This window comes from Macrococcus sp. CoH-51_TC_04, from assembly GCF_058188655.1.
The window spans coordinates 173014-230684 of sequence record NZ_JBVGOY010000001.1; the positions used below are offsets into that span (position 1 = coordinate 173014).

General features: G+C 35.5%; 69 protein-coding genes and 1 riboswitch (2 of these 70 only partly in view). Of the genes, 58 read left to right on the forward strand and 11 right to left on the reverse strand.

Annotated features, from left to right (window positions below; all coding sequences use genetic code 11):
* Nucleotides 1-881 carry the 3' portion of a ribonuclease Y gene (gene rny / locus ACZ2V4_RS00810; protein ID WP_219494695.1) on the forward strand. The gene continues 679 nt to the left of window position 1, outside the view, so 881 of the gene's 1560 nt are visible here — the last part of the coding sequence; its start codon lies off the left edge, out of view; the stop codon is at nucleotides 879-881.
* A 75-nt stretch (nucleotides 882-956) separates the two neighbouring features.
* On the opposite strand, the gene ACZ2V4_RS00815 is transcribed toward rny, so the two are convergent.
* Nucleotides 957-1139, reverse strand: a complete 183-nt coding sequence (locus ACZ2V4_RS00815; protein ID WP_041635906.1) for a hypothetical protein — start codon at nucleotides 1137-1139, stop codon at nucleotides 957-959.
* Nucleotides 1140-1234: 95 nt separating this feature from the next.
* Between ACZ2V4_RS00815 and ACZ2V4_RS00820 the strand changes: the two genes are divergently transcribed.
* The 7 genes from ACZ2V4_RS00820 (at nucleotide 1235) to ACZ2V4_RS00850 (ending at nucleotide 7662) form a co-directional block, all read left to right on the forward strand.
* Nucleotides 1235-2029, forward strand: coding sequence for a TIGR00282 family metallophosphoesterase (locus ACZ2V4_RS00820; protein ID WP_490514371.1), 795 nt, complete (start codon nucleotides 1235-1237; stop codon nucleotides 2027-2029).
* A gap of 104 nt (nucleotides 2030-2133) precedes the next feature.
* Nucleotides 2134-3867, forward strand: coding sequence for a 2-oxoacid:acceptor oxidoreductase subunit alpha (locus tag ACZ2V4_RS00825; protein WP_219494696.1), 1734 nt, complete (start codon nucleotides 2134-2136; stop codon nucleotides 3865-3867).
* Nucleotides 3868-4731 carry a 2-oxoacid:ferredoxin oxidoreductase subunit beta gene (locus ACZ2V4_RS00830; protein ID WP_490514372.1) on the forward strand — a complete coding sequence of 288 codons (864 nt, stop codon included), beginning with the start codon at nucleotides 3868-3870 and terminating at the stop codon, nucleotides 4729-4731.
* A gap of 68 nt (nucleotides 4732-4799) precedes the next feature.
* Nucleotides 4800-4898, forward strand: a riboswitch (TPP riboswitch).
* A gap of 34 nt (nucleotides 4899-4932) precedes the next feature.
* Complete coding sequence (locus ACZ2V4_RS00835; protein ID WP_219494698.1) at nucleotides 4933-5934, forward strand: ABC transporter substrate-binding protein; 1002 nt, start codon at nucleotides 4933-4935, stop codon at nucleotides 5932-5934.
* Nucleotides 5934-6221, forward strand: a complete 288-nt coding sequence (locus ACZ2V4_RS00840; protein ID WP_099483136.1) for a thiamine-binding protein — start codon at nucleotides 5934-5936, stop codon at nucleotides 6219-6221. The genes ACZ2V4_RS00835 and ACZ2V4_RS00840 overlap by 1 nt, the downstream gene beginning before the upstream one ends.
* Nucleotides 6221-6955, forward strand: coding sequence for an ABC transporter permease (locus tag ACZ2V4_RS00845; protein WP_241427500.1), 735 nt, complete (start codon nucleotides 6221-6223; stop codon nucleotides 6953-6955). The genes ACZ2V4_RS00840 and ACZ2V4_RS00845 overlap by 1 nt, the downstream gene beginning before the upstream one ends.
* Entirely contained in the window at nucleotides 6952-7662 is a 711-nt protein-coding gene (locus ACZ2V4_RS00850; RefSeq protein ID WP_241427501.1) for an ABC transporter ATP-binding protein, read from the forward strand. The genes ACZ2V4_RS00845 and ACZ2V4_RS00850 overlap by 4 nt, the downstream gene beginning before the upstream one ends.
* Before the next feature lie 50 nt (nucleotides 7663-7712).
* Here ACZ2V4_RS00850 and ACZ2V4_RS00855 read toward each other — a convergent pair whose 3' ends face one another.
* Complete coding sequence (locus ACZ2V4_RS00855) at nucleotides 7713-8390, reverse strand: DedA family protein (protein ID WP_420494387.1); 678 nt, start codon at nucleotides 8388-8390, stop codon at nucleotides 7713-7715.
* A gap of 138 nt (nucleotides 8391-8528) precedes the next feature.
* Between ACZ2V4_RS00855 and ACZ2V4_RS00860 the strand changes: the two genes are divergently transcribed.
* The 12 genes from ACZ2V4_RS00860 (at nucleotide 8529) to miaA (ending at nucleotide 25387) form a co-directional block, all read left to right on the forward strand.
* Nucleotides 8529-10247 (forward strand): ABC transporter ATP-binding protein, encoded by a 1719-nt coding sequence (locus ACZ2V4_RS00860; protein ID WP_413475271.1) that lies wholly within the window; start codon nucleotides 8529-8531, stop codon nucleotides 10245-10247.
* Complete coding sequence (locus tag ACZ2V4_RS00865; protein ID WP_490514373.1) at nucleotides 10240-12090, forward strand: ABC transporter ATP-binding protein; 1851 nt, start codon at nucleotides 10240-10242, stop codon at nucleotides 12088-12090. Before ACZ2V4_RS00860 ends, ACZ2V4_RS00865 begins: the two co-directional genes overlap by 8 nt.
* Before the next feature lie 143 nt (nucleotides 12091-12233).
* Complete coding sequence (gene miaB / locus ACZ2V4_RS00870; RefSeq protein ID WP_219494703.1) at nucleotides 12234-13763, forward strand: tRNA (N6-isopentenyl adenosine(37)-C2)-methylthiotransferase MiaB; 1530 nt, start codon at nucleotides 12234-12236, stop codon at nucleotides 13761-13763.
* A 2-nt stretch (nucleotides 13764-13765) separates the two neighbouring features.
* Nucleotides 13766-14191 (forward strand): YlbF/YmcA family competence regulator, encoded by a 426-nt coding sequence (locus ACZ2V4_RS00875; protein WP_490514374.1) that lies wholly within the window; start codon nucleotides 13766-13768, stop codon nucleotides 14189-14191.
* Between the two features lie 89 nt (nucleotides 14192-14280).
* The gene (gene mutS, locus ACZ2V4_RS00880) at nucleotides 14281-16821 is read left to right on the forward strand and encodes a DNA mismatch repair protein MutS (RefSeq protein WP_490514375.1); all 2541 of its coding nucleotides are present in this window, start codon (nucleotides 14281-14283) and stop codon (nucleotides 16819-16821) included.
* A 9-nt stretch (nucleotides 16822-16830) separates the two neighbouring features.
* A complete protein-coding gene (gene mutL / locus ACZ2V4_RS00885; RefSeq protein WP_490514376.1) occupies nucleotides 16831-18732 on the forward strand; it encodes a DNA mismatch repair endonuclease MutL in 1902 nt (633 codons plus the stop codon).
* Entirely contained in the window at nucleotides 18732-19274 is a 543-nt protein-coding gene (locus ACZ2V4_RS00890) for a glycerol-3-phosphate responsive antiterminator (RefSeq protein WP_219494707.1), read from the forward strand. Before mutL ends, ACZ2V4_RS00890 begins: the two co-directional genes overlap by 1 nt.
* A gap of 133 nt (nucleotides 19275-19407) precedes the next feature.
* Nucleotides 19408-20226: an MIP/aquaporin family protein gene (locus ACZ2V4_RS00895; RefSeq protein ID WP_099483127.1), complete on the forward strand. Its 819-nt coding sequence runs from the start codon at nucleotides 19408-19410 to the stop codon at nucleotides 20224-20226.
* A 17-nt stretch (nucleotides 20227-20243) separates the two neighbouring features.
* Nucleotides 20244-21737, forward strand: a complete 1494-nt coding sequence (glpK, locus tag ACZ2V4_RS00900) for a glycerol kinase GlpK (RefSeq protein WP_413475263.1) — start codon at nucleotides 20244-20246, stop codon at nucleotides 21735-21737.
* A gap of 20 nt (nucleotides 21738-21757) precedes the next feature.
* Nucleotides 21758-23431, forward strand: coding sequence for a glycerol-3-phosphate dehydrogenase/oxidase (locus tag ACZ2V4_RS00905; protein ID WP_219494709.1), 1674 nt, complete (start codon nucleotides 21758-21760; stop codon nucleotides 23429-23431).
* Between the two features lie 128 nt (nucleotides 23432-23559).
* Nucleotides 23560-24456, forward strand: a complete 897-nt coding sequence (locus ACZ2V4_RS00910; RefSeq protein WP_413475261.1) for an alpha/beta fold hydrolase — start codon at nucleotides 23560-23562, stop codon at nucleotides 24454-24456.
* The gene (gene miaA / locus ACZ2V4_RS00915) at nucleotides 24449-25387 is read left to right on the forward strand and encodes a tRNA (adenosine(37)-N6)-dimethylallyltransferase MiaA (RefSeq protein ID WP_490514377.1); all 939 of its coding nucleotides are present in this window, start codon (nucleotides 24449-24451) and stop codon (nucleotides 25385-25387) included. The genes ACZ2V4_RS00910 and miaA overlap by 8 nt, the downstream gene beginning before the upstream one ends.
* 229 nt (nucleotides 25388-25616) lie before the next feature.
* Here miaA and ACZ2V4_RS00920 read toward each other — a convergent pair whose 3' ends face one another.
* Nucleotides 25617-26090, reverse strand: a complete 474-nt coding sequence (locus ACZ2V4_RS00920; protein ID WP_413475259.1) for a glutathione peroxidase — start codon at nucleotides 26088-26090, stop codon at nucleotides 25617-25619.
* A 58-nt stretch (nucleotides 26091-26148) separates the two neighbouring features.
* Here ACZ2V4_RS00920 and hflX point away from each other — a divergent pair, with 58 nt between their 5' ends.
* From hflX to glnA, 4 genes are all read left to right on the forward strand, one after another.
* Nucleotides 26149-27426, forward strand: coding sequence for a GTPase HflX (hflX, locus tag ACZ2V4_RS00925; protein WP_490514378.1), 1278 nt, complete (start codon nucleotides 26149-26151; stop codon nucleotides 27424-27426).
* A 4-nt stretch (nucleotides 27427-27430) separates the two neighbouring features.
* Entirely contained in the window at nucleotides 27431-28690 is a 1260-nt protein-coding gene (locus ACZ2V4_RS00930) for a methionine gamma-lyase family protein (RefSeq protein ID WP_490514379.1), read from the forward strand.
* Between the two features lie 86 nt (nucleotides 28691-28776).
* A complete protein-coding gene (locus ACZ2V4_RS00935) occupies nucleotides 28777-29130 on the forward strand; it encodes a MerR family transcriptional regulator (RefSeq protein ID WP_490514380.1) in 354 nt (117 codons plus the stop codon).
* 16 nt (nucleotides 29131-29146) lie between these two features.
* Complete coding sequence (glnA, locus tag ACZ2V4_RS00940) at nucleotides 29147-30484, forward strand: type I glutamate--ammonia ligase (RefSeq protein ID WP_219494716.1); 1338 nt, start codon at nucleotides 29147-29149, stop codon at nucleotides 30482-30484.
* A 108-nt stretch (nucleotides 30485-30592) separates the two neighbouring features.
* Here glnA and ACZ2V4_RS00945 read toward each other — a convergent pair whose 3' ends face one another.
* The 7 genes from ACZ2V4_RS00945 to ACZ2V4_RS00975 all read right to left on the reverse strand — a co-directional run bounded on the left by ACZ2V4_RS00945 (nucleotide 30593) and on the right by ACZ2V4_RS00975 (nucleotide 35995).
* Nucleotides 30593-31717 carry a site-specific integrase gene (locus tag ACZ2V4_RS00945; RefSeq protein ID WP_490514381.1) on the reverse strand — a complete coding sequence of 375 codons (1125 nt, stop codon included), beginning with the start codon at nucleotides 31715-31717 and terminating at the stop codon, nucleotides 30593-30595.
* 127 nt (nucleotides 31718-31844) lie between these two features.
* A complete protein-coding gene (locus ACZ2V4_RS00950) occupies nucleotides 31845-32804 on the reverse strand; it encodes an Abi family protein (RefSeq protein ID WP_490514382.1) in 960 nt (319 codons plus the stop codon).
* Nucleotides 32805-32968: 164 nt separating this feature from the next.
* Complete coding sequence (locus ACZ2V4_RS00955; protein ID WP_490514383.1) at nucleotides 32969-33337, reverse strand: hypothetical protein; 369 nt, start codon at nucleotides 33335-33337, stop codon at nucleotides 32969-32971.
* A 178-nt stretch (nucleotides 33338-33515) separates the two neighbouring features.
* On the reverse strand, nucleotides 33516-34076 hold the full coding sequence (locus tag ACZ2V4_RS00960; protein WP_490514384.1) for a DUF5067 domain-containing protein: 561 nt from the start codon (nucleotides 34074-34076) through the stop codon (nucleotides 33516-33518).
* 101 nt (nucleotides 34077-34177) lie between these two features.
* A complete protein-coding gene (locus tag ACZ2V4_RS00965; RefSeq protein ID WP_490514385.1) occupies nucleotides 34178-35116 on the reverse strand; it encodes an SAP domain-containing protein in 939 nt (312 codons plus the stop codon).
* A 27-nt stretch (nucleotides 35117-35143) separates the two neighbouring features.
* Complete coding sequence (locus ACZ2V4_RS00970) at nucleotides 35144-35629, reverse strand: ImmA/IrrE family metallo-endopeptidase (RefSeq protein WP_490514386.1); 486 nt, start codon at nucleotides 35627-35629, stop codon at nucleotides 35144-35146.
* A gap of 12 nt (nucleotides 35630-35641) precedes the next feature.
* The gene (locus ACZ2V4_RS00975; protein WP_490514387.1) at nucleotides 35642-35995 is read right to left on the reverse strand and encodes a helix-turn-helix transcriptional regulator; all 354 of its coding nucleotides are present in this window, start codon (nucleotides 35993-35995) and stop codon (nucleotides 35642-35644) included.
* Between the two features lie 201 nt (nucleotides 35996-36196).
* On the opposite strand from ACZ2V4_RS00975, the gene ACZ2V4_RS00980 reads away from it, so the two are divergent.
* The 7 genes from ACZ2V4_RS00980 to ACZ2V4_RS01010 all read left to right on the forward strand — a co-directional run bounded on the left by ACZ2V4_RS00980 (nucleotide 36197) and on the right by ACZ2V4_RS01010 (nucleotide 40322).
* On the forward strand, nucleotides 36197-36400 hold the full coding sequence (locus ACZ2V4_RS00980; protein WP_232781080.1) for a helix-turn-helix domain-containing protein: 204 nt from the start codon (nucleotides 36197-36199) through the stop codon (nucleotides 36398-36400).
* A gap of 32 nt (nucleotides 36401-36432) precedes the next feature.
* Nucleotides 36433-37152, forward strand: coding sequence for a phage antirepressor KilAC domain-containing protein (locus ACZ2V4_RS00985; RefSeq protein ID WP_490514388.1), 720 nt, complete (start codon nucleotides 36433-36435; stop codon nucleotides 37150-37152).
* Nucleotides 37153-37422, forward strand: a complete 270-nt coding sequence (locus ACZ2V4_RS00990; RefSeq protein ID WP_490514389.1) for a hypothetical protein — start codon at nucleotides 37153-37155, stop codon at nucleotides 37420-37422.
* Complete coding sequence (locus ACZ2V4_RS00995; RefSeq protein ID WP_490514390.1) at nucleotides 37419-37592, forward strand: hypothetical protein; 174 nt, start codon at nucleotides 37419-37421, stop codon at nucleotides 37590-37592. The genes ACZ2V4_RS00990 and ACZ2V4_RS00995 overlap by 4 nt, the downstream gene beginning before the upstream one ends.
* Before the next feature lie 117 nt (nucleotides 37593-37709).
* Nucleotides 37710-37865 carry a hypothetical protein gene (locus tag ACZ2V4_RS01000; RefSeq protein ID WP_490514391.1) on the forward strand — a complete coding sequence of 52 codons (156 nt, stop codon included), beginning with the start codon at nucleotides 37710-37712 and terminating at the stop codon, nucleotides 37863-37865.
* A gap of 208 nt (nucleotides 37866-38073) precedes the next feature.
* A complete protein-coding gene (locus tag ACZ2V4_RS01005; RefSeq protein WP_101031075.1) occupies nucleotides 38074-38367 on the forward strand; it encodes a hypothetical protein in 294 nt (97 codons plus the stop codon).
* 11 nt (nucleotides 38368-38378) lie between these two features.
* Nucleotides 38379-40322: an AAA family ATPase gene (locus ACZ2V4_RS01010; RefSeq protein WP_490514392.1), complete on the forward strand. Its 1944-nt coding sequence runs from the start codon at nucleotides 38379-38381 to the stop codon at nucleotides 40320-40322.
* On the opposite strand, the gene ACZ2V4_RS01015 is transcribed toward ACZ2V4_RS01010, so the two are convergent.
* The gene (locus ACZ2V4_RS01015; RefSeq protein ID WP_490514393.1) at nucleotides 40306-40680 is read right to left on the reverse strand and encodes a DUF2513 domain-containing protein; all 375 of its coding nucleotides are present in this window, start codon (nucleotides 40678-40680) and stop codon (nucleotides 40306-40308) included. The genes ACZ2V4_RS01010 and ACZ2V4_RS01015 overlap by 17 nt on opposite strands.
* 81 nt (nucleotides 40681-40761) lie before the next feature.
* On the opposite strand from ACZ2V4_RS01015, the gene ACZ2V4_RS01020 reads away from it, so the two are divergent.
* From ACZ2V4_RS01020 to ACZ2V4_RS01150, 27 genes are all read left to right on the forward strand, one after another.
* Nucleotides 40762-40956, forward strand: a complete 195-nt coding sequence (locus tag ACZ2V4_RS01020; RefSeq protein WP_490514394.1) for a helix-turn-helix domain-containing protein — start codon at nucleotides 40762-40764, stop codon at nucleotides 40954-40956.
* Between the two features lies 1 nt (nucleotide 40957).
* A complete protein-coding gene (locus ACZ2V4_RS01025) occupies nucleotides 40958-41866 on the forward strand; it encodes a recombinase RecT (RefSeq protein ID WP_490514395.1) in 909 nt (302 codons plus the stop codon).
* A 65-nt stretch (nucleotides 41867-41931) separates the two neighbouring features.
* Complete coding sequence (locus tag ACZ2V4_RS01030; protein ID WP_490514396.1) at nucleotides 41932-42570, forward strand: MBL fold metallo-hydrolase; 639 nt, start codon at nucleotides 41932-41934, stop codon at nucleotides 42568-42570.
* Nucleotides 42567-43028, forward strand: coding sequence for a single-stranded DNA-binding protein (locus ACZ2V4_RS01035; RefSeq protein WP_490514397.1), 462 nt, complete (start codon nucleotides 42567-42569; stop codon nucleotides 43026-43028). Before ACZ2V4_RS01030 ends, ACZ2V4_RS01035 begins: the two co-directional genes overlap by 4 nt.
* Before the next feature lie 28 nt (nucleotides 43029-43056).
* A complete protein-coding gene (locus tag ACZ2V4_RS01040) occupies nucleotides 43057-43953 on the forward strand; it encodes a DnaD domain protein (protein ID WP_490514398.1) in 897 nt (298 codons plus the stop codon).
* 2 nt (nucleotides 43954-43955) lie between these two features.
* Nucleotides 43956-44192, forward strand: a complete 237-nt coding sequence (locus ACZ2V4_RS01045) for a hypothetical protein (protein ID WP_490514399.1) — start codon at nucleotides 43956-43958, stop codon at nucleotides 44190-44192.
* A gap of 13 nt (nucleotides 44193-44205) precedes the next feature.
* Nucleotides 44206-44766, forward strand: coding sequence for a dUTP diphosphatase (locus ACZ2V4_RS01050; RefSeq protein ID WP_490514400.1), 561 nt, complete (start codon nucleotides 44206-44208; stop codon nucleotides 44764-44766).
* A gap of 93 nt (nucleotides 44767-44859) precedes the next feature.
* Nucleotides 44860-45306: a DUF1064 domain-containing protein gene (locus ACZ2V4_RS01055; protein ID WP_490514401.1), complete on the forward strand. Its 447-nt coding sequence runs from the start codon at nucleotides 44860-44862 to the stop codon at nucleotides 45304-45306.
* A complete protein-coding gene (locus ACZ2V4_RS01060; RefSeq protein ID WP_490514402.1) occupies nucleotides 45303-45707 on the forward strand; it encodes a replication terminator protein in 405 nt (134 codons plus the stop codon). The genes ACZ2V4_RS01055 and ACZ2V4_RS01060 overlap by 4 nt, the downstream gene beginning before the upstream one ends.
* A gap of 17 nt (nucleotides 45708-45724) precedes the next feature.
* Complete coding sequence (locus ACZ2V4_RS01065) at nucleotides 45725-46441, forward strand: hypothetical protein (protein ID WP_490514403.1); 717 nt, start codon at nucleotides 45725-45727, stop codon at nucleotides 46439-46441.
* Between the two features lie 68 nt (nucleotides 46442-46509).
* Nucleotides 46510-47070 carry a sigma factor-like helix-turn-helix DNA-binding protein gene (locus ACZ2V4_RS01070; RefSeq protein WP_490514404.1) on the forward strand — a complete coding sequence of 187 codons (561 nt, stop codon included), beginning with the start codon at nucleotides 46510-46512 and terminating at the stop codon, nucleotides 47068-47070.
* Between the two features lie 173 nt (nucleotides 47071-47243).
* Entirely contained in the window at nucleotides 47244-47684 is a 441-nt protein-coding gene (locus tag ACZ2V4_RS01075) for a hypothetical protein (RefSeq protein ID WP_490514405.1), read from the forward strand.
* 80 nt (nucleotides 47685-47764) lie between these two features.
* Nucleotides 47765-48244, forward strand: coding sequence for a terminase small subunit (locus tag ACZ2V4_RS01080; protein WP_490514406.1), 480 nt, complete (start codon nucleotides 47765-47767; stop codon nucleotides 48242-48244).
* A complete protein-coding gene (locus ACZ2V4_RS01085; protein ID WP_490514407.1) occupies nucleotides 48234-49478 on the forward strand; it encodes a PBSX family phage terminase large subunit in 1245 nt (414 codons plus the stop codon). The genes ACZ2V4_RS01080 and ACZ2V4_RS01085 overlap by 11 nt, the downstream gene beginning before the upstream one ends.
* Nucleotides 49479-49490: 12 nt before the next feature.
* Entirely contained in the window at nucleotides 49491-50927 is a 1437-nt protein-coding gene (locus ACZ2V4_RS01090; protein WP_490514408.1) for a phage portal protein, read from the forward strand.
* Nucleotides 50908-52692: a minor capsid protein gene (locus ACZ2V4_RS01095; RefSeq protein ID WP_490514409.1), complete on the forward strand. Its 1785-nt coding sequence runs from the start codon at nucleotides 50908-50910 to the stop codon at nucleotides 52690-52692. The genes ACZ2V4_RS01090 and ACZ2V4_RS01095 overlap by 20 nt, the downstream gene beginning before the upstream one ends.
* Nucleotides 52693-52825: 133 nt before the next feature.
* On the forward strand, nucleotides 52826-53425 hold the full coding sequence (locus ACZ2V4_RS01100; protein WP_490514410.1) for a DUF4355 domain-containing protein: 600 nt from the start codon (nucleotides 52826-52828) through the stop codon (nucleotides 53423-53425).
* Between the two features lie 15 nt (nucleotides 53426-53440).
* Entirely contained in the window at nucleotides 53441-54352 is a 912-nt protein-coding gene (locus ACZ2V4_RS01105; protein ID WP_490514411.1) for a capsid protein, read from the forward strand.
* 45 nt (nucleotides 54353-54397) lie between these two features.
* Nucleotides 54398-54664 carry a hypothetical protein gene (locus tag ACZ2V4_RS01110; protein WP_490514412.1) on the forward strand — a complete coding sequence of 89 codons (267 nt, stop codon included), beginning with the start codon at nucleotides 54398-54400 and terminating at the stop codon, nucleotides 54662-54664.
* On the forward strand, nucleotides 54648-54971 hold the full coding sequence (locus ACZ2V4_RS01115; protein ID WP_490514413.1) for a phage head-tail connector protein: 324 nt from the start codon (nucleotides 54648-54650) through the stop codon (nucleotides 54969-54971). Before ACZ2V4_RS01110 ends, ACZ2V4_RS01115 begins: the two co-directional genes overlap by 17 nt.
* On the forward strand, nucleotides 54971-55273 hold the full coding sequence (locus ACZ2V4_RS01120; protein ID WP_041635933.1) for a hypothetical protein: 303 nt from the start codon (nucleotides 54971-54973) through the stop codon (nucleotides 55271-55273). Before ACZ2V4_RS01115 ends, ACZ2V4_RS01120 begins: the two co-directional genes overlap by 1 nt.
* Complete coding sequence (locus ACZ2V4_RS01125; RefSeq protein ID WP_086038341.1) at nucleotides 55267-55611, forward strand: HK97-gp10 family putative phage morphogenesis protein; 345 nt, start codon at nucleotides 55267-55269, stop codon at nucleotides 55609-55611. Before ACZ2V4_RS01120 ends, ACZ2V4_RS01125 begins: the two co-directional genes overlap by 7 nt.
* A gap of 4 nt (nucleotides 55612-55615) precedes the next feature.
* Nucleotides 55616-55999, forward strand: coding sequence for a DUF3168 domain-containing protein (locus tag ACZ2V4_RS01130; RefSeq protein ID WP_086038342.1), 384 nt, complete (start codon nucleotides 55616-55618; stop codon nucleotides 55997-55999).
* Nucleotides 56000-56010: 11 nt separating this feature from the next.
* Nucleotides 56011-56565, forward strand: coding sequence for a phage major tail protein, TP901-1 family (locus ACZ2V4_RS01135; RefSeq protein ID WP_413475508.1), 555 nt, complete (start codon nucleotides 56011-56013; stop codon nucleotides 56563-56565).
* 65 nt (nucleotides 56566-56630) lie between these two features.
* Nucleotides 56631-57014, forward strand: a complete 384-nt coding sequence (locus ACZ2V4_RS01140) for a tail assembly chaperone (RefSeq protein WP_490514414.1) — start codon at nucleotides 56631-56633, stop codon at nucleotides 57012-57014.
* A 17-nt stretch (nucleotides 57015-57031) separates the two neighbouring features.
* Complete coding sequence (locus tag ACZ2V4_RS01145; protein WP_490514415.1) at nucleotides 57032-57379, forward strand: hypothetical protein; 348 nt, start codon at nucleotides 57032-57034, stop codon at nucleotides 57377-57379.
* Nucleotides 57380-57393: 14 nt separating this feature from the next.
* Nucleotides 57394-57671 carry the beginning of a phage tail protein gene (locus tag ACZ2V4_RS01150; RefSeq protein ID WP_490514416.1) on the forward strand. Its footprint extends 3649 nt past the window's final position, so only the first 278 of its 3927 coding nucleotides appear in the window; its start codon is at nucleotides 57394-57396; its stop codon lies off the right edge, out of view.

The window sequence follows — 57671 nt, forward strand, 5'->3', positions numbered from 1 at the left end:
GAGAAGGTCGTAATATTCGTACATTGGAAACGCTAACAGGTGTAGATCTTATCATCGATGACACACCAGAAGCGGTCATCTTATCCGGATTTGATCCAATTAGAAGAGAAATTGCGAAAACAGCGCTTGAATCTTTAGTGTCTGATGGAAGAATTCATCCAGGTCGTATTGAAGAAATGGTTGAAAAGGCAAGAAAATCTGTGGATGAAATCATACGAGAAGCAGGAGAAGCTGCAACGTTTGAACTTGGTATACATAATCTGCATCCTGATATCGTGAAGATACTTGGACGAATGAAATATCGTACGAGTTATGGACAGAATGTACTGAAACATTCCGTAGAAGTTGCACACCTTTCTGGTATGTTAGCTGCAGAACTAGGACAAGACGTTGCGCTCGCTAAGCGTGCGGGACTTTTACATGATATTGGAAAAGCGATTGATCATGAAGTTGAGGGATCGCACGTTGAAATTGGAGTAGATCTTGCGAAGAAATATCGTGAACATCCAACCGTAATTAACGCAATTCATTCACATCATGGAGATGTGGAACCAGACAATATTATTTCTATTCTTGTGGCAGCAGCAGATGCATTAAGTGCAGCACGCCCAGGTGCCAGACGTGAAACACTTGAGAATTATGTACGCCGCTTAGAACGTCTGGAAGAAATTTCTGAAAGCTATGATGGTGTAGAGAAATCATTTGCGATTCAGGCAGGTAGAGAAATTAGAATCATTGTGACGCCTGAAGAAGTCGATGATTTAAAAGCACATCGTATCGCAAGAGATATTAAAAACCAGATTGAAGAAGAGCTTCAATATCCTGGACATATAAAAGTAACTGTTGTGCGAGAAATGCGCGCAGTTGAATATGCAAAATAGGTCGTGACACGAGCGGTCAGACATGAGTAGAATCAAAAAAGATGACTAGAAATGTTATATTTCTAGTCATCTTTTTTACATTGTGGACCAGTATTGCATGATAGATAATCCAATCGAGAAAATGATGCCCCCAACTAGTGCTGATTTATACTTAGGGGGCTGTTTTACTGTTCTAAAATAATTCGTTATGCGATCACATATCATATATGTAATAAAAAATACGATGAACAATGTGACTGCTGTTCCGATAAAATGCATTTTATCACCTCATTTTTGATTGTATCAATAAAAATCATTTAATTCATTTATGATTTTCTATATAATAAAGACAAATAGAGTAGAGGTAGTGAATTATGAGAATATTATTTATCGGTGATGTTGTAGGTGCGGTTGGGCGTAATATGTTAGATGAGTACTTACCACAGCTTAAAAAGAAGTATGGACCGAATATTACGATAGTCAATGGTGAGAATGCTGCGCATGGAAGAGGGATTACAGAAAAGATATTTAAAGAAATGATGACGCTCGGAGTTGATTGTGTCACGATGGGTAACCATACATATGGCGTGCGTGATAGTTATGAGTTGCTAAATAGCGATCATAAGATTATTCGTCCAGCAAACTTTCCTGATGAAGCGCCAGGTAAAGGAATGGAAATCATTAAATTTAATGATAAGAAGATTGCTGTGATCAATCTACAAGGGCGAGCATTTATGATGCAGAGTGACTGTCCGTTTAAGAAGTTCGATGCGCTATATGAAATCGCTAAACAGGAGACGGATTATATCTTTGTAGACTTTCATGCTGAAACAACAAGTGAAAAAGGTGCATTTGCATATTATACAGATGGCCGAGCGAGCGTCGTTGTTGGGACACACACACATATTCAGACGAGTGACAACCGTATTTTACCTAGGGGCACGGCTTTTATTACAGATGTCGGTATGACAGGTTACTATGATGGGATACTTGGTATTAATAAGGATGAGGTCATTCACCGCTTCTTAACAGGAATGCCAGTTAAACATGTTGTTCCAGATACGGGACGTGGTGTGTTAAGCGGTGTATTTGTAGAACTTAAATCCAATGGTCAAGCAAAGAAAATTGAAAGAATACTTATCAATGAGGATCAACCGCTCAGTCGATAACGTATCGGCCATTCGACTGATTTTTATATAATTTACCTATGTCTGTTATATAGACATAGGTTTTTCTGTTATATTAGAGATAGTTAATTTAGGGAGGAATTGTTTTGAAGACACAAATTTCTTGGAAAGTCGGCGGTCAGCAAGGTGAAGGAATTGAAAGTACTGGAGAGATATTCTCAACTGCGCTGAATCGTCTGGGCTATTATTTATATGGTTATCGTCATTTCTCATCACGTATTAAAGGTGGACATACGAACAATAAGATTCGTGTATCAACAACACCTGTCTATGCTATCAGTGATGATCTGGATATACTTGTGGCATTTGATCAGGAGACGATTGATTTAAACTATCATGAACTGACGGCTGAAGGTATAATACTAGCAGATAGTAAGTTTGATCCTGTTGCACCAGAGGATTACAATGGCGCATTTATTAGTATGGGATTCACTGAAATTGCAAAAGAACTTGGTACGGCATTGATGAAGAATATGGTGGCGGTCGGTGCTACAGCGAATCTTATAGGCGCTGACCTAAAGCACTTCGAAGTTTTAGTGGATGACCTGTTTGCTAAAAAAGGTGAAAAGATCTGTACATTAAATAAAGAAGCGCTACACAAAGGTTATGCAGAAATTGAAAGTCATTCAGAACTTACTGTGGATTATAAATTAGAACCTTCAACCGAAGAAGGACATTTATTTATGATTGGTAATGAAGCAATTTCACTTGGCGCATTAGCAGGTGGAGCACGTTTTATGGCTGCATACCCAATTACACCAGCGAGTGAAATTATGGAATATATGATTGATAAATTACCACGCTTTGGTGGGACTGTAATTCAGACAGAAGATGAGATAGCTGCAGCAGTTATGGCAATAGGCGTAAACTATGCGGGCGTACGTGCATTTACTGCATCAAGTGGTCCAGGACTATCGTTAATGATGGAAGCGATTGGACTGAGTGGTATGACTGAACAGCCGTTAGTCATCGTAAATACGATGCGCGGAGGTCCATCTACAGGATTGCCAACGAAACAGGAGCAGTCAGACTTAATGCAGATGATCTACGGAACGCATGGCGAGATTCCAAAGATTGTCCTTGCACCAACAACTGCTGAAGATGCCTTCTACTTAACGAACGAGGCATTTAATCTAGCGGAAGTATATCAATGTCCGGTTATTATTTTAAGTGATTTACAGCTTTCTTTAGGGAAACAGACTGTTCCTGTACTTGATTATAATAAGATTAATATTGATCGTGGTTCACTTGTTACTGAAGTTGAACCAACGGAGGATAAAGCATACTTCAAACGCTATGCGGTAACAGATAATGGCATTTCACCACGTACGATTCCTGGTGTGAAAAACGGTATCCATCACGTTACAGGTGTTGAACATAACGAAGAAGGAAAGCCGAGCGAATCTCCCGTAAACCGTGCAAAGCAGATGGAAAAACGTATGCGTAAATTAGAACAGCTGAAGATTACTGAACCTGTTGTATACAATACGTATCATGAAGATGCAGATGTGTTAGTGATTGGTTATATTTCAACGTATGGAGCGATTGATGAAGCAATCCATCGTGTAGAAGGAAAGGTAAACCATCTGCATATGAAACAACTTCATCCGTTTCCGACAGAAGAGGTTCAGCAAGCGATAGATAAAGTGAAGAAAGTGATTGTTGTTGAACATAACTTTAACGGACAACTTGGACAGATTATCAAGATGAATACGAATCATCAAGGTAAGATGATTCAGATGAGTAAGTATGATGGTACACCTTACTTACCTCACGAAATTGAAGAGAAAATCAACGCAACATTAAAGGAGTTAATATAGATGGCAACATTTAAAGATTTCAGAAATAATGTGAAACCGAACTGGTGTCCTGGCTGTGGGGACTTCTCAGTACAAGCGGCGATACAAAAAGCATGTGCGAACATCGGCTTAGAACCAGAACAGCTCGCGTTAATAACAGGTATCGGCTGTTCTGGACGTCTGTCTGGATACGTAAATTCATATGGTGTGCATTCGATCCATGGTCGAGCATTACCGATGGCACAAGGTGTGAAGATGGCAAACCAGGAGCTTACAGTTATCGCTTCCGGTGGAGATGGTGATGGTTTTGCGATTGGTATGGGGCATACGATTCATGCGCTACGTAGAAATATTGATATCACGTATATTGTAATGGATAATCAAATTTATGGACTGACTAAAGGACAGACATCACCAAGTTCAGCACATGGATTTGTCACTAAGACAACGCCAAAAGGCTCGATTGAGAAGCATCTTTCTCCGCTTGAACTTGCACTTGCAAGTGGCGCAACTTTTGTCGCACAAAGCTTTTCTAGTGATATAAAAGATTTAACATCAATTATTGAAGCGGCAGTTAATCATAAAGGATTCTCATTCGTCAATGTATTTTCTCCGTGTGTCACATACAACAAAGTAAATACGTATGACTGGTTTAAAGAAAATTTGACGAAACTTGCTGATATTGAAGATTATGATCATACCAATAAACAGCTGGCGATCAATACAGTACACGAACAAGATGGGCTTGTTACAGGTATCGTGTATCAGGATACCGATGCACCGACGTACGAATCACAAATTGATGGCTACAGTGAGAACTTAACAAAAGCAGATCTAAATATTAAACAAGAGGAATTTGATGCTTTAATGGCTCAGTTCAAATAAAAACTAAGTATCTGTACCTTATTTATAATAAAGCTGTTATACTAAAACAGTACAAAATAATATAAATTTTTAAACACTAGGGGAGTTATTCTGAGATTGGATTCGTCCTAAACCCTTATATACCTGATCTGGATTATACCAGCGTAGGGAAGTGTCAACTGACACAACCTGCAATCAGGTTGTGTTTTTTTGGAGGCTAATATGAATAAAAAGTTATTGTTAAGTGCGAGTTGTGTCATTTTACTAGCAGGCTGTGGAGATCAGTCAGCCGATAAAGGTAAGGAAGATAAGAAAGAAAAAGTGACGATTATGCTGGACTGGACGCCGAATACAAATCATACAGGACTATATGTAGCACAAGAGAAAGGTTACTTTGACAAACAGGGTTTAGATGTTGAAATTAAGACACCTGGTGAAGTGAATGCCGATCAGCTTATCGCAGCAAACAAAAAAGATGTTCAGTTCGGAATTAGTGCACAGGAAACAGTGACGCAATCACGTTCTGAAGGCATTCCAGTGAAATCGATTGGAGCAATTATCCAGCATAATACGAGTGGATTTATGAGCTTGAAAGATAAGAATATTAAATCACCGAAAGATTATGCAGGGAAAACATACGGTGGATGGGGTGCACCGATTGAACAGCCAATGATTGATGCAGTTATGAAAAAAGACGGAGCATCAGTGAAAGACACTAAAATTATCAATATGGGAAATACTGATTTCTTTACTGCATCTAAGAAGAATATCGATTTCGCATGGGTTTATTATGGATGGACTGGAATCGAAGCAGAAACACGTAATATCGATGTAAATATGCAGTATTTAATTGATTACGATAAAAATCTGGATTATTACACACCTGTCGTTATTGCAAATGAAAAGTATTTAAAATCAAATGGTGAGACAGCTAAGAAATTTATGACCGCACTTAAAGAAGGTTATGAGTATTCAATTAAACATGACAAAGAGAGTGCAGATATTTTGATGAAGTCTGTTCCAGAACTTAAAAAACAAGAAAAGCTCGTATATGCATCACAAAAATATTTGTCACCTAAATATCAGGATGATGCGAAATACTGGGGCTATCAGGAAGAACGTATCTGGAAGAATTTTGGACAGTTTATGAAAGATAACAAAGTGATTACTAAAGACTTCATTGCTAAAGATGCATTTACAAATGAATATGTGGAGGGTAAATAATGGCAGATACAATAATGAGCATACAAATTATTCCGAAGACGCCAAATGGTGAAGATGTAATTCCATATGTTGATCGCGCAATTGAAGTGATTGAAGCATCAAACTTAAAGTACATCGTGAATCCGCTTGAAACATCAATTGAGGGGAACATGAATGAGTTGCTTAAGTTAATCGAATTAATGAATAAAGAGATGCGTGAAATGGGGTGTCCATCTATTATTTCACAAGTAAAGTTTTATCATGCCGAAGAAGTATCGATGGATGTGCTTGTACAGAAGTATAGATGATGAAATATGTTAAGTTTTTTCTATTTTTTATAGTACTACTTTATTTTTGGGAACTGCTCGTTCGGTTACTACAAGTTGATGCATATACGTTACCTGCGCCAAGCGTAATATTTATCAGCTTCTTTAATGACTTTAACACATATCATGTGCATTTATATCCGACTCTATTACTCGTTATATTAGGCATTATTTGCTCGGTATTATGCGGTATTACTGTAGCCGTACTATTACGTTTAATCCCTGGGCTGCATGAGTATGTCTATCCATTGCTCATAATGAGTCAGAATGTACCCGTTATCGTCATTGCACCACTACTAGTCATTTGGTTCGGATTTGGAATATTGCCGAAACTTATCGTGATAACACTTGTGTGTTTCTTTCCGATAACTGTGAGCTTACTTGAAGGATTTAATGAGACAGATAAAGAATTAGAGAAATATATGAAGATGATGGGGGCAACGCGTCTTGAACGTTTCAAAAAGCTTGAATGGCCAAATAGTATGCCTTATTTCTTTAATGGATTAAAGATTGCTGGCACATACTCAGTAATGGGTGCAATCATTTCTGAATGGCTTGGCAGTGATAAAGGTTTAGGTAAATTTATGCTTATAGCTCAGCGTGCATTTCAAGTAGATCAGGTGTTTGTAGCAATTGTCTGGATCATTATCTTTGCTATGGTCATTTATCTTGTTATATATATTATTCAGCGTATTGTATTGAGGTGGCAACGATGATTCCTATTATTCAACTTAACGATATTATGCATCGTTACGATAAAGATATTGTAATTAATAATATTAACCTAGAACTGAATAAAGGTGAGATTGTTGCATTGATCGGCCCGAGTGGCAGCGGTAAGAGTACGATATTAAATATTATCGGCGGATTACTCATCCCTTCAAGTGGCGAGTGCTTATTGCAAGGGGAACGTATCAATGGGAAAACAGGACATGTGTCCTTTATGCCTCAGACACACTCACTGATGCCATGGCGTACAGTGATACAAAACATTAACCTCGCAACAGAGATCAGTGCGAATGATAGCGTGAATAAATCAGAACAATTGTTAGAAAGAGCAGGCTTCACTTCCATTAAAGATAGATACCCCAATGAGCTTTCTGGGGGAATGAAGCAGCGTGTTTCATTCCTACGTGCATTAAATACAGAACATCAATTACTGTTACTGGATGAACCATTTTCAGCATTGGATGAAATAACACGTAATGATATGCAGATCTGGTTGAGGTCTTTATTATTGGAGAGTGATAAAACGGTGCTGATGATTACACATAGTATTGATGAAGCAATTAAGATGAGTAATCGTATACTCGTTTTAAATCAGAAACCTGCTACGATAGTCAGATCGATAGATGTGAACCAGGATTTATCTGTTTCGCAAATCGCAGAATTAAAAGCACAAATTATTCAATTATTAAAATAACCGAATGTGAGATTGACTCACATTCGGTTATTAATATTAATGGGGATGCATTAATATTTTTTTCTGTCTTCATTTCTTTTCATCTTTCTTCTGACGGAGTAGGATTGTAAGAAGCTAAAGACGGCAGGGAGCACTGATACTAATATAATTAAAATTAATACGATTTCAAAGTTGTCTTTAACGATCTTTATATTCCCGAAGAAGTAACCTGCAAGTAGGCATATACCAACCCACAGAACTGCACCGATAATATTATACGTAATAAAGTAACCATACTTCATCTTACTGGCACCAGCTACAAACGGTATAAAAGTTCTGATAAAGGGCATAAAGCGGGCAATTGCAATTGTTTTACCACCATGAGTATTAAAGAAATCCTCTGCTTTATCAAGGTGTTCCTTCTTAATGAATTTACCGAGTTTAGGATGATTATAGACACCAAGTCCAAGAAATTTACCGATGTGATAATTAACCGTGTCACCGATTACAGCTGCAGCAAACAACACGATAAATAATATCCAGATATTTAATGCGCCTTGAGGGGCGAGTGCACCAGCTGCAAAAAGCATTGAGTCTCCAGGTAAGAATGGCATAATCACAAGTCCTGTTTCTACGAAGACGATTGAAAATAAGATTGCATAAGTCAATGTTCCATATTCTTTAACGATATTCACTAGATGTTCGTCAATATGTAAAATAAAATCCATAAGTTGACTGATAAATGACATGGTTAAACCTCGTTTCTCCAAATAATTATTAATTATACTTTATTTTAAAAAAAGTTGCGATGGAATAGAGCATAAATTATACATTTCGGAAACCGATATGTATAATAGTATAAAATAAACAAAATGGGAGGGGTTCTATTGAAAGAGATATTAAAGTTTACAATACCATATCGCTTATGGATTGTTATAGCGCTCATACTAATGCTATTAGAACTGGCGGTTGAACTCAGTTTACCGATTATATTATCGCTCATTATTAATGAAGGATTAATCAAGCAGAATATGGATATTACGCTTCAATATTTAATCATACTGCTGATCATAAGTGTTGCTGCGTTTATCTGTGGTGTGATCAATTCATTTATTTCGAGTCATGTCTGTCATGGTTTCTCCTTTGACTTGAGAAACGCCTTGTTCAAGAAGGTGCAGCAGTTTTCACTTAAACACATAGAAAGCTTTAAGACATCCAGTATCATTACACGATTGACAAATGATGTGATTGCGTGTGAAATGGTACTTTTTATGAGTTTACGTATTATGTTGCGTGCACCACTTCTAGTGTTAGGTAGTATCATCATGAGCTTTATTGTTGCGCCGCACTTAGCACTCTATCTTTTAATTGGTGCTCCGATAATATTTGTGTTTCTGTATTATACTTCTAAGGCAGGTATGAATCTGTTTACACGTGTTCAGAAAAAACTTGATGGACTGAATCGTAATATCCAGCAGAATTTATCTTCTGTGCGTATGATACGTGCGAATATGAGTGCAGACTATGAATCTGAAAAATTCGAACATACCGCTTTAGATCTTAAAGAAGATACAACACGTGCACTAAAGTTGATGGAACGTATACTTCCATTTCTTTTAATCGTAATGAATATCGCATTATTGTTCGTAATTTATATTGGAGCGATAGATGTCACTAATAACGCACTGAATGTAGGTGCACTCGTAGCAGTCATTAACTATGCCCTCAGAATGCAAGGTGGGTTTTCAATGTTTGCATTTATCATCATTGCGTATTCAAGAGCAAAAGCAAGTGCAGAACGTATGTCTGAAATATTAACTACTGATGTAGATACATATCATGGAGGCACGGATATTGAAGTGAGTGGTGGCGCATCAATTGTATTTGATAATGTATCGTTTAAATATCCGTTAAGCCATCAAATGGTGCTTAAAGACATTTCTTTCAATATTGAAGCGGGGGAGAAATTCGTTATTATGGGTGCGACAGGATCTGGTAAAAGCGCTTTACTTAGTCTGCTCCCTAGAATGTATGAAGTGACACAAGGTAAGATTATGATCAATGGCATTGATATTAAAGAAATGGAGATTACAGATCTTAGGGATATGATTGGATATGTACCTCAGAGAAACATACTGTTTACAGGTAGCGTGTTTGATAATATCCTATTTGGAAATGCACATGCTGAATCTGAGGATGTAACAGAAGCAACGAAGATCGCACAAGTCCATACGAATATTCTGGATTTCGATGCACAGTACGACACCAAAGTCGGACAGCAGGGTGTCAATTTATCGGGTGGACAGAAACAACGACTCGCGATTGCCAGGGCGGTCATAAAGTCGCCGAACATCCTGATTTTAGATGACAGTACATCTGCGCTTGATATACATACAGAGAATAATTTATTTGAAGAATTATCTAAGCTAAGTATGACGCGTATTATTGTGACACAGAAGATCCAGACAGCAATGACAGCTGACCATATCCTGTTATTAGATAAAGGAGAAATCGTTGGTTTCGGGGATCATCAGTCATTGCTAGAAACATCAGAACTGTATCAAGCAATCTATCACTCGCAGGAAAGAGGTGATCTCCATGATTAAATCGATATTGGGTCATCCAGTAATTTTAACGCGTAAAGATATAAAAGAGAGCAAAAGTATTAAAACAGATCAAAGAGGCAATCCAATACCAAAATCACGCAATTGGAAATACGCTATCGGTGGCATCTGGTCCTTGATGGAAGGCAATAGGTTAAAGCTTACAGTTGTTATAGTGTCGGTGATTATTTCGTCTTTATTAGGACTCATTGGACCATATATGATTGGACAGATGATTGATAATAAAATACTGAAGAAAAATTTTGAAGGCATTGAAAATGATCTTCTGATTCTGTTCTTTATATTTATAGGTTTATCATTATTTTCATATGTTGCTGCAATAATTATGGTAACGATCGCTCAGGAAACGGTGTATAAATTACGAATGCTGCTATTTAGTCGACTTCAGAAGTTACCGATACCATTTTTTGATAAACGCCAGCATGGTGAACTGATGAGCCGTATGACAAATGATATCGATACAATATCTCAAGTGCTGAATTCGTCATTTATACAGTTTACATCAAGTATTATAACGATTATTGGTACAATTATTGTGATGTTGCTGCTTAGTCCACTGTTAACGTTATTAACGATGATGATCATCCCTTTAATGTTAATTGCGATGCGCTGGATAACAAATCGTACGAGTATTCTGTATAAAAGAAGACAAAGAGCAATCGGTGAAATGAATGGTTATATTGAAGAGATTATTTCAGGTCAGGAAGTTGTAAAGTTATTTACAAGAGAAGCCCGTGTGACCGAAGGATTTACTGAGAAGAACGCAAAAGTAAGAGATATCAGCTACTGGTCGGTATCTTATTCTGGTCTTATTCCGAAAGTGATGAACTTCTTTAACAATTTATCATTTGCAATTGTAGCAGGTATCGGAGGGGTATTAGCACTAAACGGAAATGGTATTACTGTCGGAACAATTGTTATATTTGCAGAATATGCAAGACAATTTACACGTCCTTTGAATGATCTGGCCAATCAGTTCAACACTGTATTATCTGCATTAAGTGGTGCAGAGCGTGTCTTTGAAATCATCGATACTGAACCTGAAGTAGATATCGATAACAGTAATAGAAATTTAACGATACGTGGGGAAATTTCATTTGAACAAGTGACTTTCAAATATAACGAAGAACAATTAAAACCAACCATTAATGATGTGACGATACATTTAAATCAAGGGGAATCTCTCGCCTTAGTTGGTGCGACAGGAGCAGGTAAAACGACACTTGTACAGCTATTGGCAAGATTTTATGAAATTAACGCAGGTAAAATAATGATTGATGGTATCGATATAAAAGATATTCCAAAACAAACGTTACGCAATCAGATGTCTTATGTGCTGCAGGATCCATTTATCTTTGACGGTACGATTCGAGAAAATATAAAGTACAGAAATCAGCACGTCTCTGACGAAGTCATGATTCAGGCAGCAAAAGATGCAAATGCTTATGATTTTATTATGAGATTAGAAAATGGTTTCGACACAGAAATTAGTTTTGAATCAACACATCTTTCCCAAGGTGAAAAACAGTTAGTCAATATCGCGCGTGCGCTGATATTAGATCCAAAGATTTTATTGCTGGATGAAGCGACGAGTAACATTGATACCGTTACAGAAATGAAACTTCAGCAGGCGATTGAACGTCTAATGAAAAATAGAACGAGCATCATCATTGCACATCGCTTAAATACGGTTAAAAAAGCTGATAAAATTGTTGTCCTTGAAAAAGGAGAAATATTAGAACAAGGCTATCAAAAAGATTTAATTACAAGAGATGGTATTTATGCGGAAATGTTAAAAAGTGGAGATGAAGCATTATTAGAATAAATTTAATCCGTCATTCTTATATAAATGACGGATTAAATTTATGTTTTTATGTGAGTTGTATCTACAGTAAAAATACTTTGAAAATATTTGATATAAAAGCTATACTATAGTAATGATATTATGAATAAAATGGGGTTATTTAAATGAACGAAGAAGGTAGAATACAATCTTCAGGTGCAAAAGGCAAAGCAGTACCTGAGAAAGATTATAGCAAATATTTTGAGCATGTTTACCAAGGACCGAATCTAAAAGAAGCGAAGCGTCGTGGCAAAGAAGATGTGAATTACCATAGCGATTTTAAAATTGATGAACAGTATCGTGGGTTAGGTCGCGGTCGTAAATTTTATATTAGAACTTATGGTTGCCAGATGAATGAACATGATACAGAAGTAATGGCAGGTATCTTTGAGGCTCTAGAATATGAAGCGACAAGTGATGTCAATGATGCAGATGTTATTTTACTCAATACGTGTGCCATTCGTGAAAATGCAGAGAATAAAGTTTTCGGTGAAATTGGGAATTTAAAACATATCAAACAAGCGAAACCAGATGTACTCATCGGTGTATGTGGATGTATGTCACAAGAAGAATCTGTAGTGAATAAGATCTTAAAATCTTATCAAAATGTGGATATGATCTTCGGTACCCATAATATACATCGACTGCCAGCCATATTAGATGAAGCCTATATGTCTAAAGCGATGGTTGTAGAAGTATGGTCTAAAGAAGGCGATGTTATTGAAAACTTACCAAAGTCACGACTCGGTGATACGAAAGCATGGGTCAACATTATGTACGGTTGTGATAAATTCTGTACATATTGTATTGTGCCATTCACGCGTGGTAAAGAACGTAGTCGTATGCCAGAGGAGATTATTGCTGAAGTACGTGATCTTGCGCGACGTGGGTACAAAGAAATTTGTTTACTTGGACAAAACGTAAATGCTTATGGTAAAGATATCGATGGACTGAACTACGGATTAGGCGATTTACTTGCAGATATTCAGAAGATTGATATTCCACGTGTACGTTTCACTACAAGTCATCCATGGGACTTTGATGACCGCCTTATTGAAGTGATTGCTGCAGGAGGTAACATTGTACCGCATATCCATCTTCCTGTTCAAAGCGGTAACAATGAAGTGCTGAAGATTATGGGGCGTAAGTATTCACGTGAAAGTTATTTGGAGCTGATTGGTAAAATTAAAGCAGCGATGCCAGAAGTTGCACTGACGACAGATATTATCGTAGGTTATCCGAATGAAACAGAAGAACAGTTCCAGGAAACGTTATCTCTCTATGAGGAAGTTGCTTTTGACCATGCTTATACTTACTTGTATTCTCCGCGTGAAGGCACACCGGCTGCAAAGATGAAAGATAATGTACCGATGCGTGAGAAAAAGGATCGTCTGCAACGATTAAATAAACTTGTTGGTGACTATACTGAACGTGCATTGTCCCATTATCTTGATCAGGAAGTAATCGTACTATGTGAAGGACCTTCTAAGAAAAATGATGAAATTCTCGCAGGATACACTGAAAAGAATAAATTAGTGAACTTTAAAGGACCGAAAGAAGCAATTGGACAGCTTGTTAAAGTAAGAATTACAGAAACAAAACAATATTCAATGAACGGCGAACTAATAGAAATTATTAAACCAGTTGAGGTGTAGAGATGTATACAAATGATGAAATTTTGGAAAAAGCAAAAAAATTAGGTAAGATGATGGCAGAAACAGAAGCAGTTGAGTTCTTTAAACGTGCAGAGGCACAGATTCATGAAACGCAGGTTGTCAGAGAGAAAATGGCGTCTTTAAAATCATTACAAAAGCAAGCCGTCAACTTCGAACAATACGGCAAAGAAAAAGCATTACAGATGGTCGAAGAAAAAATTGCAAAAGTTGAAGCTGAACTTGATGAAATGCCAATTGTTGATCAGTTCAAAGAAGCGCAGTTTGAAGTGAATAGCATATTACAGATGGTTTCTCATGCAATCAGCCAGACCGTAACGGATGAGATTATCGTTTCAACAGGTGGCGACTTATTAACAGGTGAAACGGGTGCAGAAAAGAAAAATGCAGCACCTGGATGTGGAAATTAATAACAATTAAAGGGGTTGAGACGATTCTTGTCTGAACCTCTTTTTTAAACGAATCCCTAAATGGAAATTATGAATAAAGGATTGAGAATATGTCTAAACCTACACCGATGATGACACAATATTTACAGATGAAAGCGCAATATAAAGATTGTATCTTGTTCTTCAGGCTGGGTGATTTCTATGAAATGTTCTATGAAGATGCCGAATTAACAGCGAAAGAACTAGAGATTACATTGACGCGCCGTGATAAAAAAAACAATATTCCAATGTGTGGGGTACCGCATCATTCAGCAAAAGTTTATATCGAACGTTTAATTGAAAAAGGTTATAAAGTTGCCATTGCTGAACAGATGGAAGATCCAAAACAAGTTAAAGGAATGGTAAAACGAGAAGTTGTTAAAATCATAACTCCTGGAACGGTTATGGATGATATGATCAGTGAAAACGAAAGCAACTACATTGCAAGTATTCATTATGAAGAGGTGTTTACACTTGCTTATAGTGATGTATCTACAGGTGAGCTAAAAGTGACCCGATTAAATGAGGATGAAATGTTAAATGAGTTATCATCCGTAAATCCGAAAGAAATCATTACAAATATTGATTTGAACGAAGTACTAATCAATAAAATAAAAATGATTACGGATGTCATTTCAAGATTTGAAGTAAATGATACATTTAAACAGGCTGACAGTGTTGATCAATCGCTGCAACCAGCAGTTAATTTATTATTATCTTATATCCAGTATACACAAATGCGTGCGCTTGCCCATATCGACGAAGCTGTATACTATGAACCAGTGCATTATATGCGTCTTGATATGTATGCGAAACGTAATCTAGAACTTACTGAAAGTATACGTCATAAAAATAAGAAGGGCACCTTACTGTCTATATTTAATCAATGTAAAACACCGATGGGGAATCGCCTTGTTAAAGAATGGATCGAACGACCATTACTGAACCATCAGGAGATTGAAGAGAGACATAACGGTGTCGAATTATTTAATGAGCATTTCATTTTAAGACATCAACTGAGAGAGGCGCTAACGCATGTATATGATATTGAGCGTTTAGCAGGACGTGTACAGTTTGGTAATGTCTCGGCTAAAGATCTTGTGCAGTTAAAATACTCATTAGAACAATTGCCTATGATACAATCACTTCTAAAAGAACACGATGAAGTGATTCGTACATTAGATAATATCGATGCATTACAACCATTATACGATATGTTAGAAGCAAGTTTATTGGACGAAGCACCGACTTCTATTAAAGAAGGTAGTATCTTCAAAGATGGATTTAATGATGATGTTGACGAACTCAGATATGCCTCTAAAAATGGTAAGCAGTGGCTAAATGAACTTCAGGCAAAAGAACGTGAACGCACAGGTTTGAAGTCACTAAAGATTGGTTATAACAAAGTTTTTGGTTATTATATTGAAATATCTAAAGCGAATCTTGTTAATTTAGATGTTGATGCGTTCGGATACACGAGAAAGCAGACGTTAAGTAATGCAGAACGCTTTATAACAGAGGAACTTAAAGAAAAAGAATCTTTAATTCTCGGTGCAGAAGAGAAGCTGATGAATCTTGAATATGAACTGTTTATTCAACTACGTGATTTTGTGAAAACATTTATATTAAATTTAAAGCAGCAGGCAAAAAATATCGCAGTGCTTGATTGTCTTCAAAATTTCAGTGAAATTGCTACAAAACATCAATATACCAAACCGATTATATCTAGCACTAAGGTATTGAACTTAAAAAATGCAAGACATCCAGTTGTTGAAACAGTGATGGAACGTGATCAGTATGTTGCAAATGACTGCAAATTAGATGACCATGCGTTTATTTATTTAATTACAGGCCCTAACATGAGCGGAAAAAGTACATATATGCGACAGGTCGCATTAATTAGTATCATGGCACAGATGGGAGCATTTGTACCAGCTTCTTATGCTGAAGTTCCGATTTTTGATCAGATTTTTACGAGAATTGGCGCAGCAGATGATCTTGTATCAGGACAAAGTACCTTTATGGTAGAAATGTTAGAAGCAAAAAATGCATTACAGAATGCGACAGAAAATAGTCTGATTATATTTGATGAAATTGGAAGAGGCACAAGTACATATGATGGTCTGTCATTAGCGCAATCGATGATTGAATACGTTCACAATAAGGTTGGTGCAAAAACATTGTTTTCAACCCATTATCATGAACTTGTCGACCTTGAACAAACACTTGATGGTCTGAACAATATCCATGTTGCAGCAAAAGAATATAATGGCGAATTAATATTTCTGCACAAAGTGATGCCGGGTGCTGTCGCACATAGTTATGGTATTCATGTTGCTAAACTTGCACAGTTACCAGCTGAGATCATTGCACGTTCCAGTGAATTATTAGATGAATTTGAACACAATGAAAAGGTTAGAAAAGGAGATTCAAATAAGATAATTCAACCATCATTTAATTTGTTTGAAATAGAAAACGAGGATATTAATAATAATAATTCGAATCATGAGCATGAATTAATTATTCAGCAAATTAAAGATATATCGATTGACGAATTAACGCCGATTGATGCGTTATTGAAATTACAAGAAATCAAATCCCGAATAAAGTAGGTGAATCACTTGGGAATCATTAAAGCTTTAGATAGTACGATAAGCAATAAAATCGCAGCAGGTGAAGTGATAGAACGCCCGCAATCTGTCGTTAAAGAACTCGTTGAAAACGCCATTGATGCAAAGAGTACAAGTATCACGATTGAAGTTGAAGAAGCGGGTTTATCAAAAATCAAAGTAACGGATAACGGATCTGGAATTTTAGAAGAAGATCTTGAATTAATGTTCAGAAGACATGCAACAAGCAAAATAGAAAATGAGCACGATCTATTTCATATCCGTTCATTAGGATTTAGAGGAGAAGCGTTAGCATCTATTGCTTCTGTCAGTAAAGTGCGCGTCACTACATGTCATGACGGGACGATAGGCCGTCAAATTGATGTAATTGACGGAGAAATAGTAGATAGAACTTTGGCACAGGCACGTCAAGGAACAGAAACAACTGTCGAAGGTCTTTTCTATAATACGCCTGCTCGATTAAAATATGTAAAAAGTCTTCATACAGAGCTCGGGAAAATTACAGATATCATCAATCGATTTGTTATCAGCTTCCCCCATATTAAATTTACTTTAGTAGCAGATGGCAGAGTACTTATAGCCTCAAATGGCAATGGTAAGATGCAGGAAGCGATGGCTGTGGTCTACGGGATGAAAATCGCACAGGACCTAGTTGAGGTCAACGGCCGAACAGGTGATTATGAAGTGCATGGTTTTATTGCCAAGCCGGAACATACAAGAAGCAACAGGCATTATATGTCTCTTTTTATCAACGGGCGTTATATCAAGAACTTTATGCTCACAAAAGCAATATTATCAGGCTATCATACGTTATTACCTGTTGGAAGGTATCCTATTCTTGCAATTAATATCGTTATGGATCCTGCATTAGTAGATGTGAATGTTCACCCGACAAAGCAAGAAGTAAGATTATCTAAAGAATCTCAGTTGATGGAGCTTATCGAGCGATTGATAAAGGAAAAGATCTGGAAACAGAATTTAATTCCAAAAGTAGAAAAGAAAAAGGTGATTGAAACATTTCAGCAGCAAAAGTTTGAATATGATCTATTAAGAGAACATCATGATAAGATAAAACAATCCGACCATAGTGAACATACACCAGTGAATCAAATCGATGAAAACTTTAAAGAACAGCATAAAGCAGCACGACTGGATAAACAAAGAATTCAGGACGGTGAAGGCACTAAAGAAACATCAGGATTTATTAGTGATTCAGAAGCAGAATTAAATACAACTGCAGAAGTCTTACCAAAAACAAATGAATCATCTGACGTAATTGAAAATACAAGTACTAATACATCCCATGCTAAAAGAAAGATCCCTTACATGGAAATTGTCGGTCAAGTTCATGGGACTTACATCATTGCTCAAAATGAGGATGGTATGTTTATGATTGATCAGCATGCAGCACAAGAAAGAATTAAATATGAGTACTTCAAAAAACAAATTGGTAATGTAGGATTGGAAATGCAGTCGTTACTCATTCCGATTACAGTAACTTTAAGTAAAGATGAAGCAATAAACTTAAATAAAATCAATATGCTGCTTAAAGGTATTGGGATTCATCTTGAACATTTTGGAGGCAATGATTATATAGTAAATGATATCCCTGTATGGTTCCCGGACAACTATGAAGAAACGGTACAGGAATTGATAGATTATGCTCTGCAACATCGACAGATAGATTTGAATAAATTCCGTGAAGAGACTGCGATTATGATGAGCTGTAAAAAATCGATAAAAGCGAATCATTATTTAAGGATTACAGATATGAACTATTTACTAGAAGAACTTGCACATACTGTAGAACCATACACATGTCCGCATGGCAGACCTATCATCATTCAATTTACAACTTATGAACTTGAGAAACTATTTAAGAGGGTGATGTAATGATTTTACCGGCAATCCGTTCTATGAAAGATCTTGAGAAGTTTGTGACGACTCAGTATTCCACCTGTGTCATATTAGATATGCATATTGGCCATATCAGTAACTATATTCAATTTCTAAATCAGCACCAGAAGTCAGCATTTATACATATCGACTTAATTAAAGGGATGTCATCTGATGAATATGCGACAGAGTATGTTATACAGAAGTATAAAGTTGATGGTATCGTATCCACAAAACCAAAGATTATAAAGAGGGCGAACCAGCTCGGTGTTAAAACGATTCTCAGAACGTTTATCATAGACTCAAGTGCACTGAAAAAAAGTTATGAGCTTATACAAAGTGCTGATCCTGATTTTGTCGAAGTACTGCCTGGTCTGCTTTATAAGGCAATTGAAAATATTCACAAAGTAACCGGCAAAAAAATTATTGCAGGGGGCCTTATTGAATATCCAGAGGAAGTGGAGATGGCATTATCAGCAGGTGCTACGTATGTGACGACAAGTAATAAGGACCTTTGGAAACATTGTGAAATAAAATAATTGACAACGTTTACATTATTAGATATGATTGTGTTAAGTTAATATTTGGGACGAGTAGAAGAGACCTCTAATTTGAAGTATTAGGGGTCTCTTTGTCTTTTTTTAACTTAACTAAACAATGAGGAGTGGGTCTATGAATGCTTTTGTGGGAGAATTAATCGGGACTGCAATCTTAATCTTATTTGGTTGTGGTGTAAATGCGAACGTTAATTTAAAGGGGACGTACGCAAAAGGCAGTGACTGGATTGTTATCGCAGTAGGTTGGGGTCTTGCTGTGGTTATGGGTGTGTATGCAGTCGGATCAATTACTGGTGCGCATTTAAATCCAGCAGTTACAATAGGAATGGCAGTTGATGGCAGCCTTCCGTGGAATCAAGTCCTTCCGTATTTTGCGGGGCAGATGATTGGAGGGGTACTGGGAGCAGCATTAGTATGGTTCCAGTTTATGCCGCATTTTAAAGAAGAAGATGATGCAGGTACTAAACTTGGCGTATTTGCTACAGGACCAGCTTATCCTAACTATGTTTCTAATTTTGTATCAGAAATCATAGGGACATCAATCTTAGTTATGGCACTGTTATTCATTGGCGGAAATAAATTTTCTGAAGGTTTGAACCCTCTTGTAGTAGGGTTATTGATTATAGCCATCGGAGTAAGTTTAGGTGGAACAACTGGGTATGCAATCAATCCGGCACGTGACTGGGGTCCGCGTATCGCTCATACGATTCTGCCGATACCAGGTAAAGGGTCTTCCAACTGGAAATATGCAGTGGTTCCAATGGTAGGTCCGATGGTAGGTGGTGTCTTCGGCGCTACATTATTCCATGTTTTATTCAAAGAAGATCAATATATGTTATTTGGTCTATCAATCGTATTAATTGTCGCTACATTAGTGCTTGGTGTATTCTTGAATAAAGCAGTATTAAAAAATGAAAAAACAGACTTAATATAAAACAAAGGGTGATGATTATGGAAAAATACATTTTATCAATTGATCAAGGGACAACAAGTACACGTGTAATTGTTTTTAATAAAGATGGAGAGATTAAAGGGGTATCTCAAAGAGAATTTACGCAGCATTTCCCAAAAGCAGGTTGGGTTGAACATGATGCCAATGAAATCTGGTCAACTGTATTATCATGTTTTGCATCCGTCCTTACAGAATCGAATATAAGACCTGAACAGATTGAGGGTATTGGTATCACAAATCAACGTGAAACAGCGGTCGTATGGGATAAAAATACAGAGCGTCCAATTTATAATGCAATCGTATGGCAGTCTCGTCAGACGCAGGAAATCTGTAATGAACTTAAAGATAAAGGACTGGAAGATGAATTTAGAGAAAAGACAGGCCTTCTACTCGATCCTTATTTTTCTGGTACGAAAGTCAAATGGATTCTTGATAATGTAGAAGGTGCTAGAGAAAAAGCTGAGAATGGTGATCTATTATTCGGTACGATTGATTCGTGGCTTGTATGGAAACTTTCTGGATGTAAAGTACATGTAACTGACTACTCAAATGCAAGTCGTACATTGATGTATAACATTCATGAATTGAAATGGGATGAACAGCTCCTTGAATATTTAACTGTACCTGCTTCAATGCTACCTGAAGTACGCCCATCAAGTGAAGTATACGGTAAAACAGCAAATCATCATTTCTTTGGTCATCAGATTCCGATTGCAGGTATTGCTGGAGACCAGCAGGCAGCGCTATTTGGACAAGCATGCTTTGAGTCAGGAGAAGCTAAGAACACATACGGTACAGGTTGCTTTATGTTAATGAACACAGGCGAAAAAGCAGTTAAGAGTGAAAATGGCTTATTAACGACTTTAGCTTATGGTATTGATGGCAAAGTCAACTATGCGCTTGAAGGATCCATCTTTGTTGCGGGAAGTGCAATTCAATGGTTACGTGATGGTATGCGTATGATTCAAAGTGCTCCGCAAAGTGAAGAGTATGCTACAAATGTTACAGATGCTGATGGTGTGTATGTCGTGCCTGCATTTGTCGGACTAGGTACACCTTACTGGGATTCTGAAGCACGCGGTGCAGTTTTCGGTCTAACGCGTGGTACACAAAAAGAACATTTTATTCGTGCAACACTTGAGTCACTTGCATATCAGACCCGTGATGTTCTTGATGCGATGGAAAAAGATTCGAAGATTGAAGTTAAAACATTAAGAGTTGATGGTGGTGCTGTCAAGAATGATTTCTTGATGCAGTTCCAGTCTGATATTTTAGATGTACCAGTAGAGCGACCGGAAATTAACGAGACAACTGCCTTAGGTGCAGCATACCTGGCTGGACTTGCAGTGGGTTACTGGAAATCAAAAGATGAAATTCGTGATCGCTGGAACCTTGAAAAGCAGTTTGATCCTAAAATGGATGAAACAAAGAGAGATGATTTATATAAAGGCTGGCAGACAGCGGTTAAAGCTACACAAGTATTTAAAAAATAAGATTTAATGGAGGAATAATAATGCAACTTTCAAGTCTGAATAGAAATCAAACATTGAACAAAATGAAGGAAGAATATTATGATATCGTAGTGGTTGGTGGTGGTATCACTGGTGCAGGTATCGCATTTGATGCAGCGCAGCGCGGTATGAAAGTCGCACTCGTTGAAATGCAGGACTTTGCAAGCGGAACTTCTTCACGTTCAACAAAGCTTGTTCATGGTGGATTACGTTACTTAAAACAGCTGCAAATTGGCGTTGTAAGTGAGACTGGGAAAGAAAGAGCGATTGTTTATGAAAATGGACCTCATGTAACGACACCAGAATGGATGCTCTTACCGATGCATAAAGGGGGTACGTTTGGACCAGCAACAACGTCTCTTGCATTAAAAGTTTATGACTTCTTAGCAGGTGTAAAGAAATCGGAAAGAAGAACAATGCTATCTGCAAAAGAAACATTAGCGAAAGAGCCTCTCGTAAAAGAAAATGGCCTTAAGGGTGGGGGCTATTATGTTGAATATAAAACAGATGATGCGCGTATGACGATTGAAGTGATGAAACGTGCGGCAGAATTTGGTGCTGATATTTTAAACTACACAAAAGCAACCGGTTTTACTTATAACAAGAAAAACAAAGTGAGTGGTATTGAAGCAATTGATACAATCTCAAATACGAAGTTTAAAATTCAAGGGCGTAAAGTTGTCAATGCATCTGGACCATGGGTTGATGAAGTGCGTGGAAAAGATTATTCGAAAAATAATAAGCAACTCCGTCTGACAAAAGGAATCCACCTTGTCTTTGACGAAAGTGTTTTTCCGCTCAAACAGGCAGTTTACTTTGATACTGAAAGTGACAAACGTATGATTTTTGCCATTCCTCGTGATGGTAAAACGTATGTCGGTACTACAGATACATTCTATAATAATGATAAGACAAGTCCTAAAGTAACACAGGAAGATCGTGATTATATCATTGATGCAATCAACTATATGTTCCCGACTGTAAAAGTTAAAGACGAAGATATTGAATCAACTTGGGCTGGTATTCGTCCTCTAATCTTAGAAAAAGGGAAAGATCCATCTGAAATTTCACGTAAGGATGAAATTTGGGAAGGTAAATCAGGTCTTCTGACGATTGCTGGTGGTAAATTAACAGGGTATCGCCATATGGCACAGGAGATCGTTGATTTAGTTGCAAAACGTTTAAAAGAAGAATATAAGCTTAGCTTTAAAGAAAGCAACACGAAACATGCAACAATTTCTGGTGGAGATGTAGGAGGCAGTACTAATTTTGAGCACTTTATTGAAAAGTCATTGAAACCTGAACTCTATAGTTATCTGCCGGAAGATGAACAAAGATTTCTGATTAAAAAGTATGGTTCAAATGTAGAGAAATTATTTAACATTGCACATACGAAACATACTGCTGAAGTCAATGGCCTGCCTTTAGCTTATTACGCACAACTTGTATATTCAATCCAGGAAGAAATGGTGATTAAACCTACTGATTTCTTGACACGTAGAACAGGTGATCTATATTTCGATATTAAAAAAGTTGAACAATATAAGGAAGCGGTTATTGATACGATGGCTAATTTGCTTAACTATGATAATGCGCAACGCACAGAATATACACGTGAGCTTGAACAAAAGATTAATGAAGCAAAATCACCATCTGTTCAAGTTTCGGTAGAATAAATTACGGAGAATAGCAATTGTGATTCAAACCATCCAAATAATATTTGGATGGTTTTCCTATATTTTCAGATGATGATAAGGCTATGACGAAAATAAATTGTTTCGCTATAATAAAGATGAGGTGAAGAATGATGGAAATTACAAATAAGTTTATTACATTGAAGGATAACACACGTATTGCATTTAAACTTTATAGACAAGAGGAAAGCAAGGGTGTCATTCAGATGCTTCATGGTATGGCCGAACACAAAGAACGTTATGATGCAGTGTGCAGATATTTCTGTGATATGGGGTATGATGTGCTGATACATGATCACAGAGGGCATGGCAAGGATATTGGAAGTTCAGAACAAGGACATTTCCCATCGATTGATACTTTGGTAGAGGATGCATATGAAATATTTGAAACATTTGATTTTAAAGGAGAATTTATTTTGTTCGGACATTCTATGGGAAGTATCGTCGCTAGAAAATATGTTATCCGTTACCCTGGTTTATTCGATAGACTCATATTGTCAGGTACTAGTTTCTATAGTAAGAAATATGAGGCAGCTGCGCTATTGCTTAAACCACTCTTAAAAATACATCCACCCTATAAAAAGCTAGATTTCGTCAATAAATTGACTCTGAACGATTTTAATCGTAAGTTCAGACCTTTACGAACAGAGAGTGACTGGATCAGTTTGAATGAGGATAATGTCGATGCGTTTGTCTCAGATCCTGATGCAGGATTCAATATGTCGATAGGTGCTTTAAATTCAATTAATGAATCATTAAAGTTTACAAGCAGTAAGAAGAATGTTAAACGCATGAACAAATCGTTAAAGATTCTGCTTATTGCTGGTCAGGACGATCCGTTTTCTGACTTTGGAAAAGGGGTGGAAAAGACAGGCCGATTATATAAAAAATGTGGAATTAAACATGTCTTTATCCAGCTCTATGAAAATTCAAGACATGAGGTATTATTTGAAAAGAATCAAAATGAAGTATTACAAAATATTAGAAAGTGGTTGAAGAATGAATAAAATTCCGTTAATCGTTATTGTGGGACCTACAGCTGTAGGTAAAACAGCATTAAGTATTGAAGTAGCGAAAGCTGTTAATGGTGAAATTATTAGTGGGGATGCGATTCAAGTCTACCGAGGTATGGATATCGGTAGTGCAAAGATTACACAGGAAGAGATGGAAGGCATACCGCATCATCTGATTGATATTTTAAACCCAGATGAGGCATATTCAGCAGCACAGTTTAAAGTCCATGCTGAAAAGCTGATTGAAGACATATATAGCAGGGGAAAAACACCGATGATCGTCGGCGGAACGGGATTATATATACAAAGCGTACTATATGAATATGAATTTGTAGAAGAGGATCAAGCGCTGAAGAAAGAACTGATGGATTACTATGAAAGTCTGGATAAGGAGACGCTTTATCGTCTGTTAACTGAGAAGGATATGAAGGCTGCGTCTCAAATTCATATTAATAATAGACAGCGAGTGTTACGTGCTCTGACATATTATGAAATGCACCATAAATCTATCACTGACCAGAAGAAGCTTCATACATTAAGTTCTAAATACGATACATATATTATAGGGCTTAATATGCCGCGTCCTACACTATATGACAGAATCAACCGCCGTGTATTGCTTATGGTCGAACAAGGACTTGTTCAGGAAGTGAAGACATTGATAAGTAAGGGCTATAGACAGAGCCAAAGCATGACTGCAATAGGATATAAAGAGATGATTCCTTATATAGATGGAGAAGTTTCGTTGAATCAGGCGATAGAACATTTGCAGCAAAACTCCAGGAATTTTGCAAAACGTCAATTGACATGGTTCAATAATCAGATGACGATTGAATGGTTTGATACGTCTGAATTGACGATAGAATCAATCGTCGAACAAATTACTACAAACATACAGAGGGATGATAATGATGAATTCAGCTAAACTGCAGGACGCATTTTTAGATAATTCCAAAGAAATCAGCAAGAACTAACAGTATTTTTAACAAACGGCTTTCATATAGAAGGTGTGGTACTCAACTATGATAAATGTCATCCAGCTTAAAGCAGGAGATAAACACAATCTCATTTACAAGCATACCATCAGTACTTTTGCAGTGTAAATATGTTGTAAGTAATAAAGAACAATTCCTCTGAAAGGAATTGTTCTATTTTTATAGATATTGTTCTATATGCTTTTTCAACTGCTCGGGTGTAGTTGTAGGTGCAAAACGCGCAACAACGTTACCTTGTCTATCAACTAAAAATTTTGTGAAATTCCATTTGATCTTACTGCCCATGATTCCTTTTGTCTCTTCTTTTATATATTTAAACAGTGGGTGTGCGTTATCTCCATTCACTTCTATTTTTTCGTGAATCGGGAAAGTAACACCATAGTTCAAACGACAATTCTGTTCAGCTTCAGCCCCACTTCCGGGTTCCTGGCCTCCAAATTGATTACAAGGAAATCCTAATATAGTAAACCCTTGTCCTTTATATTCCTGGTAGAGTTTTTCAAGTCCATCAAACTGTTTTGTAAATCCACATTCGCTCGCAGTATTAACGATCAGAACAACTTGATCTTTGTATTCTGCAAGTGAATATGATTCGTGATTTGCTTTAGTAACCGTATATTCGTATATAGACATATAAACGCATCCTTTCTAAATATGTTAAAATGAAGTATCAAATAATTGAGGTGAAACTTTGAAAGATACACAAAAAGCGACTGAACGTGCTCTTATTATAGCAGTTCATCTAAAAAAGGACGATGATTTTAACTTCGGTGAATCGTTAGAGGAAATTAAATCATTATGCCATACAGCTGGCATTGAAGTTACCGAAGTTGTTATTCAGAATAAAGATAGAGCTGATAATAGTTATTATATAGGTAAAGGAAAGTTAGAAGAAATATTAGAGTTAAAGGAACGAGAAGATATAGCATTCGATATGGTTGTTGTTAATAATGAACTCACAACAAGTCAATCGAAACATTTAAATGAAGTGCTTGACTGTAAAATAATAGACCGTACTCAGCTTATACTGGATATCTTTGCACAACGTGCAAAAAGTCGAGAAGGTAAATTACAAGTGGAGCTTGCCCAGCTCGAATATTTATTGCCAAGATTATCTGGACACGGACTAAGTTTATCAAGACTTGGTGGTGGTATCGGGACACGTGGACCTGGTGAAACGAAACTAGAGATGAATAGGCGACATATCAGAAGCAGAATTCATGATATCAAGCTACAACTCGAAACGATTAAACAACATCGGCAGCGTTATAGAGAAAACCGAAAAAAGAGAAATATATTCCAGGTTGCGCTTGTTGGTTATACGAATGCAGGCAAATCGACATGGTTCAATGCACTTTCAGACAGTGACACATATATGGAAGATCTACTGTTTGCGACGCTTGATCCGAAGAGTAAGATGATGAAGCTGCATGAAGGTTATCCAGTACTATTAAGTGATACTGTTGGTTTTATCCAGCAGTTGCCGACTCATTTAATCGAAGCATTCAGTTCGACATTAGAAGAGGCGAAGTATGCAGATATTCTTATTCACGTCGTTGACAGAAGTCATCCAAACTATATGAATCATATCGATACGGTCGTTGCTCTGTTAAAGGAGCTAGATATGGATACAATTCCGGTACTTACGCTTTTGAATAAAAAAGATAAGCTCGAATCTTTCGTCACAGCTGCAGGGAAAGATGAATTGCTTGTATCAGTGTTTGATCAACAAGATAAGACACATATACAAAGCAAACTCATTGATATGATGCAGCGTAATATGTCAAAATACACAATTGAAGTTGAGAAGGATGCCGGACAGATAATCGCTTTCCTGAAGGAACATACACTAGTTTCAGCAATAAATTTTAATGAAGACAAAGATAAATATGAAATATATGGCTATGAACATCGTCGTGAAGGTATATTAAATAAGCTATTAAGTAATGAACAGATAAAGAGGTTATAATACTATGAAAATTACGAAGTATGAACAGCTCCAGCAATTAATCGATGACAATGAAATTAAAATCACGCCGATATTTAAAAGGATAGAATCTATCGCCCTTTATAATCAAAAAAAAGTAATAGATGCATTTAATGATATAAAAATTACAGACGCTGATCTCGGCGGTACGAATGGCTATGGCTATGATGATAGCGGGCGAGATAACTTAGAAGCGGTGTATGCACATGTTTTTAAGACAGAGGATGCCATCGTTCGTCCACAAGTCATCAGCGGGACACATGCAATAACGCTTGCATTAAGCGCTAACTTACAATTCGGGGACGAATTACTCTACATAACGGGTCAACCCTATGACACGCTTTTGGAAGTTATCGGTATTACAGGTAACGGTATCGGTTCATTGATTGAAAATGGTGTTGCCTATAAGGATATCGATTTGGTCAACAATGAAATCGATATCGAAAATGTCTTAGAAGCTATAACATCAAAAACGAAGATGATAGGTATTCAGCGCTCTAAAGGGTACAGCTCACGTAAATCATTGACAATTAAACAGATAGGTGAGGCAATATCAGCGATAAAAGATAAACATCCTGATGTTATTGTATTTGTCGATAATTGTTATGGTGAATTCACAGAAATTCAGGAACCGTCAGAAGTGGGTGCGGATTTGATTGCGGGCTCGCTCATTAAGAATCCGGGAGGTGGACTGTGTAAAATTGGTGGTTATATTGCAGGACGTGAAGATTTGATTGAGCGTGTTGGATATCGTCTCACAGCACCAGGTATCGGCAAAGAAGCAGGTGCCTCGCTTTACAGTCTGCATGAAATGTATCAAGGATTTTTCCTGAGCCCGCATGTTGTGAGTCAGGCACTAAAAGGCGCAGTATTTACTAGTGCGATGCTTGGGTCTTTGAATCTGAATACAACGCCACTCTGGAATGATGACCGAACAGACCTCATTCAATCAGTCATCTTCAATGATAAAGAAAAGATGATTGCATTTACGCAGGCTATTCAGATGGCCTCTCCTATAAATTCACAGTATTTACCGATGCCGGCATATATGCCTGGCTATACGGATGATGTTATTATGGCAGCAGGCACATTTATACAAGGCGCATCACTTGAACTTACAGCAGACGGTCCGATACGTTCACCGTACGAGGTTTATGTTCAAGGCGGATTAACTTATGAACACGTTAAACTCGCAATAATAAAAGCGATTGAAATACTGATTGAAAAAGAAATTATAACGTTATAACAAATCCATGTAAGGTTTCCTTACATGGATTTGTTTTTTATAAAAAAATATGATAAATTACAACTATGTTCGAAAGGGTGTTGAAGATGCGTGATGCAATAAGAAGAAATATGCCGGTGTTTCCAATGAGTGTCGTTATGAAACTAACAGAGCTTTCTGCAAGGCAAATTAGATACTATGAATCACAGTCGTTGATTGCACCTGAACGAACAAGTGGGAACCAAAGACTATTTTCAATGAACGATCTAGATTTATTACTTGATATTAAACTGCTTTTAGAAAAAGGGTTTAATATGAAGCGTATTAAATCGATTATCAATGAGGAGAAGTCACAACAACCCACATTTGAGATTAAAGAATCTCTTGATTACGAAGTTTCAAAGCTCGACCGTAGTAAAGTCCCTATTAACCGTGGGGATTTGTCAAGATTTTTTAAATAAACAACTGGAGGATATTATGGCGAAATTTACAAGAGAAGACATCATCAAGTTAGCAGAGGAATCAAACGTACGTTATTTAAGACTACAATTTTCTGATATTCTAGGTACAATTAAAAACGTAGAGGTGCCTATCAGCCAGTTAGAGAAAGTACTAGATAATGAAATGATGTTCGATGGTTCATCAATTGAAGGGTTTGTTCGTATCGAAGAATCAGATATGAAATTATATCCGGACTTAGATACTTGGGTTATTTTCCCATGGACTTCTGATAAAGGGAAAGTTGCGCGTTTGATCTGTGACGTATATAAGCCAGATGGTACACCATTCTCAGGAGATCCACGTAGTAACTTAAAACGTGTCTTAAAAGAAATGGAAGCGTTAGGATTCACTGAATTCAACTTAGGACCAGAACCAGAATTCTTCTTATTCAAATTAGATGAAAAAGGGGAACCAACACTTGAATTAAATGATAATGGTGGATACTTCGATTTAGCGCCTACAGATTTAGGTGAGAACTGTCGTCGAGACATCGTTTTAGAACTTGAAGACATGGGCTTTGATATAGAAGCGAGTCACCACGAAGTAGCGCCGGGTCAGCACGAAATCGACTTTAAATATGCAGATGCAGTTACTGCATGTGATAACATTCAAACATTCAAATTAGTTGTTAAGACAATTGCGCGTAAACATAATCTTCATGCAACATTTATGCCTAAACCATTATATGGTGTAAGTGGTTCAGGTATGCACTTTAACGTTTCGTTATTCAAAGGGCCGAAAGAAAATGCGTTCTATGATCCGAACGGAGAAATGGAATTATCTGAAGATGCGCGTCACTTTATCGCAGGAGTTCTTAAACATGCAAGAGGATTTACTGCAGTGTGTAACCCATTAGTAAACTCTTACAAACGTTTAGTACCTGGTTATGAAGCACCAGTTTATATCGCATGGAGTGGCCAAAACCGTTCGCCATTAATTCGTATTCCTTCATCACGTGGACTATCTACACGTGTAGAAGTACGTTCGGTTGATCCATCTGCTAACCCATATATGGCATTAGCAACGATTCTTCAAGCAGGGTTAGATGGCATCAAGAATAAATTAGCTTGTCCAGCACCAGTTGATCAGAATATTTATGAAATGAATCGTGAAGAACGTGAAGCAGTTGGTGTAGAAGACTTACCATCAACACTTTACACAGCGATTAAAGCGATGAAAGAAGACGATATTTTAAAAGAAGCACTGGGTGACCACATCTATCGTGCATTCATCCACTCAAAAACTATTGAATGGGACATGTACCGTATGCAAGTGTCTGAGTGGGAACGTGACCAATATATGAAGCAGTATTAATTGTTTGAACCGTTGAAGCTAAAATGTTTCGACGGTTTTTAATTTGTACCCAATTACTAATTATTATCAAAAAAATATAATTTGGGTGATTTTTGGGTAACAACTATTCTAAAAAACATCCTTTATATAATTTTCAAAGTCATGTAATGCCTGTTCATGATACTTGTCAGTTAAATGGGTATATACGCGTTCTGTCACGCTCGTATCTTTGTGCCCAAGACGACTCGATATAGCTTTTAATGGAACGTCTGCCTGGAAGAGAAGTGATGCATGTGTATGTCTCAATTCATGTATCGATAAGTGATTACCTTTACCATACATACGTTCAGTAATATGAACCATAGTATTATGAATTGTAGATCTTGGAATAGGGTTACCAAGCTCATCCACGAAAATAAAATTATGTTTATTGTGATATACTTTTTCATTTACTACTTTAAAAGCGTTCTGAATTTGTATTAAATTACTTATCTCTTTAGCTAAAGATTGAGTAATATGGACGATACGATTGTTGCCTGTTTTAGTTGGACCGAGTACTTTTCTTTTTTGGTCATATGACTTTGTTACATTAAGCGTATTATTTTCTGTATCAATATCTTCGTAGGTTAAAGCGCACGCTTCACCAACACGCAGACCCGTCTCAATAATTAATCTGAATAGATAGTACTGTATTGTACTTCTATTTCTTACATGCTCCAGGAATAGCTTAATGTCTTCTAACGGTAAGTATTTCTTTTCTTTAGGCATATTCACTTCTTTGTACTTCATTTCAACGTATTCAGTGAAGTTTTGTTTAATTAGTCCGTCTCTGTATGCTGTAATCATCGCTTTACTCATTAATCCATGACATTTTTTGATTGTAGAAGTGCTGTAAGGGTGCTTGATTAAGTTATCAATGAACAGTTGATAATCAGAAAATGTTACATTCTTTAATAGTTTTGTATCAAAGTAGTCTTTGATTTTATCTAAAGCATAATAATTTGAATCAATTGTCGATGCGGAATAAGAGGGGACAATGAATTTCTCTATATAATCTTCAAGGTAATCTGTAAGTACAATATTATGATCAGCCTTAATAATCTCTTTAAGATTTGCTTCTGCCATCTTCGCATATTCTCTTGCTTCAGGCTTACTTCTGAAACCGGATTTAGAATGTGATTTCTTATTTCCAAATTCATCTTTATAGAATATTCTCACTCGATATTTATTACCACGTTTCTCAATTTGAGCCATATAGATAATCTCCTTTCGATAATTTATTTTTCGTGTTAAAATAGGGCATAGAAAAGACCCCTATTAATTTAGGTGACTTTTTGGTGATACACGTTCTCAACTTTGGCGAGGGAGGAACGTGTATTTTTTATACAGTAGGTATTTCCCATACTGAAATATCTTGTAAGATGCTAATAAAATTATCCGGTAAACCAGATACAGACAAAAACATTTCTGCAAAATGATTTCCGCCTTCTTGAATGTAATCGTTATATAATCTTCTAATTTCAGTTACGAATTTTGAGCGATCACGATATGTAGGAAGTAATATTAGTATAGATATGAGAAGCATCAAGAAACTCTTCTGATATTTTTGTAAGTTTCTTTTATCTAATATCTTCTTTTTTATAACTTTTGTTAAACAGTTGATGTCTATTTTCTTTCTTGTTTTATAGTTTAATAATCTCCCTCCATGTGCAATGGTATTTCTAAAATCTTTAGTTAGTACCAACATATTTTGTAGTATTATTATTTTTTCAGATTCAGAAAAATTATGTAGATAAATCCAAGAATCGATAATAGAAACTTTATCATCTTGTTTTAATGATTTATAAATGTTTATAGTATCACCAAATGGTATATGTTTTAAATACACCCATGGAGGTAAATCATTATATTTATCTAAATAATGCTTTCCAGGAGGTTCATGAAATTTTATATGCTTTTTTTCTTCAATATCCTCAAAAATCTTTTTTGTTTCTTCAAAATCGTGATAATGTAGTGGATCAGTGTAGTTATCTCTAGATACTCCAAAATTGTTAGCAAGATGATATGATAAATGAGATTTAAAACAGGTTTCAATTTTTATTAAATTTTTAAATATTAAACTTTGCAAATCATTATCAAGTTCTCTTAAATAAACTAAATCACTTATTGAAACTATTTCATCTTTGAGAGTACCTTCAATTTCTTTCTTATAATTATTAATTAAATTAAAATATCCATATGATTTTAATATATTTTCACATTCATATTTATTAGCTATTCTTATTTTTTTCTCATTCTTTAATATCTCGAATAATTCTTCATAAGTTTTTGCTTCAAACAAATAATAGGCACCCCCTATAAAAGAAAAAACCTCAAGCATGTATAAACATACTTGAGGCTATCACGTGGTGACAGTTAATTTTCTAGCCAGCTATAAATGAAGGCTCTTCCGTATGTTTTTTATATTAGCATATTTGAGCAATATATTCTATTATTTTTAAATTTTTATTCTAAAAATTCTATTGGATCTCCGACTTCAATAGGTTCAAGAGTGTACAATTCACCAATTTTTTCACCTTTTAGTCTTAGTTTTTCTTCATGGACAATATAATTATTTAAGATATCAGGTTCATGATAAGGTTTAGATCTGCAATATGAATAATTAGCAAATACTTCTGAGACATAAAGTTCTGCTTTAGTTTTTCTAATATCGGCTAATTTTTCTTTAGTGAAAGGGTCATACACAGTTATCTTATCTTTTGATAACACTCTAAGTACTTCACCTTCGTCAATATCATCTTCAAATCCTACATTAATCATTACAGTATTCTCATCAATTAATGCAGCAATACCGATTTGTTTTTTATTTTCCATAGTAACCCTTCTTTCTAATAAAAATGTATTATTTAAAAATAATTTTATAGTAATTCTATCTTCTTATTATCAAATTCCATTTGAGTAATTGCTCCGATATCTATATCTATTGTCATCTCCATCTTCACTTTTCGTATAAAAAATAAGGGTATAGCTAAGACACCCTTATTATTCAGTTTTATTTTTTAATCACAACTTTTATTTCACCAAGTTTTTCACCACCAACACCTTTAGTTGCATGTAAAATAACTGGTGTAGTCGTATCTTTCAAATCGTAAGCAGTTGCACTTTTTACAGTGCCACCTTTTTTGATATTATTCATTTGATTTTCTGATACGAATTTATACTTTTCATTTGTCGGTGTCATACCTACATTTAATTTACGTTCTGAATTTGCATCTTCTTGAGTTGCTTCGAAAGCAGCTAAGTAACCAATCATCGCATCAATTTCTTTATCGCTTTTATTTGTCACTTCATAAGTAACGATTAATTGGTCGGCTGTTTGTCCTTCGTATGTTCCTTTTGGCATAAATTCTGTTTCTAAAACCTTTACATCAATATCATTGAGTTGAGCAGTGTTATCTTTCAGATCATTATTCTCCTTAGTTTCTTTCTTAGGATTTTCAAGGGAAGTTGCGTTAGTTTTATTTTCTTCTTTCTTTTCTGTTGTTTCCTCACCACATGCACCTAATAATAAAGTTGATGCTAATGTAAGACCTGCTAAAGCTTTGAAATTCATTCTACCAAATACCTCCATTAGTTCTGATAACTATTACTTTTTATCATTATTTAAAATATTTACTTTTATATAACTTTCATCTTCGGATGTTATCTGCCATCTCAATTCATTTCTAGTTTTATTTTATTAAACCAGCCATTTTCGAAATCTTCTTTAGATAATCCTTTTGTATAAGCTTTAGGATTTACAAATTCATCTTGAATAATAGCTAACATTAAATTAACTGAATTAATAATTACTTTATTATTAAATTCAAAAGGTTTAATAGCATTCTTTAAATCATATTCTAATTGAGAAAGTGTAAAAATGTTATTAGCTATCGCAGAGCGATATTTGATTATATCTTTTGAGCTGATAGGTATATTTATGTGTGCATTGTAAAATTCATTGTTCAAAATATACTTTCTGAGTAAGAATGAAATCTGAATCAAGTAAGCAATATTTAAATAATAAAATCCTAAGTTATATTCTTTGTACTGAAAATATATTTCTGAGAGTGTAAAGCATAATGATTTTATTTGGTATATTGATGTATACTTATCAGACTTTAACCAATATTTTATACGATCTGAATATATACCAACTTTAAGATCAAACTCTGAAATACCAGGATGCGTTATATAATAACGATATGCATCTTCTATAGATATGTCAATTCCATGGATAAACTCCAAAAGGAACTCTGTTTCTTTATATACATCAACGTATTCATTATTAATGGTGTAAACCTCAGGCAAATATACAGATGATAAATTAGCATCATTTTCAATTAATCTTAAAACTAAATCTTTTTTATTACCATTTATTCTTAAATTATTTAATTTAAGAATTTCTATTAATTCTGTTTTTTTTAGTTTTGACAAAGTAAGCATTAAGTTAGAATTTTCTAATATAACGCCATCTTTTATTAAATTTTTTAATATGGTCATTGGGTCAATAGGATATATATATGGCCATACTTTTTTACTTAATACAGTGCCTTTAGTTTTTCCGTTAATTAAATGCATTACTAAAAGTTCCAAAGCAGTCAATTTTCTCATCATATGCCTCCTAATAAATAGATATATCTATACTTTTTGTATTTTTAATGGCTCAAAATGAATTAAATAGCCTGAATATCTAACATATAATCCAAACTTCGCTTTATAATCTTCTATTGCTTCATTGAAATGAACACGATCTATTTCTAAGTGTAGGCACATTTCATATATATCGCCCCAAAGCCCTTTTTTGTAGCATTCAATAAGTTTTTCTAAAGGTAGTATTAATTTGTGGCCAAAACGTCGAGCTCTCAACTCTTGTCTAGCTGAATCGACATTGTATTGTTTGTTGTAGACTGACAGAATATCACCATATGAAGTCTCATGGTGGCCAATTTCTTCAGCTAGATGACCGTTTTGAATATAATAATTAAGTTTATTTGTTATTGTAATAATCCCGTTAGGATATTCAAAGTATCTTTCGTATAATCCGCCCATCTTAGCAGGCATATCTTCATCATATTCAATTATCATATTAGGATATGGATCTAACAATTTCTCTCTAAGTTGCATCTTCACAACTCCTTACTTATTGCGGTTTCTTCTTAAGCTGCGTTTCATTTCTATGTATGCTAATATTTCTTCTAGCTCTTCTTCAGTAACATCATCATCAATATGTGCAGCTATAGTTTCAACTTCAGGCATATAAGTTATTTCTTCAAAGCCACCCAATTGGTCTAATGTTACCCCAAAAAACTTTGCTAAAATTTTTGCATGATCTAAGGACGGTGAAGTCTCTCCTTTTTCCCAACGATTCAAAGATGCACGAGAAAATTTTATATTTTCAGGTGACTTTTTATTCAATTCAGAAGTTAAAGTTTCTAGTGAGTAACCTTTCTTTTCTCTTAATGATGTTAAAGTCTTAGAAAATTTAGTCATTTTACGTGCGCCTCCAAAGAAAATTTAAATAATTTAATTTATAAATCTATAATAAGGAAAATTTCTCATTTATGCAAGGTAAATTACAAACTTTTTTCTCAAAAATGAAATAAGTTTGTTGATTTCTCATTTATGAGATGTTAGTATTGGTTTGTACCTCTCACATTTGAGAAGATGAAAGTACAGAAATGAGGTGGTATTTTGAGTGAAACAAGGTATGTAAAACTAAGGATGTTACTTGAAGAAAGAGGTATAAAACATAAAGAAATGGCAGAATTACTTGGAATAAATGTAGGTACATTTAGTCAAAAGATTAATCGCAGAAAAAGTAATTTTACTATGGATGAAGCTATTACTATAGCTAAATATCTGAATGTCAAAATGGAAGATATTTTTTTTGATTAAAATATCTCAAAAATGAGATGAGGAGGATTGTTATGAATCAATTAATACCAATTTCAGAAAATGACACCGGTGAAGTAGTTGTGAGTGGCAGAATGTTACATCAAGCTTTAGAAATTAAAACGGAGTATAAGAAATGGTTTAGCCGAATGACAGAGTATGGATTTGAAGAAAATCAAGAATATATAAGGGTGTCCCAAAAATGTCACACCCCTGGAGGAATTCAAGAAATGACTGATCATGTAATAAAACTCGACATGGCCAAAGAAATTTCAATGATTCAAAGAACTGATCCAGGAAAGAAAGTAAGACAGTATTTCATTCAAGTTGAGAAACATTGGAACAGCCCAGAGATGATTATGAAACGAGCATTACAGATTGCAGACAAGAAGATTATCGCACTTGAAGAGCAGATTAAGCTCGATAAACCAAAGACGATATTCGCAGATGCAGTTTCAGCAAGTAAAACTTCTATTTTGGTCGGTGAGTTAGCCAAGCTTTTGAAGCAGAACGGTGTCGAGATAGGACAGAAACGATTATTCGCGTACTTAAGAGAAAACGGCTTTTTAATCAAGCGCAAAGGCACTGATTATAATATGCCGACGCAGTACTCAATGGAACGTGGCCTATTCGAAATTAAAGAAACATCAATAACTCATTCTGATGGCCACGTATCAATCAATAAGACACCTAAAGTCACAGGTAAAGGGCAGCAGTATTTTATTAATAAGTTTTTAAATAGCGAGGTGAGTTAGATGGAAATCATTATTCCTGATGAATTTATCGAAAAGTTAGTAACCGATAAAGTACATGAAAAGTTAAATGATTTAAAGCTCACTTATTCTACTGTAGATATTTATAAACTTGCTGAGCTTACAGGTTTATCAAGATCTACATTATTGAACAAATACACCTGTAAACCTGAATTTGTAGATATTACTGTTAGAGAAGGTACAAGGGTCCTTTATCTTTACCCAGAATGCATGGAAATCTACAGAAAAATACTAAAGGAGAAACAGATATGAAACTGCCATTAGTATCTATCACAGTAGCAATCGTAGTCTCATATTTCGTTGGTAAAATCGCACAGTATATCACTCTTACCTTTATGGAACATGCAGGAATAATATTATCGCTTACATGCTTTATATTACTCATCGTCGTAAATAGCGAGGTGGTTAGTGATGAATTATAGCGACAGTGCAAGTACTGGAACCTTCACTTTGAAAGGTGGTGAGACATTTGATACTAAAGCATATTATGAAACTGATTAAACCTGAAAGAAAACTGCAGAGGGATACGTTCAAAATTTATGAATATAACATTTGGCAGTATGAGATTAGAAAAATCAGAGAAAGTAAACATTACATTCTTGTTGATTATGGTGTGGATGACGAAAACGAATGTATGTACATTGAGTATTTTATCAGATGAGACATATACAGCATACGATCATACTCAACTATGAAAATAAGGAAAAGCGAAGATGGAGAGAAGACTTTGAGTATTATTCAAAGCGTGACGATGTATATATCATCTATCGAACATTTAGAAACAATTACGGTGGCCAGATTAAGTTCTGCTACAAAAAATAAAAGCACATATCAAAAGATATGCACTCACGTAAACTCGACACTTACATAATAGCATATCTCAAGATATAAAAGGAGATAGTTATGGAAAATTTACCGAGAACATTTTTAGTTAAAAGTCCTATTGCGATTGTGAAAGATAAATTTGATTTCAGATGTATGAGTTTTACTGCAATAAAAGAAAAGTACGAAGAAAAAGTAAGTTTTTACATTCTTCATGATGATACATCTGAACTTGTATTCCGAAAAGACATATTTGAAGAATCATGTTTTTGGGGCATGGATGATGAAGTAGTTACAGCACTTTATGAGTACGTTGAAGAAAACATTACTGAAATGGATAAGTTGTTTACGCAGCTTAAACGATTTGGAATTTAGGAGGACGTGCAATGAATTTAAAATTAAGGCAATTGATCATAAAAGACTTTCAGGGTATCAAGGAACAGTCATTCAACTTCGATGGCCAGAACGCAACAATATATGGCCATAATGGTTCAGGTAAGACAACAACAGCAACTGCGTTACAGTGGCTACTATTCGATAAGAACCTGCAAGGAAAACAGATAGACGTTGTGCCACTAGATGAAGAGAATAACGAATTATACGAATCAATTCCGCACGTAACTGCAGTTTTTGATAAAGATGACCAGAATTTGAAACTCACAAAAGAATCATTTCCAAAGTACATGAAAAACAAGATGACTGGAGCGAAAGAGTATACAAAGTCACGTACAGGCAAGCAGTATATTGACGATGTACCTTTCACGATTACGAACTTCAAGAAAAAGATTAGCGAAATAATCGATGAAGATATTTTCAAGCTAGTGACTAATATTCATACGTTCAATGATCTGCACTGGACAGATAGAAGAAAAATCTTATTTGAAGTATGTGGCCAACTTTCAGACACAGAAATAATAGAGAGTAACAAAGAACTTGAACCACTTGTCGAAATTTTGAAAAACAAATCAGTAGAAGACCAGAAGAAAGTAATCAAGGACAAGCTCAAAAAGACTAACGATGACATTGAAGATATTCCTGTCCGCATCAATGAAGCGACATTATCGAAGGTAGAAGTCACAAATACAGATATCAATGTCGACGAAGTTAAGCAGCAGATTGCTGACTTCGAGAGTCAGATTCATTCAATAAATAACGGTTCAGAAGAAATCGAATTACGCAATCAGATTTCACAAAAGAAGAATGAATTAAAGTTACTTGAACAGAATCATTCAAGCGATAATCAATCGAATATCAATAACTTAAAGTCAAAGCTATCTCTTGAAGAAAGCAATAAACTCAACTTTGAGTCAAAGGTTCGCATGATTAACCAATCAATTAATGATAATAAAACAAATCGTGAATTGAAGTTAAAAGAATATAAAGAAGTCGATGCAGAAATTAAAGAAGTTGAAGCATCAGAACATGTCGCAACTGTAGATGATACATGTACGTGTTGTGGCCAGGCACTGCCACCTGAAAAAATCGAGAGTACAAAGCAAAAAGAGTTAGAGCAGTTCAACAAGAATAAGTCATTGAAGTTAGAACAGCTTAATCAACATAAGCAGACGTTGTTAGAGCAGGGTAAGCAGTTCAAGCCGACAATTGAAAAATTAGAAAGTGATCTGCAAACTGAGCAAAAGAAAGTAGATGACGTTCAAAAGGTTATCGATTCGCTTAAATCACGAATCGAAAGCTTATCAAATGAGCTAATACCTGTTAATGAAACTACTGAATACAAATCAATACTCGAAGAAATCAATCAGTTAAATCATCAAAGAAGTAACATCGCAGAAATGAATAAAGAGAAGGTCAAAGCTATTCGAGAAGAAATCTATAAGTTAGATCAGAAAGTTCTTGAATTCAATAAACATCAAGCGAGCATCGATAACAATAAACGCATTGATGAGCGTATCAAAGAGTTACGCATCCAGGAAGAAGAACTTATCTCGATAAAAGAAGAATTGAATTATCAACTGTACTTAATCGATGAATTTAATCGAACTAAAGTTAAGACGATTGAAGAATCTATAAACAATAAATTCAAGATGGCCAGATTTAAATTATTCGATGAGAAGAAGAACGGAAACATTGAAGAAACATGTATCACGACATTCGAAGGTATCGAATTTGGCAGAGGTTTAAATACTGCAGCAATGATCAACGTAGGTTTAGATATTATCAATACTTTAACTGCACATTATAACGTCTATGCTCCAATATTTATCGATAACGCAGAATCTGTTACGAATGTTTATCAGACTAATTCGCAACAGATTGAGTTGAAAGTTAGCGAAGATGATGAAAAATTAAGAATTAAAACAATCCTTTAATATAAGTTTCAATATATCCTTGAGCAATTGTGCCTAAGGTTTTTAAAGAGAAACTACCGAGATCAGCAGCTTTTTCTTTAGCGAAATTCCATGTTTTTGGTGAACGAATTGTTTCAAGATATTCGTGGCCATAAAAGGTCATGTCAACAATGTAATAATCAAAAATTTCACCATCACCATGTAATTTTTTAGCATTAATAAATCCAGCTTCATTAAGTTTTTTAGTACTGTACAAGTAATCATCAAGAGCAAAACTATCATCTAATTTTAAATCAGATACAGTTTTTAACTCATTAAAATTTAGTTGTTCTTCAATCGCTAACAATAATTGGCGTACACAATCAGGTTTTAGTTGCATAGGTTTCATCCTTTCCATGTAAGTTAATTAAATTATATCAGAAACGAGATGATTAAACTGAATCTCAAGCGAGTAATTGCAATGAATATTCGAGCATATCGAAAATATCATAAGCTAACACAAAAAGAACTAGCAGAAAGAGCAGGCATAACAAGATGTCATTTGAATGACATCGAACACTTAAGAAAAAATATATCAATTCAGACATTAGAGAATATTGCAAACAAGTTAGAAGTTGAACCATACAAATTATTAAGAAATACGGAGGAGATTTAATATGACAAAAGAAATTTTAGTTAAAAATAGCAAGATGGGTGACAACGTATTAGCGAGAGTAAAAGATTTAGAAAGTAAAGGTGATTTAAAGTTTCCTGTAAATTACTCACCTGAAAACGCGATGAAAAGCGCTATGCTGCAACTTCAAGAATTGAAAGGATCTAAAAAAGAAGGTTATAAGCCTGCACTTGAAATCGCAACGCCAAACAGCGTGGCCAACGCGTTAATGGATATGGTTGTACAAGGTTTAAACCCTATGAAAAACCAAGGTTACTTCATTATGTACGGTAGCAAAGTTCAGTTTCAACGTTCATATTTAGGAACTATGTCAGTTACTAAACGAGTGACAGGATGCGAAGAAATTAATGCTGCAGTAATTTTTGAAGGAGATGATATTACGTATAAAACGAAAAACGGTAAAATCGTTGACCTGGAACACTCTCAATCATTTGGAAATCGTGACACTAAAAAGATTATCGGAGCATACTGCACTATTGTATTTAAAGATGAAAGCAGAAACTATACAGAAATTATGACGATTGATGAAATCGAAGAGGCATGGAAACAGTCGACTGCAGTTTGGGAAGGGAAATTTAAAGATGATGGCACGCATAGACGTTTCCCAGTTGAGATGGCCAAGAAGACTATCATTAATCGTACATGTAAAAAGCTATTAAATAGTTCAGATGATTCAAGCCTACTTAAAAATCAAATTTTAGAAAGCGAACAAAGACAACGCAAAGAAGTATTCGATGCAGAGATCGAAGAAAATCAAGCGGTTGAAGTATTAGATATTGATGACATTGAACCTGTAGAAGAAGTTCAAGATGTAACTGAATTTGAAGAAGTTGAAGATGTAAAGCCTGCACCGACTTCAACAGTACCGGAAAACGAAGAAGACCCATTTTAATACAAACTATAGGCAGTGGTTCATCAGGTAACTGTTACAAGATATCTGATGGCCATACTGACCTTTTGCTTGAAGCAGGCATATCATTCAAAGAAATGCAAAAGGCAGTGAAGTTTCAAACTTCTAAAATCAAAGGTTGTTTAATCACTCATGAACATAACGATCATGCAGGATATACAGAACAGTATTTAAAACATGGAATAGAATGTTATGCGACAAAAGGAACGTTAGAAGGAATTAATTTAGAGCATCACAGATTGTATGAAGTTGAGTATAAGAAAACTTTTAAAATTGGTACGTGGTCGATAATGGCTTTCAGAGTAAATCATGATGCGAAAGAGCCCTGCGGTTATCTGCTAAAGAGTATGCATGGATATAAGCTGCTATTCGTTACTGATACTTACTACTGTCAGTATAAGTTTCCAGGCATCACGCACATGATGCTAGAAGTTAATTATATCTATGAAGAGATGCAGAATAACGTTCAGAACGGTTCACTGCATCCTGGACTGGCTCGACGAATTATGAAATCGCATTTCAGTTTAGAACATGCAGTAGGATTCTTAAGAGCGACAGACACTACTCAATTAAAAGAAGTACATCTGATTCACCTATCGAACTCAAATTCTAATGCAGCAGTTATTAAAGAAAAAATACAGGAAGTAGCAGGTGTACCTGTCTACGTAGGAGGCAAATATAAATGAATGATTGTAATTTCATAGGACGAATAACAAAGGATCCTGAATACAGAGTGACATCATCTGGAAGCGAAGTGGTTAGTTTTGATTTAGCAGTGCAACGTAAGTATAAAAATCAAAATGATAAATACGAATCAGATTTTATTAGATGCGTTGCATTTAAGAAGACAGCTGAATTTATTAATAACTACGCTAAAAAAGGATATGTCATGTCAGTTAGTGGTGAGATGAGAAATAACAACTACGAAGATCAGAACGGAGTCAAACATTACGGAATGCAGCTAATAGTGAATAACGTTGATTCTCAAGTGCTATTTTTAAATAAAAAGCAAGATGATGGCCAACAACAGCAAAGCAGTCAATCATCTTATACTCAACCGCAGACAACGACAGGACAGAATCATAATCCATTTAATAATGCTACAGGTCCAATTGATATCAATGATGATGATTTACCATTCTAATTCAATCAGTTAAGAAAGAGGTGATTAAATGACTGGTTGGATTAAGTTGCATCGTCAGATTATGGAACATTGGATTTGGGAAGATGCAGAGCGTTTTAAATGGTGGATGGAAATCCTATTATTAACGAATCATACAGATAAGAAAACAGTAATCGGAAATAACGTTGTAACTATCGAACGTGGTACATTTCACACCTCTGAATTGAAGTTAGCAAGTAGATGGGGAGTTTCAAGAAACAGGGTAAGACGTTTTTTAGAACTCCTGGAACAAGACGGTATGATATCCACTAAAAAGACAATAAACGGAACAACGGTTAAAGTGCATAACTACAACGTTTATCAAGGAAAAGAAGAGCAAAAAAAACAGCCTATGAAACAACAGACGGAACATCAAATGGAACAACAGACGATACAACAGACGGAACATCGAACGGACAACGAACGATACAAGACTAAGAATGTAAAGAATGATAAAGAATTAAAGAATGTAAAGAATATAAGAAGTAGTAGTAACAACGACGACTTCAGAACAGTTGTGAGCATGTATCAAGAGAACATCGAGCTTAATCCTGCACCTGTGACATTCCAGAAAATACAACAAGACTTTAGTGATTACGGTAAAGACATCATGATATATGCGATTGAAAAATCAGCATTAAGAAATAATCACAACTACTCATTCATTAATTACTTATTAAACGATTGGAAGAAGCAGCAGCTAACGACAGTTGATGAAATTAAACAGAGCGAACATAACTTCGAGTTTAAAAAGCAATCAACTTATTCTAAGCAGAATCAACAAAAAGAAATGACACCGTCCTGGATTAATCAGGAGAATACTCAAAAACACGACATCGATGAAGAAGAGCTTGAAAGAGAACGTCAGAAGTTACTCGAAGAATTGAATAGCAGTTGGGAGGCATAGCAATGGTTATAGACATAATCAAACTCAATTTTGACGACTTCAAAGAAATATATAACAACTATATTGTAAAGCGCAGAAAACCAACGGAAGACCATATAAATAAAGTTCTGTATGCATTTAATGATGCAGGACTGATTATAAGCTTGGAAGTGAGAGAGGACATAATCATCGGGATATTTAAAACAGAAGATGAAGTCTATGATCATTACGAACATAATACACAATTAAAATTAGTATAGGAGGAAATGAAATATGATTAAAATGACAAATAAATTATTTCTTAAGTTTAGAGAGAAACAAGAGGTTTTGGATGCTGAGATTAGAGAGAAGCATGATATCAGTCCAGATGAATGGTTAGAGGACTTAGATATCAATCATAAGTTAGCACTTCGTGGAGAGGTAGCAGAGTTCATAAATGAAGCACGTGATCAGTGGAAGTACTGGAAGAAGAAAAAGCCAAACATGGAACAGCTAATTGATGAAGCAGTCGATGTTATTCATTTTCTGCATCTCATGATGAACAAAAGACATTTCGATTTAAATTGGAAGGTAGCATATTTAAATAAACGTATTGAGCATTTCAGAGCTTTAACATACAGAGGTAGAAATGAAAAGACATTTGAGAAGATTGAGCCTGATTATAGAAAATATCTCAATTACATGTATAACGTTGATACTAATGAAGATTTGATTGATACTTATGCAATTCTATTAGTTGTACTTGATTACTATAACTTTACGTTGCAGGACATCGAAACAGCATATGATACAAAGCACAAGCTAAATCGTTTGAGACAGGAGAATGGATACTGATGAAGACGACAATCAAATCTAATGAGTACTTGAAGCAGTTCAGCAGGACAGTTAAGCAGTCGCTAGAAAAGATTAAAGCGAAAGTTAAATGCGATGAGTGAAAAAAGGTCCAAGTATAATGCCAAGAAGTCCACCTTTGATGGAATCACATTCGATTCAGCTGTAGAGTGCGACTATTATAAATTTCTTCTCGAACAGAAAAAGAAAAGAAAAGTAATCGATATTAAGTTGCAGCCGAAATACGAGATCATTCAAAAGGTGGCCAACTTCCGAGCAACAAACTATGTCGCAGATTTTGAAGTCACGTTACCAGGTGGCCACATTACTGTTATTGATATTAAAGGAATGGCCACATCGGACGCAAAACTTAAACGTAAGCTATTCATGGTCAAATATCCGCATATGGAACTACTTTGGATATGTAAGGCTCCAAAGTATCACACTGATGATACAGGAGAAGAATGGATAGAGTACGACGAACTCAATAAGTTGAGACGTAAAAGAAAAAAGTTAAAACAGATGGAGGATAAGGAAAAATGAAGAATATCGATTTAAATTTGAATACGATTCTAGATGGTGCAGTTCAAGAACAGTTCGATTTAGCAATGGAAGAAGTACTTAAGAATATTCACGATCCTAATACAGACCCAGGTAAAGCACGAAAGGTTACAGTTACATTTAATATTTCATCAAATCCTGCACGTGAGACGTTAAATGTTGAAGTAGATACGAAAACTTCACTCGTAGGAAAACAGCCTGTAATGGCTACGCTTTTAACAGGAGAAGATGCAACTGGAGTACATGCTCGAGAGTTGAAATCAGGAGCGAAAGACCAGACGTATTTCGATGATAACGGAACAGTTAGAGAAGATGACGGAAAGCCAGTAGAAAAAGAAAGTAACGTTACACCTATTAAAAATAAGAAAGCATTATTTAAATAAAAAGGAGACTGATGGATATGTTAAAAGAAGCAATGGAATGGATTAGAGCGAATACCGCAAGCGTTGAGATGCTAAAAATTAATGGTCAAGAATACTCGAACAGAGAGTTGTATAAATTACAAGAGCCAGTTCGTAGAGAGTTAAATGTCACAACATTGACTGGATTAGTTGATTATATTAAGTCTGCATTTGATGGTAAGGAAAAATATATCATAACAGTATTAAGCGAAAGCCATGTAATCATTGAATCTAAGCTCAACAGTAATAAAAGACGTGAAATTATCGTTACGTCTAATGCACAAATTCCAAAAGTAACATTAAATGAGTTTATCGACCTGGAAAAGTTCAATATTCAATTACAGTCAGTATTTGTGCCTAATGAAGAAAGAGCAACAGTACTGAGTCTGATCGGAAACATCAAGACTGAAAATGTATCAAATACAGGGGACGACGGTATCAGTCAGATGGTAGAAGTGAAACGTGGCGTTACTACTGTTAAGAAAGAAGAAGTACCGAATCCAGTTTATTTAAAGCCTTTCAGAACGTTCACTGAAATCTCTCAGCCTGAATCAGCATTTGTACTACGTATAAAAGAAAGCCCGTCATATGGATTACAAGCAGCACTTTTTGAAGCAGACGGCGGAGCATGGAAGAACGAAGCTATTTTAAATATTAAAGAGTACCTGGAAGAAGAACTCAAAGATCATAAAGAAAGAATCACGATTTTAGCATAAAAAAGAGCCTTACTCGGCTCGTGATTTATATATTCGACAACTATATTATATCACGTTAGGAGGCTCATATGAGAGATTTATTGATAGAGTATATACAATCATCCAAAGAACTAAAAGAGCGCATAGAATCATTTAAATTAGAGAATAAAGACATACTTGATGCATATAAAAAAAGTAAAGGTAAGAATAAAGGTAAAAATCAGACTGCAGCATGTCCAGTGATGAATGAATTGAACATATTGAATAACATGTATAACGAACAATTATTCATTATTGAGTGGCTACGTTCAGGGCATAATCCAAACGAGCACAGAGCCATCGACAAACGTACAGTATATTTAGTTGATCATAAAGTCCTGGAATCAGTAATCGATGATAATCACTACAAGAAAGTATCATTCGATGAGTATGATGATTATATTAAAGATGCGAATAATAATATAAGTCATGCTTTAGGGAGATTGAGTAAGAGAGAGCTTGAAGTATTCTTGATGATTGACTGCGAGAAGATGAGTTTTCAAGACGTGGCAGAAATATTAAACCTGGCAAAAGGCTCGATACAGAAATTTTACGAGAGAGCCAAGGAGAAAATAGCGAAAGAAGTCGATTATAACTTGTTTCTTCTGTAAAGTAAAAATACTTGTCGGTGTCTTACGAAATATACATTTATGTAAAGTAAAAATGCTTTACACCTCCTAAAGTGATTAATTGTTTACAATCCACCTAGTAATTTCTAGGTGGTTTTTGTATTATTAAACTGTACATGTTAATGTACTGATAAATTGCAAAGGGAGAAGATATTATGACGAATCAAACTTTAATAGATTTATTCGAAGGTATTTATGAAGAAGATGTGTATTATATGTTTCAATCAAGTGACAATGAATTACGTATTTTTATTTTAGAATTACTAGAAAAATTAAAGCTAGAACCAGAGAAAAATGAAGATTTTTTATTTTTAAATTTATTAAGAGATGAATCAATATCTTTAAAGGTTAATCAAATTCTCATTTTTATCGGAAATGATTTATATGTTATCAATAAGAACGAAGAAGATAAGGGATATCAACTAGAAGTTATACTTAATTTTGAAGTAGAATCTATAAAAGTACAGACGAATAGTAAATATCACTTAGAAATAGATTCGATAGAATTAAAAATTTCGGGTTATAACTTTAAAATTGATGAAACTTTAAATCAAGAACATTTAATAGGGTTAGTTAACAAGGTAAAAGAATTATAAAGTTGAACACTCACTTTTGTGGGTGTTTTTTTGTACGAAAATTTATTAAGCAATTAGCGTGAAAGTTGGTGGTAAGTGAAGTGAAACTTACAGGGAAACAAGAACTATTTGTCAATGGATTGGTTGAGGGCAAGTCGCAATATCAAGCGTATATTGATGCAGGATACTCAGTCGATAACAAAGCAAGGAGTACTATTGACGAGGCTGCAAGTCGATTGATGAAAAATAGCAAGATTTTAGCAAGATACAACGAATTAAAGTCAGAACTCAAAGATAAAGCGTTGTGGACAAGAGAGGAATCAATTAATGACCTCAAATGGATTAAAGAACAATCACGTAAGACAATCGAGGAATATGGCGAAGTTAAACACGCTCCTGCTACTGCTTATTTAGGTGCTATAACCGAACTGAATAAATTAGGTGTCCTTTACGATCTAGAGGTTGAGAAACTTAAACTCAATATTGAGAAACAGAAGAAAGAACTCGCTAACGATCAGTCGACAGAAGATAAGATTGCATCACTTATGGATAAATTGGATGTGAGTATCAATGCTGAATGAACTTTACACTGAAAAACAAATTCAGATACTCAAAGACACATCTAAACGTGATTGGTTCATGTTGATTAATCATGGTGCTAAGCGTACAGGTAAAACGATACTCAACAATGATTTATTCTTACGTGAGTTGATACGTGTGAGGGAAGTAGCGAATAAAGAAGGTGTAGAGACACCTCAGTACATTCTTGCAGGTGCAACGCTAGGAACGATACAGAAGAACGTACTAATAGAACTTACGAATAAATATGGATTAGAATTCAAGTTTGATAAATATAATTCGTTCATGTTATTCGGTGTGCAGGTCGTGCAGACAGGGCATTCTAAAGTGAGTGGTATTGGTGCAATACGTGGTATGACTGCTTATGGCGCATACATCAATGAAGCATCACTTGCACACGAAGAAGTATTCGATGAGATTAAATCACGTTGTAGTGGTTATGGTGCAAGAATATTAGTTGATACGAACCCTGACCACCCGGAACATTGGCTACTCAAAGATTATATTGAGAATACAGATGCTAAAGCAGGTATACTCAGCTATCAATTTAAGCTTGATGACAATACGTTTCTGAATGAACGATATAAACAGTCAATCAAAGCGAGTACGCCATCAGGCATGTTCTATGAGCGAAATATCAATGGTATGTGGGTAAGTGGTGACGGTGTTGTGTATTCTGACTTTGATTTGGAACAGAACACAATTACTGCCGATGAACTAAACGAGATACCGATGAAGGAATACTTCGCGGGTGTCGATTGGGGGTACGAGCACTATGGTTCAATCGTTGTTATGGCTAAAGATTTTAAAGAGAATCTATATCTTATTGAAGAATATGCACATCAACATAAATTTATTGATGAATGGGCGATGATTGCAAAAGATATAGAAGAAAGATACGGAAAAATTCCTTTTTATTGCGATACTGCAAGAACTGAACATATCAAGAAGTTTAAAGATGAAGGTATTAACGCAGTTTACGCAAATAAAAATCGTATGGCAGGTGTAGAGCAGGTAGCTAAGTTATTTAAACTTAATTGCCTGTTTGTTGTATATGGTCGTATGGATAGATTTAAACAAGAAATATATAAGTATGTATGGGATAAAAACACTGGAGAACCTATTAAAGAGTTCGACGATGTATTAGACGCATTTAGATACGCTGTTTATACTCATACGTTCCATCAAACACCACTATCAACAAACGACTTGATGAACATTAAGAGTCTTTTTTAAGGAGGGAATATATTGAATTACAATTACAAAGAAAGTTATATCGCTAATGCGAATGATGACTTCACGATTAATAATGAAGAAGATATCTATAACGCAGACGTGATTAGGGAATTCGTGCAGCGTCATAAGTTGGAGCAGTTGCCACGACTACAATTTTTAGAAGATTATTATCTGAATAGAAATGTCGATGTATTACGTCCTAACAGACGAGCTGAAACAGATAGAAATAAAGCAGATCATCGAGCAACTCATAATTACGCAAAGTATATCAGTCAGTTTATCGTCGGCTACATGACAGGTAATCCTATTACTATCAGTCACAATGATAGTAATACACAACAAGTGATTATGGATTTAAATGACTTCAACGATGCAGATTCTGTGAACAGTCAATTATCATTAGACCTATCAATTTATGGTCGAGCATTTGAAGTTGTTTATAGAAATGAAAATGATGAAGATAAGTTTCTGCCACTTAATCCGAAAAATACTTTCTGCGTTTACAATACTGACATTGAAAGAAAAATGGTCGCTGGTATCAGATATAGTAATTCAACTGATAGTGATGGTAAACCTTTAGAACGTATCGAAGTCTATACCAATACTAAAGTATGTTATTACGAGTTAATGGATGGTAATTATCGTCTTACTGATGAGCAAGAACATTACTATAATGAGCCCCAGATTACAGAATATGTAAACGATGGCTTTAAACAAGGAGATTATGAGAATGTAATCAGCCTGATTGATTTATACGATAGCGCTCAGTCAGATACAGCTAACTACATGACAGATTTAAACGATGCGATGTTAGCAATTATAGGTAATGTGGATTTAACAGGTGATGAAGCAATTAAGTTCAAGAGTGCTAATATGATTAAAGTCACACCAGGAATGACTGCATCCGGTGGAGAAGGTAAAGCAGATGTTAAGTATGTCTATAAAGAATATGATGTGAATGGTTCTGAAGCATATAAAACACGTTTAGAAAATGACATTCATAAGTTCACAAATACACCTGATTTAAACGATGATAACTTTGCAGGCGCGCAATCAGGCGAATCCATGAAGTATAAGTTATTTGGTCTAGATCAAAAACGTGCGACTAAAGAAAGATTTTTCAAACGCGGCCTGATGAAACGATATAGATTATTATTTCGTATGCATAACATTGTCGGAAATGGATTAGATCATACAGACATCACAGTAACATTTACACCTAATCTACCTAAAGCTATTAAAGAATCAGTTGATGTTTTTACTGCATTGCAAGGCTCTATATCAGAAAAGACTTTACTCAGTCAATTGCCTTTTATCGATAATCCTGATGAAGAAGCAGAGCAAATGAAATTAGAAAGAGAAGCGCGTCAACAGGAACTGGAAAACGCTCGTTCTGACATTTACGATTTAACTAAAGTAGGTGTTGATAATGCCAAAGAAAAACAATAAGCAGTCATATTGGATTGAACGTGAGAAAGATAACCTCACAACAGAATTAATGAAAGACGAGCAGGTATCTAACGAAGTGAAACGCATACTAGAGAACGCTATGAATATGTGTAGGAAAGAAATCGAATCGTACTATACACGTTTTGCTGATAAAGAAGATATTACAGTTAGTGAAGCTAAGAAGTTAGTAAGTGAGTATGACGTTACTGAGTATGAAACATTGGCTAGACAATATGTTAAAGATAAAGATTTTTCTGATGAAGCGAATAAGCGATTACGACTGTATAACGTTTCTATGAAAGTGAATCGTGAAGAATTACTGCTCGCAACGTTGAATACGCATATGATTGCTGCAACGAATGATGTACATCATAAAGTAGATGAGTATTTACAAGATGGTGCTGTACGCGAACTAAAACGTCAAGCTGGATTGCTAGGAAATATCAGCGTAAAGCAAAGTGATATTGATTCAATCATCAACGCTTCTTACTATGATGCGACGTGGTCAAAAAGATTATGGAGTAACATGGACGAAGTTAGAAAGATAGTAGATGAAACTGCAATAAGTACAGTCTTAAAAGGCAGACATCCTAAAGAATCTGTTAAACGATTACGTGAATTAACAGGTAGAAGTGACTATGAAGCTAGACGATTACTTATAACAGAAGTGTCACGAGTACAGATTGAAGCAAAGCGATTAAGTTTTAAAAATCTAGGAGTTATTAAATATAAGTATCTTGCAGTTTTAGATAACAGAACTACACATATCTGCAGAAGTCTTAACGATAAAGTATTCGATGTATCAGACATGAAGCCAGGTATCAACGCACCTCCGATGCATGCGTTCTGTAGAAGTACAATTATTCCGTATAGTCGCAAAGAAGAGAGCGATTGGGATGAAGAAGATGGCGATTTATACATCGATGACGAGCAGATAGGACGTGAAGCAGATGCAGAGAATGATGCTGTGATGGCAGATATTGATGATATCATCGAACGTTTAGATCAGTTAGACATACAAGAAGTTAAAAGGGCGGTAAAAAAAGTTGAAAACAACCAACCCCCTCATCTCACAGTCAACTATAACAGAGCGTTAAATGAAGAAGAGCAACAGAACGTATTAGAACAGTTAAATAAAGCTGACAGACGTGCTGTACAGTTGTTTAATCAGTATGCCGACGTAAAAATAAAGAAAGATGATAATACTTACTATGATTTCGATAGCAATGCTATTCACATTGAAGAGGATTATATGGACTTTGGTGTTGAAGGTAGCCACGAAAAAGAATACGCTAGACCGTTTTTTCATGAGGTTGGACATGCGATAGACAGTAACTATGCGAATGGTACAGGCATGGGCAAACTTTTTGCAGCAAGTCTACTAATGCATAATAGCGATAACGAAGATATTAGTGATATTGCTAAAAACGAATGGCAGAATTTGATAAAGCGAACAATGAGACAGCATCATGTAGACGAGGGAAAAGCTATGGACATAATCGCTAAGAAGATTACAAACAGAAAACAATCTGATTGGATAGCCTTATCTTCGATAGTAGAAGGCATAACTGAAGGTGGATATCATTTTGGATATGGTCATGGCCCAGGTTATTGGAAAGATTATTCTTCGCTTACAACAGAAATATTCGCAGAGTTATACAGCCTGCTAGTCACTAACCTAAAGGCATATAAGTATATCGCTACTGTATTCCCTGAAACAGTTTCAATGTTCGAACAGATTATTAATTACATGTTAGAAGAATAGCTGACAATCGATAGATTGACGGTTATTTTTTATGTCCAAACCATGCTTAAGACAATAAAAGGCGCAAGTGATCATAAGTCCAAACCATGCAACGACTATAAACTTATCAAGAGAAAATAAGCGAGGTGCAAAAATGATTAATGACAACATGTTGAAATTAAATATCCAATTCTTTTCTGAAGATGAAAATACTGAAGAAACTATTGAGAACGGTCAGGAAAATACTGAGACAGAAGAGAAAGTTAAGACATACACAGAAGATGAGTTTAACGAGAGGTTACAAAACGAGTTAACTCGCAGACTAAAGCAAAAAGACAAAGAGCGTGAAGAAGCGATTAAAGAAGCTGAAAAACTCGCAAAGATGAACGCTCAGCAAAAGCAAGAATATGAAATTGAAAAAATGAAACGTGAACTTGAAGATTACAAGCAGCGTGAAGCATTAAATGATATGCGTAAAGAAGCGAGCAATATGTTAGCTGAACGCAATATCAATGTAAAAGACGATGTACTAGATTTTATCGTTAAGACGACAGCTGAGGAAACTCAGAAGAATGTTGAAGCGTTCGCTGAAGCATTTAATGATGCAGTCAATAGTAAGTTGCAAGAAACGTTAAGACAGAAGTCGCCTAAAAATCTGACGGCCACTGGATTAACAAAAGCAGATATCTTAGCGATTGAAGATGATCAGCAACGACAAAATGCAATCGCACAAAATAGACACCTTTTTAGGTAACAGGAGGATTTATATATGACAGTAGAAAATAATTTAGTTGATGTAAAAGCATTAGGGGAAGCGAAATCTATCGACTTTGCTAATAAATTAGGAGTAGGCCTTGATAAGTTATTTCAAGCGCTAAACGTAACGAATAAAATTCCGATGAACGTTGGTTCGGTGTTGAAACAGTATGCGTTTACTGTAGTTGATTCAACAGCGCCAAACGGTGTTGTGGCTGAGGGAGAAGAGATTCCTTTAACTAAAGTTGAACGTAAGCAAGTAGGGATTACAGAACTTACTTTCAAAAAATACGCTAAAGCAACATCTGCTGAAGCTATTCATGCACATGGTTACGACTTAGCAATCAATCGTACTGATCGTGAATTAATTCGTTATACTCAAAAGAAATTCCGCGCTGACTTCTTCTTAACTTTAAAAGCAGCAATCGAAAATGAATCACGTACAAATGATATCAAAGCATTGACAGCAGAAAATTTACAAGGCGCGTTATCAAAAGGACGTGCGAATCTTTCAGTGCTACTTGATGATGAAGTAACACCTATGGCATTCGTAAACCCAAATGACACAGCAGAACATATGGCAAAAGGTTTAATCAACTCTAACGGCGCACAATTTGGCATGAACTTACTTACTGATTATGTAGGTGTTAAAGTAATTGAATTTGCTGATGTACCAAAAGGCGAAGTATGGATGACAGTATCTGAGAACTTAAATGCAGCATACGCTAATCCACGCGGAGAGTTATCACGTGCATTCGACTTTGCTACTGATGAAACAGGTTTCGTTGGTGTATTACATGATATTAATTCACGTCGATTAACATCTGAAACAGTTTTAACACATGCAGTAACGTTATTCCCTGAAAACGTTGATGCAGTAATCAAAGTAACAATTAAGCCTGCTGTAGCTGGTGTGGGAGTATAAGAGTGGTTTAGTTGCCACTCTATTTTATTATAAGGTGGTGGTTATATGTTAGGAAAGGCGATTGTTAATTTTACTGATTTAGTAGAAAATAAGCATTATACGATTGATGATATCTATCATACTAATGATGAGAAACGTTATGGCGCGTTATCAAGCGATGATAATAATAATGGTGCGCCTGTTATTAAAGCATTAACATTAAGTGAATTAAAAAGTATCGCTCAAAAACATAAGATTAATGTACCTGCTAAAACAAAACGTGATGATCTAGAGAAGTTGATTGAAGGTGAAATTTATGCAGACGTTGAGTAATGTAAAACTGCAGATTGGTATCGAAGATGATAAACAAGACGACTTACTTAAGCTCATCATATCGAATGTTGAGAAAGCAATGTTAGGTTATTTGCCAGGCATTTTAGACGTACCTGTAGAACTCAGTTATATTGTCGAAGAAGTATCTGTAGCACGTTATTACAGACGTGGCAGTGAGGGAATGAAATCTAAAACAATTGAAGGTTTTTCCGTATCATATGATAACGAGTTTGATGCTTATCATCACATATTTGAACGCTATCAACCTACTAATGAAGCTACTCGTGGTTCGGTGGTGTTTTTTTAATGGATAAACATCGTGTTAAATTATACGCTCAAAAATCGGAGTACGACACACGCCTGAGTAAGACAGTAAATAAACTGAGTTTGATTACAGATACAACTTGCTTTGTCACAGGAATTTCTAACAAGAGACAACTTGAAACTTTCGGGAATCTTACAAGTGCAGATACGACAATAAGATTGCTCAATAAAGATGTGATAGGGGTTACACACGCATCTATTAAAGATGAAAAATATAAGATAACTAAAGTCACATCTTATGACAATGATGTCATCATATACGCTTTAAAGGTGCAATCATGGTGAAGTGGAAAGGTCTAAGTCGAATGAAGAGAGACCTAAAAAATCATAGTCGGAACTCTGACAGGAAGTTAGATGATGCTATTTCAGAAATCGGGATAATGCTTGAGCGTGAAGTAACGAGTAACGCAGTATTTACCAAAGGCTACACTACAGGTAACTTAAGACGAATGATAAATTATTCGAAAACAGGATTTGCTAAAGGGACACTTTCGTCACCTGCGCATTATTCAGGGTTCGTTGAGAAAGGTACGCGTTATATGGACGCGCAACCTTTCTTTTTTATATCAATTTACAAAAATCAACTGGAAGTAATGAACATACTAGAAGAAAAAACGAGGTGATTAGATGAAGTCGCCGCGTCAACAATTATACGACGAAGTATTCTCATCTATTTCGATGTTAGGTTATCGAGTATACGATTTATTGCCTATGAGCGAAGTACCTTATCCGTTTATCGTGCTTAAACACAGCCTGACGGACTATAGGAGCACACAAAAATTGAATAGGGATATGATAGTGACGCTCAATGTAGATACATGGCATTTAGCTGAAGATAGAGGTCTACATGACAAGACAATGTTTCAAATTGAACAGTTACTTATAGACTTTCAATTGAGTGATACCTATGCATTGAAGGTAAAGAGAATCAACGTGACAGAAGTAACGGACAGAACGACTAACGATGAACTATTACATGGTTCAATAGAAGTAACATATCAAATAAATTAAGGAGTGATCATATGCAAATTGCAGATGGTGTATCAAAAGTATTATATTTCAGAAAATTAGGTGACAAGACAGCAGCAACTTTAGTTTTACAACAAGAACATTCAAAATCATATAAACGAGAACGTGATGCAGTTATTACAAAGGCAGGTAAAGTCTTTAAAAAAGGCGAGCTAGAAGATGAGATTTCTATCAAAGCATTACAATCTACTAAAGATGATGCTTATAAGATGTTAGAAAAATCTATTGTAGACGGTGATGCTATCGAGGTGTGGGAAGTAGACCTTTCAAAAAAATCATCTGATTCTGAAACTGAAGGTAAATTCCAAGCAGAATATCGTCAAGGCTATTTAACTGAATGGGAAGCAACTTCTCCGTCTGAAGATGATCCTACTGTAGAAGGTACGTTCGTTACATTTGGCACGCGTCAAATTGGATTAGTAACTGTACCTCCAGAAGATTTAAAAAATGGTGGAGTTTTAGGCTATGCATTCCACGATATGATTGCATCAGATATTCCTAAAGATGGTTTAGCTACATTACCATCTGAGCCAAGCGTCGGAGTGTAATATACGAGGGAGTAAATCTCCCTCTTTTTTTATATAAAAAATTAACTAAAAAAGGTGGAAATATAATGTTAACAATTAATACAAACGGTAAAGTATTAGAATTAAAATTTGGTTTAGGTGAATTAAATGCAGTAGATAAAGCACTAGGACTAGAAATCGAGAAAATTAACTTAGGTGAAGGCTTTGAAATGTTAGTGCCAAAATTACAAACGGCAAATCCACTAGCATTAGCAAAGATTATTCCAGCATTGACGCTAAATCAACCAGGGCGACCAAAGACAGAAGACGAAGTACTAGAAGTGCTTAAAGCTGTTAAAGAACAGTTCGGCTCATTACAAGCATTCTGCGATGCAGTACTAAATGAAATGAAACATCATTTTTTGACCCAAGATCTAGTAAAAGACATCGAAGTGACAGTGACAGTGCCGACACAAACAACAGTACAGTAGTTACTTATTGGGACATCGTGATTAAAAGTATGGCGAACTTTGGTAAGCAGTCTATCGATGAAGTTAATCGAATGACCTTAACAGAGTTCTACTGCTTATCACATGCTAAGAATGAACGCGACTTATACGATGAGTATCGTATGCATAAAGTTGCTTATCTACAACGAGAAGCACAAGCTCAGATAGAAAAAGGTGTAGGAAAGAACAAGCGTACTGAATATGCATATAAATCATTTAAAGATTTCTTTGATTATGAAAAGGCTGAGAGACAGTTGTGTGATTTCCACGATGATGTCGAGAAGAAAACGAATGGTCCATCAAAGAAAAAAATAGCAGACATGTTAGCAGAAAGAAATAAAAAGTAAAGTGAGGTGATGGAATGTCAGATATAAAAGATAGTTATACGTTAGAAGCCTTGCTTACAGGCGATAACAGTCGCTTAAAGCGTGTTATTGATCAAGCGGTCGTGATGTTAGAAAAACTTGAAAATAAAAAGGTTGACGATATTGAAATTGATGGTGATGTGAAGCCTTTACGAAAAAAAGTTGAGAGCGCTAAACGACTTACTGAAATGCTAGATGGTAAACGAGTACAAATTGAAATTATCGCTAGAAACGCTGAAGCAATAAAGAATCTACGTCAAGTCAGACTGAGTGC

Coding starts and splice junctions, on each gene's coding strand:
- ACZ2V4_RS01000 (WP_490514391.1), top strand. CDS start 37,710: ATGAATATAACATTTGGCAGTATGAGATTAGAAAAATCAGAGAAAGTA.
- ACZ2V4_RS01045 (WP_490514399.1), top strand. CDS start 43,956: ATGGTTATAGACATAATCAAACTCAATTTTGACGACTTCAAAGAAATA.
- ACZ2V4_RS01085 (WP_490514407.1), top strand. CDS start 48,234: ATGCTGAATGAACTTTACACTGAAAAACAAATTCAGATACTCAAAGAC.
- ACZ2V4_RS00865 (WP_490514373.1), top strand. CDS start 10,240: ATGATTAAATCGATATTGGGTCATCCAGTAATTTTAACGCGTAAAGAT.
- ACZ2V4_RS00815 (WP_041635906.1), bottom strand. CDS start 1,139: ATGCATTTTATCGGAACAGCAGTCACATTGTTCATCGTATTTTTTATT.
- ACZ2V4_RS01115 (WP_490514413.1), top strand. CDS start 54,648: ATGCAGACGTTGAGTAATGTAAAACTGCAGATTGGTATCGAAGATGAT.
- ACZ2V4_RS01005 (WP_101031075.1), top strand. CDS start 38,074: ATGGAAAATTTACCGAGAACATTTTTAGTTAAAAGTCCTATTGCGATT.
- ACZ2V4_RS01065 (WP_490514403.1), top strand. CDS start 45,725: ATGTTAAAAGAAGCAATGGAATGGATTAGAGCGAATACCGCAAGCGTT.
- ACZ2V4_RS01035 (WP_490514397.1), top strand. CDS start 42,567: ATGAATGATTGTAATTTCATAGGACGAATAACAAAGGATCCTGAATAC.
- ACZ2V4_RS00930 (WP_490514379.1), top strand. CDS start 27,431: ATGAAAATTACGAAGTATGAACAGCTCCAGCAATTAATCGATGACAAT.
- ACZ2V4_RS01140 (WP_490514414.1), top strand. CDS start 56,631: ATGTTAACAATTAATACAAACGGTAAAGTATTAGAATTAAAATTTGGT.
- ACZ2V4_RS01075 (WP_490514405.1), top strand. CDS start 47,244: ATGACGAATCAAACTTTAATAGATTTATTCGAAGGTATTTATGAAGAA.
- ACZ2V4_RS01105 (WP_490514411.1), top strand. CDS start 53,441: ATGACAGTAGAAAATAATTTAGTTGATGTAAAAGCATTAGGGGAAGCG.
- ACZ2V4_RS01015 (WP_490514393.1), bottom strand. CDS start 40,680: ATGCAACTAAAACCTGATTGTGTACGCCAATTATTGTTAGCGATTGAA.
- miaA (WP_490514377.1), top strand. CDS start 24,449: ATGAATAAAATTCCGTTAATCGTTATTGTGGGACCTACAGCTGTAGGT.
- ACZ2V4_RS01070 (WP_490514404.1), top strand. CDS start 46,510: ATGAGAGATTTATTGATAGAGTATATACAATCATCCAAAGAACTAAAA.
- ACZ2V4_RS00945 (WP_490514381.1), bottom strand. CDS start 31,717: ATGGCTCAAATTGAGAAACGTGGTAATAAATATCGAGTGAGAATATTC.
- miaB (WP_219494703.1), top strand. CDS start 12,234: ATGAACGAAGAAGGTAGAATACAATCTTCAGGTGCAAAAGGCAAAGCA.
- ACZ2V4_RS00985 (WP_490514388.1), top strand. CDS start 36,433: ATGAATCAATTAATACCAATTTCAGAAAATGACACCGGTGAAGTAGTT.
- ACZ2V4_RS00845 (WP_241427500.1), top strand. CDS start 6,221: ATGAAATATGTTAAGTTTTTTCTATTTTTTATAGTACTACTTTATTTT.
- ACZ2V4_RS01040 (WP_490514398.1), top strand. CDS start 43,057: ATGACTGGTTGGATTAAGTTGCATCGTCAGATTATGGAACATTGGATT.
- ACZ2V4_RS00850 (WP_241427501.1), top strand. CDS start 6,952: ATGATTCCTATTATTCAACTTAACGATATTATGCATCGTTACGATAAA.
- ACZ2V4_RS01125 (WP_086038341.1), top strand. CDS start 55,267: ATGGTGAAGTGGAAAGGTCTAAGTCGAATGAAGAGAGACCTAAAAAAT.
- glpK (WP_413475263.1), top strand. CDS start 20,244: ATGGAAAAATACATTTTATCAATTGATCAAGGGACAACAAGTACACGT.
- ACZ2V4_RS01120 (WP_041635933.1), top strand. CDS start 54,971: ATGGATAAACATCGTGTTAAATTATACGCTCAAAAATCGGAGTACGAC.
- ACZ2V4_RS01100 (WP_490514410.1), top strand. CDS start 52,826: ATGATTAATGACAACATGTTGAAATTAAATATCCAATTCTTTTCTGAA.
- ACZ2V4_RS01010 (WP_490514392.1), top strand. CDS start 38,379: ATGAATTTAAAATTAAGGCAATTGATCATAAAAGACTTTCAGGGTATC.
- ACZ2V4_RS01130 (WP_086038342.1), top strand. CDS start 55,616: ATGAAGTCGCCGCGTCAACAATTATACGACGAAGTATTCTCATCTATT.
- ACZ2V4_RS00910 (WP_413475261.1), top strand. CDS start 23,560: ATGATGGAAATTACAAATAAGTTTATTACATTGAAGGATAACACACGT.
- ACZ2V4_RS00895 (WP_099483127.1), top strand. CDS start 19,408: ATGAATGCTTTTGTGGGAGAATTAATCGGGACTGCAATCTTAATCTTA.
- ACZ2V4_RS00905 (WP_219494709.1), top strand. CDS start 21,758: ATGCAACTTTCAAGTCTGAATAGAAATCAAACATTGAACAAAATGAAG.
- mutS (WP_490514375.1), top strand. CDS start 14,281: ATGTCTAAACCTACACCGATGATGACACAATATTTACAGATGAAAGCG.
- ACZ2V4_RS01055 (WP_490514401.1), top strand. CDS start 44,860: ATGAGTGAAAAAAGGTCCAAGTATAATGCCAAGAAGTCCACCTTTGAT.
- ACZ2V4_RS00920 (WP_413475259.1), bottom strand. CDS start 26,090: ATGTCTATATACGAATATACGGTTACTAAAGCAAATCACGAATCATAT.
- ACZ2V4_RS00835 (WP_219494698.1), top strand. CDS start 4,933: ATGAATAAAAAGTTATTGTTAAGTGCGAGTTGTGTCATTTTACTAGCA.
- ACZ2V4_RS00830 (WP_490514372.1), top strand. CDS start 3,868: ATGGCAACATTTAAAGATTTCAGAAATAATGTGAAACCGAACTGGTGT.
- ACZ2V4_RS01135 (WP_413475508.1), top strand. CDS start 56,011: ATGCAAATTGCAGATGGTGTATCAAAAGTATTATATTTCAGAAAATTA.
- ACZ2V4_RS00995 (WP_490514390.1), top strand. CDS start 37,419: ATGAAACTGCCATTAGTATCTATCACAGTAGCAATCGTAGTCTCATAT.
- ACZ2V4_RS00855 (WP_420494387.1), bottom strand. CDS start 8,390: ATGTCATTTATCAGTCAACTTATGGATTTTATTTTACATATTGACGAA.
- ACZ2V4_RS01020 (WP_490514394.1), top strand. CDS start 40,762: ATGAATATTCGAGCATATCGAAAATATCATAAGCTAACACAAAAAGAA.
- ACZ2V4_RS00840 (WP_099483136.1), top strand. CDS start 5,934: ATGGCAGATACAATAATGAGCATACAAATTATTCCGAAGACGCCAAAT.
- ACZ2V4_RS00820 (WP_490514371.1), top strand. CDS start 1,235: ATGAGAATATTATTTATCGGTGATGTTGTAGGTGCGGTTGGGCGTAAT.
- ACZ2V4_RS01060 (WP_490514402.1), top strand. CDS start 45,303: ATGAAGAATATCGATTTAAATTTGAATACGATTCTAGATGGTGCAGTT.
- glnA (WP_219494716.1), top strand. CDS start 29,147: ATGGCGAAATTTACAAGAGAAGACATCATCAAGTTAGCAGAGGAATCA.
- ACZ2V4_RS01050 (WP_490514400.1), top strand. CDS start 44,206: ATGATTAAAATGACAAATAAATTATTTCTTAAGTTTAGAGAGAAACAA.
- ACZ2V4_RS01110 (WP_490514412.1), top strand. CDS start 54,398: ATGTTAGGAAAGGCGATTGTTAATTTTACTGATTTAGTAGAAAATAAG.
- ACZ2V4_RS00955 (WP_490514383.1), bottom strand. CDS start 33,337: ATGGAAAATAAAAAACAAATCGGTATTGCTGCATTAATTGATGAGAAT.
- ACZ2V4_RS00975 (WP_490514387.1), bottom strand. CDS start 35,995: ATGACTAAATTTTCTAAGACTTTAACATCATTAAGAGAAAAGAAAGGT.
- ACZ2V4_RS00960 (WP_490514384.1), bottom strand. CDS start 34,076: ATGAATTTCAAAGCTTTAGCAGGTCTTACATTAGCATCAACTTTATTA.
- ACZ2V4_RS00970 (WP_490514386.1), bottom strand. CDS start 35,629: ATGCAACTTAGAGAGAAATTGTTAGATCCATATCCTAATATGATAATT.
- ACZ2V4_RS00990 (WP_490514389.1), top strand. CDS start 37,153: ATGGAAATCATTATTCCTGATGAATTTATCGAAAAGTTAGTAACCGAT.
- ACZ2V4_RS00890 (WP_219494707.1), top strand. CDS start 18,732: ATGATTTTACCGGCAATCCGTTCTATGAAAGATCTTGAGAAGTTTGTG.
- ACZ2V4_RS00875 (WP_490514374.1), top strand. CDS start 13,766: ATGTATACAAATGATGAAATTTTGGAAAAAGCAAAAAAATTAGGTAAG.
- ACZ2V4_RS00965 (WP_490514385.1), bottom strand. CDS start 35,116: ATGAGAAAATTGACTGCTTTGGAACTTTTAGTAATGCATTTAATTAAC.
- ACZ2V4_RS01025 (WP_490514395.1), top strand. CDS start 40,958: ATGACAAAAGAAATTTTAGTTAAAAATAGCAAGATGGGTGACAACGTA.
- ACZ2V4_RS00935 (WP_490514380.1), top strand. CDS start 28,777: ATGCGTGATGCAATAAGAAGAAATATGCCGGTGTTTCCAATGAGTGTC.
- ACZ2V4_RS01095 (WP_490514409.1), top strand. CDS start 50,908: ATGCCAAAGAAAAACAATAAGCAGTCATATTGGATTGAACGTGAGAAA.